The organism is Robertkochia solimangrovi (genome assembly GCF_007279655.1).
Lineage (GTDB): Bacteria > Bacteroidota > Bacteroidia > Flavobacteriales > Flavobacteriaceae > Robertkochia > Robertkochia solimangrovi.
On the sequence record NZ_QKWN01000010.1, the window covers coordinates 115,343 to 173,013 of the forward strand.

General features: G+C 40.3%; 50 protein-coding genes (2 of these 50 running past the window's edge). 30 read left to right on the forward strand and 20 right to left on the reverse strand.

The annotated features are described in order from the left end of the window. From DMZ48_RS14410 to DMZ48_RS14425, 4 genes are all read right to left on the reverse strand, one after another. Positions 1-666 carry the 5' portion of an ABC transporter ATP-binding protein gene (locus DMZ48_RS14410; protein ID WP_143955862.1) on the reverse strand. It extends 258 nt beyond the left edge of the window, so 666 of the gene's 924 nt are visible here — the first part of the coding sequence; it begins with the start codon at positions 664-666; its stop codon lies off the left edge, out of view. A gap of 176 nt (positions 667-842) precedes the next feature. Further along, on the reverse strand, positions 843-2,243 hold the full coding sequence (locus DMZ48_RS14415; RefSeq protein ID WP_143955863.1) for a RagB/SusD family nutrient uptake outer membrane protein: 1,401 nt from the start codon (positions 2,241-2,243) through the stop codon (positions 843-845). A 28-nt stretch (positions 2,244-2,271) separates the two neighbouring features. Further along, positions 2,272-5,784: a SusC/RagA family TonB-linked outer membrane protein gene (locus DMZ48_RS14420; protein ID WP_143955864.1), complete on the reverse strand. Its 3,513-nt coding sequence runs from the start codon at positions 5,782-5,784 to the stop codon at positions 2,272-2,274. Between the two features lie 197 nt (positions 5,785-5,981). Further along, on the reverse strand, positions 5,982-7,166 hold the full coding sequence (locus DMZ48_RS14425) for a FecR family protein (RefSeq protein ID WP_143955865.1): 1,185 nt from the start codon (positions 7,164-7,166) through the stop codon (positions 5,982-5,984). Between the two features lie 201 nt (positions 7,167-7,367). On the opposite strand from DMZ48_RS14425, the gene DMZ48_RS14430 reads away from it, so the two are divergent. The 5 genes from DMZ48_RS14430 (at position 7,368) to DMZ48_RS14450 (ending at position 12,016) form a co-directional block, all read left to right on the forward strand. Beyond that, positions 7,368-7,904, forward strand: a complete 537-nt coding sequence (locus DMZ48_RS14430; protein ID WP_143955866.1) for an RNA polymerase sigma factor — start codon at positions 7,368-7,370, stop codon at positions 7,902-7,904. Positions 7,905-8,822: 918 nt separating this feature from the next. Beyond that, positions 8,823-9,176: a YciI family protein gene (locus DMZ48_RS14435; RefSeq protein WP_143955867.1), complete on the forward strand. Its 354-nt coding sequence runs from the start codon at positions 8,823-8,825 to the stop codon at positions 9,174-9,176. Next, complete coding sequence (locus tag DMZ48_RS14440; protein ID WP_143955868.1) at positions 9,169-10,380, forward strand: DUF6596 domain-containing protein; 1,212 nt, start codon at positions 9,169-9,171, stop codon at positions 10,378-10,380. Before DMZ48_RS14435 ends, DMZ48_RS14440 begins: the two co-directional genes overlap by 8 nt. Positions 10,381-10,498: 118 nt before the next feature. Beyond that, positions 10,499-11,242 (forward strand): AraC family transcriptional regulator, encoded by a 744-nt coding sequence (locus tag DMZ48_RS14445; RefSeq protein ID WP_143955869.1) that lies wholly within the window; start codon positions 10,499-10,501, stop codon positions 11,240-11,242. A 45-nt stretch (positions 11,243-11,287) separates the two neighbouring features. Next, positions 11,288-12,016 carry a transglutaminase-like domain-containing protein gene (locus DMZ48_RS14450; RefSeq protein ID WP_143955870.1) on the forward strand — a complete coding sequence of 243 codons (729 nt, stop codon included), beginning with the start codon at positions 11,288-11,290 and terminating at the stop codon, positions 12,014-12,016. A gap of 28 nt (positions 12,017-12,044) precedes the next feature. On the opposite strand, the gene DMZ48_RS14455 is transcribed toward DMZ48_RS14450, so the two are convergent. Continuing rightward, on the reverse strand, positions 12,045-12,431 hold the full coding sequence (locus tag DMZ48_RS14455) for a Fur family transcriptional regulator (protein WP_143955871.1): 387 nt from the start codon (positions 12,429-12,431) through the stop codon (positions 12,045-12,047). Positions 12,432-12,530: 99 nt separating this feature from the next. Between DMZ48_RS14455 and DMZ48_RS14460 the strand changes: the two genes are divergently transcribed. Beyond that, a complete protein-coding gene (locus DMZ48_RS14460) occupies positions 12,531-13,439 on the forward strand; it encodes an NAD(P)/FAD-dependent oxidoreductase (protein WP_143955872.1) in 909 nt (302 codons plus the stop codon). Positions 13,440-13,591: 152 nt separating this feature from the next. Then, positions 13,592-14,023: a large-conductance mechanosensitive channel protein MscL gene (gene mscL, locus DMZ48_RS14465; RefSeq protein ID WP_143955873.1), complete on the forward strand. Its 432-nt coding sequence runs from the start codon at positions 13,592-13,594 to the stop codon at positions 14,021-14,023. Between the two features lie 342 nt (positions 14,024-14,365). Here mscL and DMZ48_RS14470 read toward each other — a convergent pair whose 3' ends face one another. Continuing rightward, positions 14,366-16,783, reverse strand: coding sequence for a glycoside hydrolase family 2 TIM barrel-domain containing protein (locus DMZ48_RS14470; RefSeq protein WP_242009219.1), 2,418 nt, complete (start codon positions 16,781-16,783; stop codon positions 14,366-14,368). 320 nt (positions 16,784-17,103) lie between these two features. Here DMZ48_RS14470 and DMZ48_RS14475 point away from each other — a divergent pair, with 320 nt between their 5' ends. The 4 genes from DMZ48_RS14475 to DMZ48_RS14490 all read left to right on the forward strand — a co-directional run bounded on the left by DMZ48_RS14475 (position 17,104) and on the right by DMZ48_RS14490 (position 20,993). Further along, complete coding sequence (locus DMZ48_RS14475) at positions 17,104-17,841, forward strand: LytR/AlgR family response regulator transcription factor (protein WP_162558732.1); 738 nt, start codon at positions 17,104-17,106, stop codon at positions 17,839-17,841. Positions 17,842-18,024: 183 nt separating this feature from the next. Then, the gene (locus DMZ48_RS14480) at positions 18,025-18,204 is read left to right on the forward strand and encodes a hypothetical protein (RefSeq protein WP_143955875.1); all 180 of its coding nucleotides are present in this window, start codon (positions 18,025-18,027) and stop codon (positions 18,202-18,204) included. A gap of 103 nt (positions 18,205-18,307) precedes the next feature. Continuing rightward, positions 18,308-20,332: a tetratricopeptide repeat-containing sensor histidine kinase gene (locus DMZ48_RS14485; RefSeq protein ID WP_143955876.1), complete on the forward strand. Its 2,025-nt coding sequence runs from the start codon at positions 18,308-18,310 to the stop codon at positions 20,330-20,332. Further along, the gene (locus tag DMZ48_RS14490; RefSeq protein WP_162558733.1) at positions 20,322-20,993 is read left to right on the forward strand and encodes a response regulator; all 672 of its coding nucleotides are present in this window, start codon (positions 20,322-20,324) and stop codon (positions 20,991-20,993) included. Before DMZ48_RS14485 ends, DMZ48_RS14490 begins: the two co-directional genes overlap by 11 nt. Before the next feature lie 1,123 nt (positions 20,994-22,116). Here the strand turns inward: DMZ48_RS14490 and DMZ48_RS14495 are convergent. The 4 genes from DMZ48_RS14495 to DMZ48_RS14510 form a co-directional block, all read right to left on the reverse strand. After that, positions 22,117-23,043: a glycosyltransferase family 2 protein gene (locus DMZ48_RS14495; RefSeq protein WP_143955878.1), complete on the reverse strand. Its 927-nt coding sequence runs from the start codon at positions 23,041-23,043 to the stop codon at positions 22,117-22,119. Between the two features lie 177 nt (positions 23,044-23,220). Then, positions 23,221-24,045 carry a sulfurtransferase gene (locus DMZ48_RS14500; protein WP_242009220.1) on the reverse strand — a complete coding sequence of 275 codons (825 nt, stop codon included), beginning with the start codon at positions 24,043-24,045 and terminating at the stop codon, positions 23,221-23,223. Positions 24,046-24,153: 108 nt separating this feature from the next. Further along, on the reverse strand, positions 24,154-24,648 hold the full coding sequence (locus DMZ48_RS14505; protein ID WP_143955880.1) for a hypothetical protein: 495 nt from the start codon (positions 24,646-24,648) through the stop codon (positions 24,154-24,156). Between the two features lie 102 nt (positions 24,649-24,750). After that, a complete protein-coding gene (locus tag DMZ48_RS14510) occupies positions 24,751-25,110 on the reverse strand; it encodes a hypothetical protein (RefSeq protein ID WP_143955881.1) in 360 nt (119 codons plus the stop codon). 191 nt (positions 25,111-25,301) lie between these two features. On the opposite strand from DMZ48_RS14510, the gene DMZ48_RS14515 reads away from it, so the two are divergent. From DMZ48_RS14515 to DMZ48_RS14555, 9 genes are all read left to right on the forward strand, one after another. Next, positions 25,302-25,931 carry an NAD(P)H-dependent oxidoreductase gene (locus DMZ48_RS14515; protein WP_143955882.1) on the forward strand — a complete coding sequence of 210 codons (630 nt, stop codon included), beginning with the start codon at positions 25,302-25,304 and terminating at the stop codon, positions 25,929-25,931. A gap of 35 nt (positions 25,932-25,966) precedes the next feature. Then, positions 25,967-27,163, forward strand: a complete 1,197-nt coding sequence (locus DMZ48_RS14520; protein ID WP_143955883.1) for a DegT/DnrJ/EryC1/StrS family aminotransferase — start codon at positions 25,967-25,969, stop codon at positions 27,161-27,163. Positions 27,164-27,200: 37 nt separating this feature from the next. Next, a complete protein-coding gene (locus tag DMZ48_RS14525; protein WP_143955884.1) occupies positions 27,201-28,139 on the forward strand; it encodes a DUF6807 family protein in 939 nt (312 codons plus the stop codon). Between the two features lie 63 nt (positions 28,140-28,202). Next, a complete protein-coding gene (locus tag DMZ48_RS14530) occupies positions 28,203-28,940 on the forward strand; it encodes a DUF3667 domain-containing protein (protein ID WP_143955885.1) in 738 nt (245 codons plus the stop codon). Positions 28,941-29,062: 122 nt separating this feature from the next. Then, positions 29,063-30,538, forward strand: a complete 1,476-nt coding sequence (locus DMZ48_RS14535) for a phytoene desaturase family protein (protein ID WP_143955886.1) — start codon at positions 29,063-29,065, stop codon at positions 30,536-30,538. Then, a complete protein-coding gene (locus tag DMZ48_RS14540; protein ID WP_143955887.1) occupies positions 30,535-31,371 on the forward strand; it encodes a phytoene/squalene synthase family protein in 837 nt (278 codons plus the stop codon). The genes DMZ48_RS14535 and DMZ48_RS14540 overlap by 4 nt, the downstream gene beginning before the upstream one ends. Next, the gene (locus tag DMZ48_RS14545) at positions 31,368-31,829 is read left to right on the forward strand and encodes a hypothetical protein (protein WP_143955888.1); all 462 of its coding nucleotides are present in this window, start codon (positions 31,368-31,370) and stop codon (positions 31,827-31,829) included. Before DMZ48_RS14540 ends, DMZ48_RS14545 begins: the two co-directional genes overlap by 4 nt. Position 31,830: 1 nt before the next feature. Then, positions 31,831-32,295 carry a sterol desaturase family protein gene (locus DMZ48_RS14550; protein ID WP_143955889.1) on the forward strand — a complete coding sequence of 155 codons (465 nt, stop codon included), beginning with the start codon at positions 31,831-31,833 and terminating at the stop codon, positions 32,293-32,295. After that, the gene (locus DMZ48_RS14555; protein ID WP_143955890.1) at positions 32,292-32,981 is read left to right on the forward strand and encodes a lycopene cyclase domain-containing protein; all 690 of its coding nucleotides are present in this window, start codon (positions 32,292-32,294) and stop codon (positions 32,979-32,981) included. The genes DMZ48_RS14550 and DMZ48_RS14555 overlap by 4 nt, the downstream gene beginning before the upstream one ends. 262 nt (positions 32,982-33,243) lie before the next feature. Here the strand turns inward: DMZ48_RS14555 and DMZ48_RS14560 are convergent, their stop codons facing one another. Further along, complete coding sequence (locus tag DMZ48_RS14560; protein WP_143955891.1) at positions 33,244-34,068, reverse strand: EcsC family protein; 825 nt, start codon at positions 34,066-34,068, stop codon at positions 33,244-33,246. Between the two features lie 290 nt (positions 34,069-34,358). Here DMZ48_RS14560 and DMZ48_RS14565 point away from each other — a divergent pair, with 290 nt between their 5' ends. Next, positions 34,359-36,029, forward strand: a complete 1,671-nt coding sequence (locus tag DMZ48_RS14565; protein ID WP_143955892.1) for a formate--tetrahydrofolate ligase — start codon at positions 34,359-34,361, stop codon at positions 36,027-36,029. Positions 36,030-36,100: 71 nt separating this feature from the next. Here DMZ48_RS14565 and DMZ48_RS18925 read toward each other — a convergent pair whose 3' ends face one another. The 8 genes from DMZ48_RS18925 to DMZ48_RS14605 form a co-directional block, all read right to left on the reverse strand. Beyond that, a complete protein-coding gene (locus tag DMZ48_RS18925) occupies positions 36,101-36,409 on the reverse strand; it encodes a LytTR family DNA-binding domain-containing protein (protein ID WP_143955952.1) in 309 nt (102 codons plus the stop codon). Positions 36,410-36,526: 117 nt separating this feature from the next. Beyond that, complete coding sequence (locus DMZ48_RS14575; protein WP_143955893.1) at positions 36,527-36,808, reverse strand: LytR/AlgR family response regulator transcription factor; 282 nt, start codon at positions 36,806-36,808, stop codon at positions 36,527-36,529. A 77-nt stretch (positions 36,809-36,885) separates the two neighbouring features. Continuing rightward, positions 36,886-37,182 (reverse strand): sensor histidine kinase, encoded by a 297-nt coding sequence (locus tag DMZ48_RS14580; RefSeq protein WP_338420312.1) that lies wholly within the window; start codon positions 37,180-37,182, stop codon positions 36,886-36,888. Positions 37,183-37,188: 6 nt separating this feature from the next. After that, the gene (locus DMZ48_RS14585) at positions 37,189-37,590 is read right to left on the reverse strand and encodes a histidine kinase (RefSeq protein ID WP_143955895.1); all 402 of its coding nucleotides are present in this window, start codon (positions 37,588-37,590) and stop codon (positions 37,189-37,191) included. Between the two features lie 224 nt (positions 37,591-37,814). Continuing rightward, entirely contained in the window at positions 37,815-39,350 is a 1,536-nt protein-coding gene (locus DMZ48_RS14590) for a nitrilase-related carbon-nitrogen hydrolase (protein ID WP_143955896.1), read from the reverse strand. A 109-nt stretch (positions 39,351-39,459) separates the two neighbouring features. Next, positions 39,460-40,212, reverse strand: a complete 753-nt coding sequence (locus DMZ48_RS14595) for a LytR/AlgR family response regulator transcription factor (protein ID WP_143955897.1) — start codon at positions 40,210-40,212, stop codon at positions 39,460-39,462. Positions 40,213-40,214: 2 nt separating this feature from the next. Next, a complete protein-coding gene (locus DMZ48_RS18815; protein WP_242009221.1) occupies positions 40,215-40,901 on the reverse strand; it encodes a sensor histidine kinase in 687 nt (228 codons plus the stop codon). A 775-nt stretch (positions 40,902-41,676) separates the two neighbouring features. Further along, positions 41,677-42,051 (reverse strand): DUF7009 family protein, encoded by a 375-nt coding sequence (locus tag DMZ48_RS14605; protein ID WP_143955899.1) that lies wholly within the window; start codon positions 42,049-42,051, stop codon positions 41,677-41,679. Positions 42,052-42,410: 359 nt separating this feature from the next. On the opposite strand from DMZ48_RS14605, the gene nirB reads away from it, so the two are divergent. The 8 genes from nirB to DMZ48_RS14650 all read left to right on the forward strand — a co-directional run bounded on the left by nirB (position 42,411) and on the right by DMZ48_RS14650 (position 55,426). Beyond that, positions 42,411-44,918, forward strand: coding sequence for a nitrite reductase large subunit NirB (gene nirB / locus DMZ48_RS14610; RefSeq protein WP_143955900.1), 2,508 nt, complete (start codon positions 42,411-42,413; stop codon positions 44,916-44,918). Positions 44,919-44,929: 11 nt separating this feature from the next. Continuing rightward, positions 44,930-45,307: a nitrite reductase small subunit NirD gene (gene nirD / locus DMZ48_RS14615; RefSeq protein ID WP_143955901.1), complete on the forward strand. Its 378-nt coding sequence runs from the start codon at positions 44,930-44,932 to the stop codon at positions 45,305-45,307. Positions 45,308-45,313: 6 nt separating this feature from the next. Further along, entirely contained in the window at positions 45,314-45,892 is a 579-nt protein-coding gene (locus DMZ48_RS14620; protein ID WP_143955902.1) for a DUF4202 domain-containing protein, read from the forward strand. Between the two features lie 6 nt (positions 45,893-45,898). Then, entirely contained in the window at positions 45,899-47,710 is a 1,812-nt protein-coding gene (locus DMZ48_RS14625; RefSeq protein WP_143955903.1) for a sensor histidine kinase, read from the forward strand. Positions 47,711-47,753: 43 nt separating this feature from the next. Then, complete coding sequence (locus DMZ48_RS14630) at positions 47,754-48,407, forward strand: response regulator (protein WP_143955904.1); 654 nt, start codon at positions 47,754-47,756, stop codon at positions 48,405-48,407. A gap of 500 nt (positions 48,408-48,907) precedes the next feature. Beyond that, complete coding sequence (locus DMZ48_RS14640; protein WP_143955906.1) at positions 48,908-50,329, forward strand: MFS transporter; 1,422 nt, start codon at positions 48,908-48,910, stop codon at positions 50,327-50,329. A gap of 130 nt (positions 50,330-50,459) precedes the next feature. Then, positions 50,460-53,987 carry a nitrate reductase gene (locus DMZ48_RS14645; protein ID WP_143955907.1) on the forward strand — a complete coding sequence of 1,176 codons (3,528 nt, stop codon included), beginning with the start codon at positions 50,460-50,462 and terminating at the stop codon, positions 53,985-53,987. Continuing rightward, positions 53,984-55,426: a rubredoxin gene (locus DMZ48_RS14650; protein ID WP_143955908.1), complete on the forward strand. Its 1,443-nt coding sequence runs from the start codon at positions 53,984-53,986 to the stop codon at positions 55,424-55,426. Before DMZ48_RS14645 ends, DMZ48_RS14650 begins: the two co-directional genes overlap by 4 nt. A 105-nt stretch (positions 55,427-55,531) precedes the next feature. On the opposite strand, the gene cobA is transcribed toward DMZ48_RS14650, so the two are convergent. Further along, a complete protein-coding gene (cobA, locus tag DMZ48_RS14655) occupies positions 55,532-56,299 on the reverse strand; it encodes a uroporphyrinogen-III C-methyltransferase (RefSeq protein ID WP_143955909.1) in 768 nt (255 codons plus the stop codon). A 143-nt stretch (positions 56,300-56,442) separates the two neighbouring features. Here cobA and DMZ48_RS14660 point away from each other — a divergent pair, with 143 nt between their 5' ends. Further along, positions 56,443-57,671, forward strand: the 5' portion of a protein-coding gene (locus DMZ48_RS14660; RefSeq protein WP_143955910.1) for an alginate export family protein. Its footprint extends 52 nt past the window's final position; only the first 1,229 of its 1,281 coding nucleotides appear in the window; the start codon lies at positions 56,443-56,445; its stop codon lies beyond the right edge, outside the window.

A 57,671-nucleotide genomic window follows, 5' to 3' on the forward strand; every position in this document is an offset into this window, starting at 1 on the left:
GAATTCATCGGTCTTTCCTGAAAAAACCAGCTTTCCGTGTTCAATCATGAATATATGATCGCAAATGGCCTGTACTTCGGTCAGCATATGGGTTGAGAGTAAAACCGCCCTGTCATTGGCGATCTCTTTTACCAGTTTACGAATCTCAAGGATCTGATTGGGATCCAACCCATTGGTTGGCTCATCCAAGATGACGAAAGCAGGCTGATGAATGATCGCCTGTGCAATACCCACTCTCTGACGGTACCCCCCCGATAGATTCTTAATCAAACGCTTTTTAAAATGTGTTATCGCACATTTTTCCAGTACATTTTCCACCGCTGCCTTAACCTTTTTAGATTCGATCAGTCTGAGATGTGCACAATTCGTCAGATATTCCTCCACAGTTGTATCCATATACAAAGGTGGGTGTTGTGGTAGAAATCCGATCTGTTTCTTTGCAGAAATGGGGTCTTTCGACAGATCAAACCCGTTCACATAAACATTTCCATTGGTCTGCTTTAAAACGCCACTGATAATGTTCATCGTAGTAGACTTTCCTGCACCGTTAGATCCCAGTAAACCATAAATTCCCTTATGTGGAATTTCAAAACTTATATCCTTAACCGCCCATTGTATACTGTAACGATGGGACAGATTTTCCACACTCACTAAGGATTCTTTCATAATATTTATGTTGTTATTTTCATGAAATAAGGAGGATACTACTTTAATACTGATATATATCGGATCAGTGTAGTATTCCTTAGATTCAATCTTGTTTTAAGTCTGATCGTTTGAAGCAATGTTTATTTCACGGGAACCGTGTAAATCAGGGTTCCCGTGAAATTATTTTCAGTTTACTATTGGTCGGTAGGATTTTGTGGCCAATCCGGATTAAAATACATTACCTGTAAAGGAATTTGAAGTGTATACTTATTGCTGTCTGATTCCAGGGTGGCTGCAATATTTCCTGCGACGTCATATCTGTAAACCGTAGGCATAAGTCCTTCGGAAGCCAGTCTTCTCATATCGAACCATCGCATTCCCGAAAAGGAAAATTCAAAGTTTCTTTCTTCCAGGATCTTTTGTAATACTTCTTCCTGCACCGGACTTTCCGGATCATATTTCGTATAATCTTCGGGCATAAAACGTTTACTTCTCAAAAGGTCGAGTTCCTCCAAAGCCGTAGTAAGATCATTTGATCTGGTAGCGGCTTCTGCAAGAATTAAATGCATTTCAGCTACGGTAGGTCCCCAATTGAATTCGACTAAATTCTGAGTTGAAGGAGGATAGGCATAAGCCCAGTAGGTAATAGCACCTCTTGATTCGAAATCGCTCTCATCCCAGATGCTGTAATAATACTGAAGTCTTAAATCCTGCCTGTCGAAAGACTGAATAAAGGTAATATCAGGAACAATGGTAAAATATGGCGTTGTATTGAGTCTTGCATACAAAGCACTTTCTCTGTTTCTTAAATGGGGCATTTCACTTCCTCCCGACATCAAGGAAAAGTCTACCAGGGAATTTGTGCCGCTATTTAAAGCAAGTGTGGCATTCTCTGCAGCTCTTTCATAATCTTTCATAAAGAAGTAAGTTCTTGCTAAAACACCGTATGCAGCAGCAACACTACCGCGAAATCTGTTTTCACTATTATCTGCTGGAAGGTCCGATAATGCTTCCTCTATGTCTCCGATGATATGATCATAGATTTCCTGAACAGAACTACGCTCAGGAACTTCATCCTGAAGATCATTGGAAGTGACAAAAGGTACGGCCAGGTCTTGAGCAGCGGTAGATACATCATATACCTTTCCATAAAGGTTAACCAGATAAAGATATTCGAAGGCTCTTCCAAGAAGAGCTTCAGCTCTCAGGCTGTTTCGCTCCTGGTCTGTCCCTCCGGAGGCTGCATCTATACCATTGAGAACCGTATTAAAATAATAGATGTTCTGATAGAGATCAGACCAGATTACCGGGGTTGCCTGAGGATCTTCGGAAAATTGAGATTGCCAGGTATATATACGCTCCGCATCATAACTGGGAGGATTGGTATAATCTGCCATATCCATATTATCCGCCAGGGTATTTAATTCATTAGGAAGTGAGGTCTGCAGATCCGTACTATTTAACCACTGATCATAATCTTCGACCGTTTGCAATAATTGTACGCCTTTTGGTTCCACATCGAGATAATCATCACAGGAAGTCAATAGCAATCCGAAAGATATGGTGAAAACAATGTAATGTATATGCTTTTTCATTGTTTGTAATTTTATCATTATTAATAAATTAGAAATTAATATTGAGGCCTATCGTATACGTAGGTGTCAGGTATGATTTCTCATAGGCACCTACTGCCTGACTGAAATTAAACTTATTGAAGCCTAAGGTGTATAAGTTTGATCCCTGCACCCGAACCTCAAAGTTTTGAATTCCTGTTTTTCTTAACCAGCCACTGTTTCTAAAACTATAAGCTGCAGTAAGGTCTCCTAATGTGATATAGGCGCCATTTACTGTGTATTTGTCGGTATAACCCAAATTCGTATAATACGAAGTATTCAACATGGGAAGTACGTCAGGATTATTCTCGTCACCCGGCTCAAGCCAGTAATTCCCTGCACCTTCCAAAGGTCTAACATCACCTACATAAGGAACAGGTACTCTGGTTTTAAACCCACCATAAAAATTGATCATACAGTACGCATAAAAATCTCCGATATCTACCCGGTTACTGATTCCCATATTGTACGTAGGTATGGAACTCCCGACATAATCTACATCTAAGATTCCGGCATCATCCGTATAGATCGTTTTTGCATTTCCATTGCTGTCATAGATTAGCGGAGCTCCTGTATCATCAATACCGGCATACCGATAATTAAACATGGAACCAATTGCATATCCCTCGATAAAATCGGTAGCACTTCCCGACAAATACGATGAAGACAAGCTATTCGATGTCAATTCATTGGATACCGCCAACACCTCACTGGTGTTGTAGGAGATATTGAATCCTGTATTCCAGTTAAATCGTTGTTTTGTGATCCAGTCGGCCCCCAGACTAAATTCCCAACCACTGTTGCGGATCGTCGCCTGATTTACATAGGCTGAACTTTGACCTTTGGTGGCATCGATTTGATTTGTGGCAAGCAGATCGGTACTCTTCTTCGTATAATACTCGATACTTCCCGATACATTTCTAAACAGATCATAATCAAGTCCGAGGTTGAAATTGCTGGTCTGCTCCCAACGCAACCCACTATTGGCCGGAGATAAAAGACTTAACATCAATCCTCTGCTCGGATCAAATCGGTTATACCCTGCTTCAGCGATCACCTGAGGTAAGGAGTTCTTGGCGACATTTCCATTAAATCCATAAGCCGCACGGATCTTCAATGAATTCAACCATGAAATATCCTGCATGAAATTCTCTTTATCGATATTCCATGCAGCTCCCACCGACCATAAAGGCTTGTATTTATACTTAGGGTCCGTACCAAACAGGTTTGACTGATCGATACGAATACTACCGGTAACAGAATATTTTCCTTTATAAGCATAAACGATATTGGAATAAACAGAAATGAATCTGTTATCTACATAGCCGAGATCAAATAAACTGTTGTAGGATAGAGAAGGATTATTTCTGGCGTAGGTTGGGTTATAGGAATTATCCAATAACGTATTGTCTACCGGTTGCTGTAAAAGGTTTTGATCATTATATCCAAAATAGGCTGCAGAATTCCCCTTTTCCAAAACGTCTCTGACTTCACCTCCCAGGATAAGATTTATAGAATGATCTTCATTGAACTGTTCATTATAATTCATTTGTGCTCTTAACGTATAACTCTCCGCACTGGTAGTACTCTGCCTTAAAATACTTCCTTTGGGAAGATTATACGTGAATCCTCCATTACCATCATCGGATGTGTAATAATTGATCAATTGACGGGTCTCCGCCGAATTCTCATCCGATAAATATCTTGTATCAGTGCGAGAAGTCTCATAAACGCCTCCAAAACTAAAGCTCAACGCATCATTCAACTCATATCGAAAATTAGCCACGAATCTATTGTTGACCGCCTGTGTCTTGGTACTTACCAAATCGATCTCTTCGAGGGGATAATACTGATTATCTAATAACCCTTGTGATATCAGATAATCATTGTACCAGGGGTTGGCATTTGAATTATAATAGGTAGGTAACGCATTTCCTGCTTCATCCTGAAAATGCTCAAAAGCATAGATATCGGTTATATCGGGAATAGGAACTGAACTGGTCTTAGCCTGCTGGAAATTATTGGTCACATCCAGCGAGAAACGATCTGAAAATTTTAAGGTTGCCCGCCCGGTGATCATAAATGTACTGTTATCATTCTTTATCTGGGACTGATCGGTATTGGTATGATTTACCGTTAAATAGTAAAGAGCTTTATCGGACCCACCAGACATGTTCAGGTTATAGGTTTGAATAGCATTCGTACGCAAGAACAGGTCTGAATATTCATTCGTATTGTTGTAAGCGCCCATTGCTGCAAATCGCTGGTTAACCTCTGCGTCTGTCAACACACCGGCACTTTGCTGCGCCAGAATATACGTGATCGGATCTACGTTGAAATCAGGACTGGCATTCGGGTTGGTGATCAGATTCCATAGATAAGATCCATTATCAAGGTAGGTATCACGGACGAAATCGATGTTAAGGTTGGACGCATCCTTATCCCATCGATACCGATCATAGTTCTCTTTCGGACTAAAACCAAAGGTGCTGTTGAAATCAACATTGATCTTTCCGGCTTTGGCTTTCTTTCTTTCGATCACGATCACCCCGTTGGAAGCACGCACCCCGTAAATGGTTGCCGCTGCGGCATCTTTTAGTACCGTTACTGATTCAATATCATTCGGATTGATATTATCCAGGGTTAGCTCGGTTGGATAGCCATCGATCACGATGAGAGGATTTCTACTCCCGTTGATCGTGGATATACCGCGAATTTGAAATAAACTGTTCCCTTCGAACTGAATATCATTATTGATGAGGAGTCCGGGAATCTTGTTCTGAAGACCGGTTAGAAAATCGGTGGTATTGATCCTACTGTTATAATCTTTGGTTTGAATAGTTGAAACTGCACCGGTAACCTGCTCAGGTTTGATCTCCTGATATCCCGTCGAAATAACCACCTCATCAAGATCGGCTACCGCCTCTACCAGAACAACATCGATAACCGTTTTATTTCCAACCAGGATCTCTTGTCCCTGATACCCCAGATAAGAGAAGTTCAGCACATTCTCGGTACTGGAAACTTCAATGGCATATGTACCATCGAAGTCGGTCACCGTTCCCTGTGTGGTGCCTTTAATCTGCACGGTAACGCCGGGTATGGGCACCCCTTGCTGGTCTGAGACCGTTCCGGTTATCCGGATTTGTTGCAGATCCTTTTTCTCGCGGACTATGATAATATTATCGGAAGAAAGCACTAAATTAAACTTATCGGTAGTAATACTCTGTCCTAATAATCGATCTACGCGTATCGTCCCTTTCTTCAATTGTACTTTGGGCAGATCTTTAAAAAGATCTTTGGGATACATAAATTTATAATCGGTTTGCTCCCTGATGATCTCGAATACCTCATCGACGGTCACCATTTCATCATGGTCAATGGTCACTTTAGTTTGGGAGAATGTTTTTCCGGATGTCAGACCGAAAACTGTGGTGCAAAATAAAAAGATGAATGTCCTCATAATCATCATCAGTATCCGTTTTCGATGCAGAGAACGGACATAGGTAAATTTAATTTCCATAAATTAGCATTGTGTTAGTTAGAATTTGATTTTAATTGATACACTATGAAGGGGCGAAGTCTGATACACGTCCAAATGTTCACTTAGCTTCGTTCCCTTTTTTTGTTTCACCCTACCATCACAGGTAGGTTCTTTTATGTTTGAAGGATCTTCGGTGTCTATGGAAAACCTTACTGGTAATCCCATAAGATCCACTACTATTTAATGATCACTTTTCTTTCATTTATTTCATAATTATTGATAACTCCGAAGTTTTTAATCTTGGATAAAATATCTTCGATGCTTTGATTCTTGCCGATAACCCCTATAAATTCTTTGTCTTCCACTGAACTGTTCTCAAAAACAACCTCCATATCGTACCATCTTGAAAGCACCTTCATAATATCCCGCAAAGACTTATCATTAAAACTAAAAATGCCCTTTTTCCAGGATATTTCATTATAAACATCCACTTTTGAAACCGAAATACGGGGATCTGAATGATTAACGACTGATTGATATTCCGGGGCTAAAATTTCACGCCCTTTAGCAGTGGAAACAATCACTTTTCCTTCTACCAGAGTAGTAAAAACATTTGATTCATCATGGTATGCCTTTACATTGAATTCGGTGCCGACCACCTCGATTTCCTGAGATCGGTTCTGCACTTTGAAATGGGAACCTTCATTCTTTGAACTTGGGGAAACATCAAAATATGCTTCACCATATACCAATTCGACCTCACGAGTTTCACCCGCTTTGAAACTTACCGGATAAGTAAGCTTTGACTCTGAGTTTAACCAAACGACAGTACTGTCTGATAATACGATCTGATATTGACCCCCTCTGGGAATGGTTAAGGTATTATATTCATTCACGGCTGAATGTTCTTTATCTGAATAGACGATCACATCATTTTGAGCGGTTGCATTATTTAATACCAGGGTTGCTGCAGCATCCAGCTGCAGATTTTCGCCATTGGATAAAGTAAGGGTAGCTTTATCGGTTCCCGGAATTATTTGATTGTTAACGATTACCGGAGGCTCGTTCACCGGCAAAGGTTTAGTTTCCTTCATAAAGAGAAAATAAGCGGAACTGACCAGAACCAATACCGCCGCAACCGCCGCATATCGAATTAACTTTTGGGAGAGAGCCACTACTTTTACAGGCTTGTTTATTTTCCCAGAAACTTTTAACCAGGCTCTTTGACTATCGAATTCACTCGCAACCGCCACATGTTTCTGAAACCAGTTATCCGAATGTATATGGCTATATATCGAGTGATTCTCCTCCGATGCAGTTTTCCATCGCTCAAGAAATTCCTTTTCCTCCTCGGTCAAATGACCTGAAAGTTCTTTTGCAAGCAATTCAGAAATGTCGTAATACTGGTCAGAATTATTCATTCAATGCAATTTTCGGTTACCCGGATTTATTGTATTACTCCTGAAAACAATTTTGGTAGTATTCGATGATGAAAAAAAATAAATTTTTCAGGAAACCGATAAATTTAAGGACGGAAATAAGACCATAGTACATCGAGAAGTGTTATTCTGAGAATTATATCCTTTTCATATATTTACAGCCCTTAAACTGCGAATTTTACATTGAAAGACATTATTCAGGAAATCAGAGAAGGTAAACAGGAATCCTTTAAGGAATTCTTCGATGACTTTTACCCTGTACTTTGCTCTTATGCGAAAAAATATGTCATTGCCACCGATAAAAGTGAAGATATGGCGCAGGAAGCGTTGATAAAGTACTGGGAACGCCGTGAGAATTTCAATGACATCCGGGAGGTAAAAAACTTCTTATATGTAGTTACCAGAAACCAGTGCCTTACCTTGCTTAAAAGATCAAAAAAGGATCAGGATCTCGAACTTATTAAAACCCTGGAAAGCGAATCATTTTTAAAGGCAAACATCATCGATCAGGAAACCTTTCACCTGGTTCAAAAAGCAGTATCAAGCCTTCCGGAGCGACAAAAGCAAATTATTCTTTTAACCTTACAAGGGGTTAAAAATCCGGAGATCGCACAAAATCTGGACATTACTGAAAACACGGTTAAAACCTTGAAAAGAAATGCGTTTCGGAAATTGCGGGAACTCCTTAAAGACAATTACTATCTATTGCTGTTTCTTTGATCGTAACTTCTTTATCGATTACACACTCACTTGATGAAATACTATTAAAAAGGGTAATGTAAACACTACCCTTTTTTAAAACTCCCTCGCTAACTAAATCAAATTTTAGGGAATCAAAGTATCTATTCAGAGCTACCGAACCATTTTGGACTTGATCAATTCAATACCAGTGTCAGTAAACCCAGTAAAAGCAAAACAGAAAAAGGTAAAAACCTTTCGAACCAGCCAAGATAAAATCGTTTAAAATTCGTGATGAGTATGGTTGCTTCTATATTAGAACCACGCAACTTCAAAATAGTAGTATGCTTGTTTCAATTTTATAGGGTATGCGGAATAAAAATGTAAATGGAGAATCGAATTATCCTTTGAAGAATTTTTTAAAAAAAAAAGGGCAATTTTATGATCTGTGATGCTTTACATGAACTAATATCTGAAGTATTAGTGTCTGAAATAAATTGCGCTAACCATTTAATTCACATGAAAGACTTATCAGACTAAAATCACCCTTTACATCTAATAGTATAGACGATGCAAAACCTTCTTACCCCCATCAGGAAATCTTAAAATTTTGCCAAATTTCATTTTTTTTGAAGCCCGTTCTCCTGAACCTCCGTTGAAAATACGCATCAAAAGTGTCATACTCACGGACTAAATTAAAGAATCCTCATTTTATAAACTCATTTTGAATCATTTACCACAAAATTTTCGATGTGCGTTATTTTCCGTCGACAACGAACCAAAAAACATGGAGAATTGGTTTAATTTTCGTGTTTTATGTATAATTTCATCAAGAGGATAAAACTGTATATATACACCTACTACCCGGGAACTCTCTAAAGTTCAGGGATAAAAATTTATAGGCAAATGTCCAAAATAGATTACCTTAATTGTCTTTAGGGTAAACTAAAAACTTTTACGATGAAAAAATTTCTATTACTCTTACATGAAGACCTCGAGCAGATCAATGACTTGTCTCCAAAGGAAATGGAAGCACTGTTCCATGCTCATATGAATTGGGCCAACCAATTGGCTGAGTCAGGAAATCTGATATCCGGTGATGGATTACATGAAAAAGGTAGACTGATCTCCGGCAAGGAAAGCATTGTAAAAGATGGACCTTATGTGGAATCAAAAGAAATGATTGGAGGGTATTATCTTATACAGGCTTCGGATTTAGAAGCTGCCACCGAGATCGCCATGACCTGTCCGTGCCACTTATGGGGTGGCACCACAGAAATCCGTCAAATTATGGAGATGGAAGAATATGAGTAAAACTCCACATAATAATATCGAAACCAGTTATCGATCATATTATGGTAGGCTGTTCTCCGCACTTATCGGTCAATTTGGAATGTCTGCTGAACCGGCCATTGAAGATGCGATCCAAAATGCATTTTTGAAGTCGTTAAAAAGCTGGAAACCTGAAAATATGCCTGATAATCCGGAGAACTGGCTTTATATCGTTGCAAAAAACGATCTGATAAATCAATTTAGAAGGCAAAATTCCTGTGACCTGCCTGAAACAATAACCCGTAGTGATCAACAGAATTCTGCAAAAACAGATCTACGTCTTCACACTCTTTTACTTTTAGCATCCTCCAAAATGATTTCAACACAATCCAAAGTATTGTATAGCCTCAAGAATATCTTCGGGTTAAGTATACGTGAGATCAGTGAAAGTACATTGCTAAAACAGGACGCCATCTATAAGAGTATTAAGAGATCCGGGGAAAGTTTACGGCAGGAATTCACACATCTCCAGATTGAAGAACATAACTTATCCTTTAAGCGACAGGCAATAACGACCGTTGAAGAGATGCTATATGCCGTATTCAATATCGGCTTTGATTCCTTCAATGAAAAAATAGATTCCTTTGTCAATGAAGATCTCTGTCTGGAATCGCTTTCACTTGCACGTTTGTTATCTCAGGAATTCGGCATTGATTCTACCAGCAACCTTTTGGCCTTATTATGCTTTCACCTCTCCAGAATTCCGGCCAAGACCGAAAATGGCAGTCTTATTACGTTCTTTAAACAGGATCGGACTAAATGGGATACCCGACTCATTCATTTAGGAATCCACTATCTGAAACAGCCTGAGAAACAAGACAAATATTATATAGAGGCGCTTATTATCAGTAGTCATATGTCTACGGAAACCTATGATACTGCTCATTGGAATTCGATCATAAAGCTCTATTCTCTTTTAATGGTTATGGATGACTCCCCGATTATAAAACTCAATCTGTGTTACGCATTAAAGCAGGCAGATCGAAATGAGGAGGCTTTGGAATTACTGGCAGAGATTTCCAAGAAGTTGCCGGATGAACATTTATATTTAAGGCTGGTAAAAGCGGAACTTCTTAAAGAATTCGATAAGCCTGAATCCGAACAGATCATGAATTCCCTCATCAATAACCTGTCCCATTCCCTGAGAAAGAATTTCCTTATTAACCATAATTTTATCGATGCCTGAACAGGAACCGGCGGTAATGAAATACATACTGAGTATCCTTATCTGTTTCAGTTTTGTAATTTAATTTCGAAATTAGCACCGATCCACTTGGGTCAATAGCCTGAATGTTTCCCAAAATATGACCAATCAACTTAATTTTCATAAGGATTTCAGTTGGTTTATCGGAAAGTTCGATTCCAATACCATGCATCGCCATTATGCGATTCAATTGAGCATTCCCATAAAAAGTGATCTCATCTTAAATACAAAAGAGGGTCAAATATCGACCAATGTTCCGATTTTGATCAAATCAAATGTTCCCCATCAAATTCTTTCCGTAAAAGAACATTTCCTTCTTTTGGTCAACCCGATATCTTCCATTGGTCATTATTGGAATGGACAGACAACCGAGCCTATTCAACCATTGAAGGAGGCTCAGGTCATACAACTTGCCGAGATCGTTAACGATGTTTCTATGACAGACCTTACAAAGACTGAGAGGATACTTGACACGTTAAGCTCCTGTCAAAGCTATTGTGATGAGCAGTTAAATCAGGGTGATAACCGTGTCGATAAGGCATTTCGCTTTCTTGAGCAAAATTATGAACGAGTAGTGCCCGTAGCAGAGATCGCAGCCCATTGTAATTTATCGGTCGGAAGATTTCTTCATCTATTCAAGGATGAAACTGGAATCACCTATCGCAGAGCACAACTTTGGCTCAGGATACTTAAAGGGATTCCTCTGACCGGTAAATATACCTTAACAGAGATTGCTCATCTAACGGGTTTCTCTGATAGTGCACATTTTAGCAGAACCTTCAGGGAAAACTTTGGCTTTAGTCCGAAAGAAATATATAAGATCAGCCGGTTTATTCAAGTTTAATAATTTCATTATCGGGAATTTTGTGCTTCATAACCCGAACAAAATATGAAAGTAGCTGAAATCCTTCCCCCAAAAACAGAGGAATATCTCAAAGAAACCAGGATTCTGAACTATACTCATCCTAGTATACAATTACTCATCAAAGAACAAGGCTGGGATAGCCTGATGCCAGAACAAAAAATTAAAGGCATCTACGAGTTCGTCAGAGATGATATTAAATTTGGTTATAATGAGGATGATCGTCTATCTGCCTCAGAAATTCTCCAGGATGGCTATGGTCAATGCAATACCAAAGCCACGTTGTTTATGGCACTGCTTCGGGCATTAGGAATACCCAATAGAATTCACGGATTCACCATAAAGAAAGCTCTACAGAAAGGAGCCATAACCGGCTTGTGGTACCTCCTTTCTCCAGATCACATACTACACAGCTGGGTAGAGGTGTATCTGGATAAGGAATGGTTTGAATTGGAAGGATTGATCCTCGACAAACCTTATCTGAAAGCATTACAAAATAAATTCCCGGAATGTAAAACTGAATTTTGCGGATATGGAGCCTTCACGGATAATTTACGGGATCCTGAGATTGAATGGAACAGAAATAATACCTATATTCAAAAGAAGGGTATCGATGAGGATTTCGGACTCTTTGATACTCCGGATGAGTTCTATACATTACACCAGCAAAATATCAGTTTGTTTAAGCGATGGCTTTTTAAAAACTATGTCCGACACCTCATGAATAGAAATGTGAATGCGATCCGAGAGAAATAGCGAATTAATCAATAGCATTTAATACAATTTAAATAAGGGTACAATCCCCACAAACTCCGGAAATAACCATATTAAACATTTTAGCCTGATAACCTTTCGGCAGGTCTATTTCAGGAGTACTTTTCAAGCACTCCACCTTTCCGCATTTCATACAGCGGAAGTGCACATGGTTATGGGTGTGCATTTCTTTTTTTTCACCACAGTTCTCACAAATGGCAAAATACTGCTTACCATCATCTCCGATGATTCTGTGAACCATTCCGTCTTCACAAAATCGGTTCAGTACTCTGTAAATCGTGGCACGATCGATAGTGGTACCGAGTGTTGACTGTAACATATCGTGGCTCAATGCCCCTCCTGACGTTTTTAAAGCAGCAAGGATCTCCGATTTTGATTGTGTTTTCCTTCTTTTCATTTTAATGCGACTATGTTGCAATAATACAAAAAATATGAATATGTTTGTAATATGTTTTAATGCGACATAGTTGCGTTTATAATTTTTTAAATTTAATGTATGACTGAAAATCAGCAATTTGAAGTAATCATCATCGGCGGCAGTTATGCCGGACTTTCTGCAGCCATGTCGCTGGGACGATCGATGAGAAAGGTTTTAATACTCGATAATAACCTGCCATGTAACCGGCAGACTCCCTACTCCCATAACTTCATTACCCAGGATGGTATACCTCCGGCAAAAATCGCAGCACAAGCAAAAGAACAAGTCCTTCGATATCCCACCATTACCTTTGTAAGCGATACGGCCATTTCAGGAACAAAGACGAATGGTAGTTTTTTGATAGCCACCCGATCCGGTAAGGAATACTATTCTGCCAAACTCATCTTTGCTACCGGAATCAAAGATCAGCTACCCGATATTCCCGGATTTGCAGATTGTTGGGGTATTTCCGTGATCCATTGCCCCTACTGTCATGGTTATGAATTCAAGGGTCAGCGTACCGGGATCTTTGCCGATGTAGCAAAGGCTTTTCATCTGGCTACACTGGTGAACAACCTAACTTCCGATCTGACCCTGATCATTCCAGAAGGCGCATCTATTGATACGGTTCAGGCGGAAAAACTAACGCGAAATGGTATAAAGATCCTTCAGAAAGAAATAAAGGCAGTCGTTCATGTCAACGGACAGCTCTCGGAGATCGTCTTTATTGATGACCACAGGATACCCCTGGATGCGCTCTATGCAGCGATTCCATTTATACAAAGCTCAAAAATACCGGAGAACCTGGGTTGTGCACTCACTGAATCAGGACACCTTGATATCGATGAATTTCATCGAACTAATACAGATGGAATCTTCGCCTGTGGCGATAATACTTCCCCCATGCGATCTGTTGCCAATGCTGTATATTCCGGAAATTTCACAGGAGCGATCGTCAATAAATTACTTTCAGATGAATCTTTCTGATTTCCCGTACTTTATCATAAATAATTTTTAGTTGCATTAAAATTCTATAGGTTTCCTCATTAAAAATCTTTTGGATGGAATTTCATAAGAAAATTTTCTATTTTAGATTTCAAATTCATGCTTTAACATACTAACCATTAAATTTTTAGCCTATGGGATTTCTCAAAGACTTTAAGGCCTTCCTGATGAAAGGCGACATCGTAAATCTGGCAACCGCTGTAATTATCGGTGGGGCATTTGGAAACATCGTAAAATCATTTACAAACGATATCCTGATGCCGCCCATAGGTATGCTTCTTAACGGTGTTGATTTCAAAGACCTCAAACTTGTCCTGAAAGACGCCGTTCCTGAAAGTATCGTAGACGGTGTAACTGTTCCCGCTGCCGAGGCAGTAACCATTAACTATGGCAATTTCATACAGATCACGCTGGACTTTATCATCATCGGATTCTGTATCTTCCTGGTTCTTAAAATGTATGAAAGAACTCAGAAAAAAGAAGACGCAGCTACTCCTCCTCCGGCTCCCTCGAACGAAGAAAAATTGCTTACTGAGATCAGAGATCTGCTCAAAAGCAAGGCCTGATATCCTAAAATATTTCAATACTAAAAGCCAACTACATTACGATACGTAGTTGGCTTTTTTTATTTCTGTCCGTGGAAAATCCCTAAACATATAACTTTAGTAAGAAACAAGAATAAAAGCCGCCCCTAAGTTTTCACACCTAAAGAACACTCTCAAAACCTGAGCCAGCGAAGAACACTATCACCACAGGTCACTCTGGCAATTAAGGCTAAAGGCCCCGACACATGACGCCGCCAACGGCAGGAGCCTGCCTGCGGTATGCGGTATCGACATTCTGCTGTGCACCAGCAGTCCAGAAGATTTTAACCGGACACCAATATCTTATTTCGTTACTTTGTAGGGTCATTTCAATGCATTTATGATGACTTCCTGTGATTTTAAACCTTCTGTTCTCGCTTGTAACCTGATCGCTCCGGCCTCCGTTCCGGATCGAACTATTACCATCGCCTTCCCATTCCAGGTTTTTCGGGAATGAGCCGCATACGGATCCGTATCCCTCAAATTCCCATTATCAACGGCAATAATCTCCCCCGGTCCATCTATCGTGAAGTTGATCTCATATTCCTGTTCCGGATTGATTCGTCCTTTACTGTCAATCATAGCTACACTTACAAAAACGAGGTCCTGTCCATTTGCAGCGAATGATTTACGGTCGGCATTCAATTGAATCTTCTTTACTTTTTTCGCTGTTTCCAAGGTAAAAGATTCCATTTCTTTACCCTCCTGATATGCCTTCGCAACGAGTCTGCCAGTCGTATAGATCACTTCAAATTCAGCTTTGAATTCTGTTGCTATCGATACTGATTTCTCACCGATCAATTTATTGTTCAGGTATAATTTAACCTGAGGATATTTGGTATAAACCTCCACGTTCAGCGGTTTCCCTTCATACCCATTCCAATTCCATCGTTCCCAGGTCGGCCAAACCGCCCACATGGTTTGTTTGATCGGTCCGGCTTCCGGATTAGGCTCCTTAACCGCCATATAAAGCTTCTCATCATTATTCCATAGCATACTTCGATAATGTGAGATCGGTTTCCGCCACCCGAGAAGATCGATGTCTCCACAATAGGCTCCATGCCATGGGAAAAGATCTGTCTCCCAGTGTTCTCCATCGGGCTCTCCCGGATAATAATAACGACCGATTCCGGATTCTCCCAGATAATCCATGGCAGTCCATACAAAATCTCCGATGATATAAGAATGTTTTTGAGTCATATCCCAACAAAAAAATGCATCCTTTGGATAAGATTCGGTTTGCATGATTACCCGCTCAGGAACCCGTTGATGATCGGCCTCGGCATGATGTAGCTGATAATTATAACCTCCCACATCATGAACGGCGAACAACGGATCAAAGATCTCCCAGTCATTGTCCCAGGTAGTCATAGCCGAGGTCACAGGACGTGTGGTGTCCAGTTCCAGTATCGCTTCTTTTAAAAGCCGCGCAGTCACCACCGCTTCCGGGTCTTTACGTTCTATGATCTCATTACCAATACTCCAGAAAACAATGGAAGGATGATTTCTGTCTCTGGTTACCATTGACTGTATATCTCTTTTATACCAATGGTCAAAATACAGGGAATAATCATAAGGATTCTTTTGCGTACGCCAGCCATCAAAGGACTCATCGATGACGAGTAACCCAATACTGTCACAGGCTGCCAAAAATGCCTCGGAGGGAGGATTATGTGAAGTCCTCACCGCATTAAATCCGGCTTCTTTAAGAATTTTTACCTTTCTTACTTCTGCCCAGTCAAACGCTGCAGCACCAAGGGCACCATTATCATGATGTACATTCCCTCCATTGATCAGAACTGCGGTATCATTTAGCAGGAATCCTTTCGAAGCACTGTATTCGATCGAACGAATCCCAAAGGTCACTTTGGCTTCATCAAGTATTGAACCGTCCTTTTTAAGAGAAATAGTTGCCAGATATAATTGAGGTGATTCCGGAGACCAGAGTTCCGGATCTGTTACGTCGGCTTTAAAGGTCAGGGTTTCGTCTTCACCCTTTTCGAGCATAACCTTCTTGTCTCCGGATGAAATCAGATTACCTCCCTTAGAGATCGTATAGTTTAATGTGAAATTTTCAGTATTAATAGATTCGTTAATGATTTTGCTTCTCATCTGAACCACTGCAGCGGCTTTAGAGACTTCCGGAGTCGTGATAAAAATGCCTTCATGAATAAAATGTAAAGGATTTGATACCGTGATCCAGACATGACGATAGATTCCGGATCCGCTGAACCAACGGGAATTAATTTCCTCACTGTTATCTACCTTTACCGAAAGCACATTCTGTTCTCCATATTTCAAATAAGGCGTAAGATCATAAGAGAAGGGTGTATATCCGTATGGATGAATCCCCAGGGACCTTCCATTGATAAAAACCTCGGCATTCATATATACGCCTCCAAATTGAATGGAGACCTTTTTACCTTTCAGATTTTCAGAAACATTAAATTCTTTACGATACCAACCCATACCATTCTTAAAATACCCCCCGGCTCCTGCTGAAGGATTTGAGGCTTCGATCGGGAATTGCACACTCCAGTCATGTGGAAGTATGATATCCTGCCATTGTTCATCTTCAAAATCATAATTTCTGGCATCCGGATGATCCCCTGGTGAAAATTTCCAGTCATGGTCGAATAATTGTTTTCTCTGTTCTGTGATCTCCGGTGATTGAGCATTGATCATTCCCGTACATAAAATGGCGATTAGAAGACCAACACGTTTCACTTGATGTAGTTTCATTATTTTAAGTTTGATGTAGTATTCCACCTTCCTTGCAAGTTTCAAATTTATTCCCTGAAAGACAGTGAAGAAGTTAATTTATATCCAAATATATCACTCATAAAATTAAAAATGTAAAAAATACACTTATAATTTTTAAAGGGTTAAATGGGTTGGATTTTACAAACTGTTTGAGTCTTTCTCCAACCCGTTGCTCAAAATTAGGGTATCTTAAATGTTCATTTAACCACCAAAAACCTGAAAATCCATACTTATAGTAGGTGAAAAAAATTCAGGTATAGCTTCGGTTATCGTAATATTACAACCTTATGAATGTCATTATGGGAAGTTATTTAACTGTAGAACAACACCAGCCCACTGCTGAGCTGATCGCTCATAATGCAGCTGGGATTCTCGACTATAATTATTTAGGAAATTATACAAACTATGACGCTGCGGTTTGTACAATCCTTAAGCAGAAACCCGATCTTGTCTTCTATAATATAGACGGCCCTGATTTTACCATTGACACCTTATTGGGTGACCTTAACCAGTTTGGGGCGAATGATGTCAAACTGATCGCTCTATCAGATTCTAATGAAAAAGCGATTCAGGCCTTAAACAATGACTTTCTGTATTATTTACTGAAGCCAGCTAAAGAACTGGATATCCTTAAAGCACTGCTAAAATTCAAACACAGAAAAGAAGCCGACTCACAATTATTTCGTCAAAATTGTATTTGCCTCAAATCTTATAAGGACTACCATTACCTGAACACCAGCGAGATTATATATCTGAAGGCAGACAATAATACCACGGATTTTCACCTCAATGATGGAAGGGTCATTACGGCTTTTAAAACATTAAAAACCTTCGAGGACCTCCTCCCTACCCATTTTATTCGATCACATAAAAGCTATATCATAAATTCTCTTTTTGTCAGCAAAATAAGTTTTGGAAAACTCACCTGCTACTTCAATTGTATCAGCACGGCACTACCTTTTTCCAACACCTATTTAAAGAGTATCAAAAATCTGAATGCAAAGCTTTTTCAGAATGCGCTACCCTCAGTTTGCTGAATCCTCTCAAAACTAAGGGTTTTACTTACAGAATCGGGGGTTTCACTAAAAGTGACCTATTTCCCTATTTGCGTTAAATCGATTTAACTAATTTAGCCCTGATCAAACGATTCTTACGTAAGTTAAAAGTATTCGAGTACGCCTGTTTGACAATAATATATAAACCCATTAAACAGCGAACTTATGAAAAAGCTAAAGTTAATTTTGGCCGGTATAATCATGGCAAATTTATTCACTTATTGTACGAAAGAAGACCTGGCGGAGGATCCGCAAAATCTGACCACAGAGATCACTACTCCTGATAATGTATATGCAACGGGAGATGAGGGTCATGAGGAACTGGAAAAAGAAAAAGATGAATGATCTGAACCAGATCAGCACTATAAAAGACAGCCTTAAACATAAAGTTTAGGGCTTTTTTTTTACATTTGAAGCTACCCGATTAATTGATATTATAGCTGATTAAATGTTTGCAAGAATACTTTTTTCTATTACGCTGACGCTGAGCATTATTTCTTGTAACAAACAGGTCCAGAAGTCCAGCGATATCCCTGACGGGATCGACTCGCTTTTGAAACTCGCAGAGGATCGGGTTGATAAAACCGTCGATGTTTCCGAACACTTAAATCAGGCTTATACCTTAAATAAAAAAATAAACAACGACTCGGTATACTGTAGAAAATTACTGGATATAGCCTATTCGGCTTACATGACTAATCACCTTAAGATATTTCTTACAACTAATAGCGAAGCTTTAAGCTTCGCTAAATCTATCAAAGACACCTTTGCCATGGGTGATTCTCACTGGAACTTCGGGAATTATTACGGGGATAATGATAATCTGGATAGTGCTTATTTTCATTATCATGAAGCCGAAAAATATTTCGACGCCATAGATCATAGTAGCTTTTCCGGAAAAATGCATTACAACATGGCTGTTATTCTGGGTAGGATCAAAGATTATCCGGAAAGTGAAAAAGAAACCTATCAGGCGATCACCGCCTATGGAAAGACCGGAAATGACCTGAGCCTGTACCGATGCTATAATCATCTCGGACTTATATTTATCGACCTGGAAGAATATGACAACGCTGCAGAATCTTTTGATCAGGCGATGACCCATCTGCAAAAAAGAGACGATCAGAATGAAAGAATGCCCGGACTCCTTAACAATATTGGGTTGTTATATGCGAGACAGGGAATGTATGATAAGGGACTCGAATATTTTCAGAAAGGACTCGATTTCAAAGATCTTAAATCCAATAACCTGGAGCTCTATGCACGCCTTCTTGATAACCATGCTTACTATAGTTTTTTAAACGACAATGATCCGGGCTCAGAAGTACATCTGCTCAAATCACTTCAACTTCGGGACAGTACAGGAAATCAGGCCGGAGTTACCATCAGTAAAATACGGCTTGCCGAATTCTATAACGCTAACGACAATACGGATAAAGCATTGAAATATGCACAGGATGCCTATGAAACAGCTGTTTTGACTGGCTATAACCGTGATAAACTAAATGCATTGAACCTTTTAGCTGACCTAAACCCATCGAAAGCACGTGACTATTCAAGAGAATATATCTCACTGAGCGATAGTCTCTACAAGCTCGAAAGAAATGAACGGAATAAATTCGCCCGAATCAGATTTGAAACCGATGAATTCAAAGAACAGAACGTCAAACTTTACAGGGAAAAGAACTGGATCATTATCCTAAGCTTTTTACTCGTTGCCATCCTGATGCTGATTCATTTTCTGCGACTACAAAAATCGAAGAACAAGGAACTACAATTGGTGAATGAGCAAAAGCTGGCCAACGAAAAGATCTATGAACTTTTACTTAAACAGCAGTCAGAACATGAAGAAGGTAAGATCGAGGAAAGAAACCGAATTTCACGGGAGTTACATGATGGTATCTTAGGAAAATTATTCGGATTGCGAATGCGACTTGGATTTGCCGCCTACGAAAACAAAACTGATCTTCAGGAAAAGTCAAAGGAATACATCACAGAAATTCAGGAAGTGGAAACCGAGATTCGAAATATCTCCCATGAATTAAATATGAACACCTTTCTGGGTAACCGAAACTTTACGCTGGTATTACAGCACCTTTTTGAAACCTACCGATTAAACGGAGCTTTCAAAATAGAAGCCGACTTAAAAGAAGATATCGAATGGAATCGTGTAAGTGAAAAAATAAAGGTAAATTTATATAGAATTCTGCAGGAATCACTTCAGAATATCAGTAAACATGCGGAAGCAAAGGTTGTCGTTATCAGTCTGTCTCAGAATGGTGATCAACTCGAGGCTTCTATCGAAGATAACGGAAGAGGATTTGTGATCTCAAAGAAAAGTAAGGGTATCGGAATCAAAAATTTAAGAGACAGAGTCGCTAACTGTAACGGACATATCGAGATCGCGTCCAAAGTCAATGAGGGTACTAAAATTGAAATTACGTTACCGCTAAATGATGAAGATGAAAATTAATGTAGTAATTGTAGAAGATCATCCATTGATCGTAGACGCATATAAAAATGCTTTAAGAATTATCCAGAGTGAAGATTCTGAAAAGGAATTTTCTGTGAATATATATAATAACTGTGATGCAGCTATTACCGGAATTTCGTCTTTTCGTGATAAGGAGGAGATCGATATGGCAATCCTCGATATTCAGGTTCCTCCTTCTGCCGACGGAAAATATTTATCCGGAGAAGATATCGGAATGTATCTTAAGAGACTCTTTCCTGAAGTTAAAATCATCATCAGTACCTCTTTTAATGATAATTTTAGAATTCATAGCATCCTAAAGAATCTAGACCCGGATGGCTTTATGATCAAAAGTGAGATCACCCCGGAGGAACTCATCAACGGTTTTAAAACAGTATTGGATTCACCCCCATTCTATAACGCCTCCGTATTGCAATTACTTCGTAAACAGAATACCATCGATTTTATGGTAGATCATATCGATCGAAAATTGCTTTATGAACTATCACAGGGAGCTAAACTCAAAGAACTCCCCGAACTACTCCCCCTTTCCATCGCAGGAGTGGAAAAAAGACGTCGTAGATTAAAGGAACTTTTCGGCACCAAATCGTCTTCTGATAAAGAATTGATTTCCATCGCAAAAGAAAAAGGGTTTCTATAGCACATTTTTTATGTGCGACGGTACAATATCCGAATTTCTTTAGCGTTATAGAGTAAATTTATATTCTTCGATTTTTTTATACGTGTCATCTTCACACTAATTACCTGAATTCCAATTCTTTAATTTTAAATTCTATTTAGTAAGGTTTTTTCCTTACCATTAGTAATGATTATCCATCAATTATTAGATTCCTTATCTCTAATTTTCCCTCGGAATTAAGGTAAGATAGCCTCAAAAATCTTTGAGAAACAATCCGGTTTTTTCCGATTATGGTCAAAGATTTAAAAAATCAAATCTTCCTGGTTCGCCCCTAACTATTAAATTTACTGCATCCCTATGGATAAAATCTACCCCCTCAAACGACGGTTACTGTTGATTCTGGTAATTATTGTCTACAGCTCTCTTTGCTATCTACTTAAATCATTTCATGCGATATAAAAACCTGATTTATTTAAGGAAGCAATCCGCTTAAGAAGAAAATTATCGACCCATTCAGTAAGGCTAAAGAAAAAAGCTAGTTCCGGAAGTCCAGAACTAGCTTTACATAAACAAACCTAACTAACAACCTTGCTTTTTAGCATAGTGATTTTACAATCACCTAACATTTACATTTTCATGTTAGAATTCCCCCCAGAACCTATAATGTTTTGTAAAAGTCAATGCAAGGCGAGACGCTAAATCCGAGGTTAATTCGAAGAAAAAGGGACAATAAGTTTTTCATCATTACTTTTTGAATCATTTGGCGGTTTTAAGACCAATGCAATTTCCTATTTCAAAAACCACAACCGAACCTGAGTCCGCTAGAAATCGCCTGGCTTACTAACCGATTCGAATTTATGATACTTTATTTTTATCAGGTATTTATTTCACTTACTATTGATAAGGCAAATCCATACACCCCTTATTTTATGGCTATTCTGGCCTAAATATTTCCACTAAGCCTCTCACCAACAATGGGTCATAACGTATGTATTCAGAATAGTGTCGAAATATTAAATTTATATGGAATACCAATAAATTTTTAATAGAACCAACACCAATACTTTTGTAAGATATATCGGTATCGTATATATAGAAAAGTATAAACGATTCGGCTCAACAGTATTTAAATCCAATTCTGGCGTCAATCCTGTAAAATCACCTGTTTAAATTTCATGGAATCAGAAATTGGCATCCCTTTTAATAAAGCAAGAAATAAAGGAAAGTATTTAGGCTTTATCAGGATTGTTAATCCATACCGCAATAGCATATAGATACGCGCGATCTGATAGGCGATATATCCATCGTGCTTCCGTAAGACATACAACATTGCTGTCTTTAATTCGATCTTCTTACGAATGTTATTCTGCTGACTCTTTCCTTCAAAATGATGATAGCTCACATTCGGAAGGTAATACGTGTTTCTGCCTTTTCTTTTTAATCGGGTACAAATATCACTCTCCTCAAAGAAAAGAAAAAGATTGGTATCAAAACCTCCGGTATTATCAAAATCATTAGCTCTGAAAAACATAAAACTGCCATTGACATAATCAACTTTCAAAGGTGCTGCGTAATCTTTCATTCTTCGGGGTTTTCTTCCCGGCATTAAAAATTCCATGCCTCCACTCCCTAAGATTATCTTTCCCAATGAAAGGAAGTGGTCGAAACTTTTTGACTGATACTTGTGTTCAATAATTATCTTAGGACCACAGACTCCTGCATCTTCTTGAAGCTCCATAAAATTAAAGCAATGTTCCAGACAATCTTCTTCAAATAAGGTATCATTGTTCACAAAAGCATAATATCGTGCATTTGAGAATTGCACACCCGTCATATTACCACCACCAAACCCAGTATTTATACGACTACGAAAAAGGGTGATATGCTCGTTATCAATTGTGCTTAAAAACTCTTTAATCCTTAAATAATCAGACTTTTGGGAAGCATTATCAACGATTATGATTTGCATCGATAATCCGGGAGATGTTTTGTCTAAAATACTTTTTATACAATCGATCGTATATCCGGAAGTATTAAAATTGATTATAATAACGGCAATATCGTATTTCATCTGATCAGTTCGGAACTTTTCTTAATGCGTATTTTCTAATAATGAACAAGTCGCACAAATTTAAAATTAACGCCCTATTTCTTCTGTAAAATACGATAAAATAATCCGAAACCTTACGATCCGTTTTAACATACTGAACAACACTATTTTAAAAACACCATGTTCTTAAACTTGGATCTAAAAAGTAAGATCGTTCAAGGTAGCCCATTCTGTCCACGAACCGTCATAGATGCGTCTGGCCGGTCCAAATGCGATTTCCCAGGCCATCATAAGAATACAGGCCGTCACTCCGGAGCCGCAACTGAATACCGGAGTTTTGTGTGTGTTTAAAATAACAGTGAAAATCTCGACCAATTCCGCTTTCGATTTGAACACTCCATCGGAAAGCACCTCTTTAAACGGTATATTCAGAGATCCCGGAATCATTCCACTTTGCAGATCCTTTCTGGGTTCCGGACCTGAGCCTGAAAATCGTGCAGCAGATCGTGCATCCGCAATAACAAATTTCCCGGATTGTAAATTTTCAATGACTTCCTCATAAAGCACCAGATAACCGGGTTGTATCGATGCTGAATATGCCCCAGGTTCATAGGTTGAACCCGATGATACTTCGAAAGTTCCAAAACCATTCCTGATCCATTCAGGCAATCCACCGTCTAGTACCGTAACCTCCTCATGTCCCATGGCTTTGAACAGCCACCATAACCTTGGGCTTGTATATATCCCCAGGTTGTCAAAGATGACGATTCTTGAATTATTTCGAATTCCAAGTCTGCAACAAGTTTGCTCAAAAAATTCCAAAGCGGGAAAAGTATTAGGAAATGCACTGTTCAAATCTGAAAAATCCTTTTGCAAATCAATTTTTCGTGCACCTCGAATGCTGACCCCATCAAACGCTGAACGTTCTCCAACAGCGGTCATTTCAGAACTAACATCCAACAGAATAAGATCATCATCATCTATATGTGCAGAAAGCCAAGCAACGCTTACAATAGGTTCCACTATGCTTATATTACATGATTAATATTGACGTAATCCGGACAAAACCGTTTCCATTCGAACTCAATCCCAATTTATAAAAAACCCTGCAGCTTTCTGCAGGGTTTTTCATTACTTCTTGATATTTCGAATTTGTTCATTGATTTTCCGGGTCCAGACCTCGGCAAAGGGTATTTCTCCATTTCCCTGCAAGCTAATATCAGCATTGAACAATTCAAAGGTTGTTTCCCGCTGTTCCTTTCCTTCAGGAAGGAATAAAATTTCAATTCGGTCAACCAGTGATTGTATCTTTCCACGCTCCTTAAAGGTCCGGCTGATACTATTCACTTTGCACAGGGATACATTTGTCAGATCCACAAATTGCTCTGTGACCGTATCCTTAACCGCATTATAAAAAAACACCTTGTTATTCTGTTTGTCAATACCTAATGCATAATGCCCGTTAACTTCCTTCTCATCGATATTTCCATTATACTTTGCTGCAACTGCCTCCAATGCACGCGCTGTATTTTTTTTCTTTTTCTGGGTGTTCAGACTTACCAAAATAAAGGGCCCAAAACAAAGGACTGCCACAACAGCCCCAATAAACATAGTTCCTAAGTCCATTTCTGTGTATTATATATTAATAATTCCTTCCTATCCTTATTTAAACAAGATCGAAGAAGGCTATAACTCTAAAAAGAGTGATCGATTAAAAATGGAAAGGTTTCAAAAGAAGTTATGAAACGGAAAGATGATATCCGTACTTTGAAAACGGATCATCAAACTCCTTGCAAAATTAAAATAGCGGATATCCGAAGATCGTAACGATAGTTCCCGAACCTGATTACAGGGAACATAGGTATCCATGGTTGTCTGATCGGTTTGATCTGAAGACATACTCAGAATATCGACCGAACTTTCGAAAAGAGCCAGGGGTTCATTTTTCTGAAACTTCGATATAACACCATGATCGGAATGATCAACGGATAAGGGAATCGTTACCCTAAGATCATGATTGTTGCCTGCAGCAATCCATAATATTGCACAGACTAAAACATTCCATAATATACCTAAGGGCTTATTCACGTGACAAAGATATATGAAAAGTGGATTTAAACCACTGCTATTTGGAGATTCCTTAACATAGAAACCATATTATCGCTTCCCGAAAGAGAAAAACATGCCATCCTGAAACCAGGATCACTTTGTCTCTAAAAAATCACTGCTCCGAGGGTTATTGGTTCTGAAAACTTTATTTTTGCGATAAACTAAGAACAATGAATGTTATTGATGCGCTGGAATGGCGATACGCCACTAAAAAATTCGATCCCGATAAAGAATTGAGCCCTGAGAAGATCGATATTCTGAAAAAGGCCTTCAATCTTACAGCGACCTCTTATGGCCTGCAACCAATAAAGCTATTAGTGATCAAGGATCGCGAGGTACGCACGAAGTTGCGTTCTCATTCCTGGAATCAGGCTCAGGTTTCCGATGCTTCACACTTGTTGGTGTTCTGTATCGAGACCGTGATCGATAAAGATTATATCGTGAACTATTTCAATCGTGTCAGAGAAATACGCGATACCCCTGAAAAGATCCTTGACCCCTTCAAGAATGCTCTCGTCAAAGATTTTGAGAAAAAATCTGATGAGGAGATCAAATCATGGGCAGCTAATCAGGCCTATCTTTGTATGGGTAACCTGCTCACCGTATGCGCCGTAGAAGGAATCGATGCCTGTCCGATGGAAGGCTTCTCAGCCGATGGCTATGATCAAGTTCTGAATCTCAGTACAAAGGGATTGCGTCCTGTATTGGTGATGCCTGTTGGTCACCGAGCTGATGATGATTTTTTTGCAGCGTTTAAAAAAGTTCGAAAAACACTGGATGAGTGTATAATCGAACTATAGATCTAAACAACACTTTATAAAACTTAAAATAAATTATGCCTGGATTTGAATTATTCGGAGATCTGGAAAGAAAAGAAGTAAATGAAGTACTTGATACCGGAGTCTTAATGCGCTACGGCTTTGATGCCATGCGAAAAGACCGGTGGAAAGCCCGCGAAATGGAAGCTGCCCTGGCAGATCGAATGCAGACAGAACACGCACAGCTGGTAAGCAGTGGCACCGCTGCACTTACCATTGCTCTGGCAAGTGCTGGGGTTGGTGCAGGTGATGAAGTGATCATGCCGTGTTTCACTTTTGTCGCTAGTTTTGAATCCATCCTTGCTCTCGGAGCCATCCCTGTACTGGTCGATATCGATGATACCCTTACACTTGATCCGGATGCCGTAGAAAAAGCCATTACCCCCAATACCAAAGTGATCATGCCGGTTCATATGTGTGGTTCAATGGCAGACCTGAATGCATTGCGTATGATCTGTGACAAACACGGACTGCTTTTATTAGAAGATGCATGTCAGGCGATTGGCGGAAGTTATAAGGGGAAACCTCTGGGAAGTATCGGCGATCTGGGATGTTTTTCCTTTGATTATGTAAAAACCATCACTTGCGGAGAGGGGGGTGCGATCATCACCAATAATCCGGAATATAAAAAGAATGCCGACCACTATTCAGATCATGGTCATGATCATATTGGAAAGGACCGGGGAGCAGAAACGCATCCTTTTTTGGGTTATAATTTCAGGATCTCAGAACTGAATGCAGCGGTCGGCCTTGCTCAATTGGCCAGACTGGATGAATTCCTGGCGATACAAAAACGAAATTACACCAAGATCAGAGAAGCGATCACCGACATACCGGGAGTTACCTTCAGACGTGTTCCGGAAGGTGGAGAAGAGAATTACTCCTTCCTCAGTTTTTTCCTGGAAGATTTCGAAACGGCTAAAGCCGTACAGAAAGCGCTTGATGAATCGGGAGTAGATGGTTGCATGCACTGGTTGGATAACAACTGGCATTATATCAAGAAATGGGAACATTTGAAAAACAAAACCTCCCTTGGGAAACTGCCCCAGGAAGTAATCGAAAAGTTACCTGATTATCACCAGGCTGATTTCTCGGCCTCAGACCACTGGATGGGCAGAACACTCTCTTTATTGATCAAAATAGGTTGGTCTGAGGAGGAATTACAATCCCGAGCAGAAAAAATAAGAGCTGTCGTACAAGGAGTAATGGCATAATCTGCGAAAATTAGTACTTTAAGGGTCCGTAAAAATAATGACCCGAACAATTTCAAATACTAAGATCCCGTATTCCACAATATTATTGTGGATTATGGGATTTCTTTTTACTTCATTTCAGGCTTATGCTCAACGTCTGGAATTTCAACAAACCGACAGTACGTTAGTCTTATTGGAAAATAGTAATCCGCGTTTTACCTATCATATAAAAACTACTTCCGATTCCGGAAAATATCCAAGAACGAATTATATACATCCTTTATTCGATGAAAATGGCCTTGCAGTCACTGAGGATTTTCCGGAAGACCACCCACATCATCGCGGAATCTTCTGGACTTGGCACCAACTTTATCTGAACGATGAAAGACTGGCAGACCCTTGGTTTTGTGAAGGGATCACCTGGGAGGTTAACGTTATTGAGACAACTATTTCCGATTCCACAGCTACGTTAAAGGCCAGGGTGATCTGGACCATCGATTCTAAAAATAATATGCCTGTGATCAGGGAAGACTTAAGCATTACCTTCAAACGAATCGAAGCAGGAATCTTCTCGGTAGCTTTTGATATTCAAATACTCGCCCTGATTGAAGGAATCAGTCTTGGAGGGTCTGAAGATGCCAAAGGCTATGGTGGTTTTTCTGTTAGAATGAACCTCCCGGAAAACCCAGTCTTTACTGGAATATCAGGAAAGGTAATCCCTGAGAATCTACCGGTTGAGGCAGGTGACTGGATTGCAATCGGGCCTTTGAAAAATAACAGCCAGGATTCGGGTCTGATCATTAAAGCCTGTCCTGAAAGTATACCCGGATTTCTGGGCTGGATCCTGAGGGACAAAAACAGCATGCAAAATGCAGCCTTTCCGGGACGAGACCCCATTCTAATAAGCAAGACCATTCCGCTCGTTTTAAAGAATAAGGTCATTATTTATCAAAACACAGAACTTTCTAAAATCATTGCTTCAGGTCTACTTGACTAAATTTCAGTGCATTTTCATCCATTTATGGAATTAGTTCTTATCTTTTGGTAAGAAATCCTGTGCATGAACCGAACCTGTAAAAATTGTGGTACACTATTGAATGGCGCGTATTGCCATCATTGCGGACAGGCAGCGTCAACAAATAGATTGAATTTTAAGTATCTCCTTGAGGATATTCGAAACGGTCTCCTACAGTTCGACCATGGACTATTGTATACCCTGAAGGAACTGATACTACGACCGGGTGATTGTATCCGTAATTTTATCAAAGGCAAACGGGTTCGGTATTTCAAACCGATATCCACCTTATTATTGATAGCTACAATTTATGGGATAATGAAACATTACATTGAAACTGATCTGGGACTTGAAGTTATTGACGAAACAGGTCAGAGTATCATGACATGGATGGAAAATCATTATGCCCTTACCAATTTAATACTACTTCCCATCTCTACCTTTTGCTCCTTTGTGTTATTTAAAAAACAAGGTTATAATATGGCTGAGCATTTTGTATTAAACGCATATAGCGCTTCCTTACAACTTTGTATTCACATTTTTATACTGCCGATTCTATTTCTTTTTGGGTATCATGGTAAACCGAATTTCTTTGTAACTTATATCGTCCCAACCCTTGACCTCTTCATACTGGGATGGTGTTTCACTCAATTCTTCAATACCATTAGAATTACCAAAACGATCTTACTAATCCTATTGATGCAAATTTTGCGATACATGATATTACTCCTGTTAATAGCATTGGTCTATTTGATCCTAACATATTTAAAGCCAACACTATAAATAAGTATCAGATGCCATGCAAAGGTTAAAGTTGAAAATTGATGTAAATTTTGTTTAACTTTTTTATTTATTTGTTAAACATTTTAGTAATTTAGATTCCTTAAATTGTTGGATATTAGTTTATGTCAAAAGCAGACACATCCGTAATCATCATTGGATCAGGATTTTCATCCCTCTCAGCCGCCTGTTACCTCGCAAAAGCGGGGTATAAAGTTACCGTGCTAGAAAAACAGGGCACTACCGGGGGAAGAGCCCGTCAATTGCATAAAGACGGATTCACTTTCGATATGGGTCCTACCTTCTACTGGATGCCGGATGTATTTGAAAGTTTTTTCGCTGATTTCGATAAACGACCTTCTGACTATTACCATCTTGAAAAGCTTAATCCTGCCTATCGCGTATTCTTTGGAAAGGATGACTATCTGGACATCGCAGATGAATTTGAAAAGATTTGTGAAACCTTTGAGGCTACGGAGAAAGGCAGTAGTAAAAAACTGAATAATTTCATCAACAAGGCCAAAGAGAACTATGATATAGCGATCAGGGATCTCGTTTACAAACCAGGTGAAAATTTATTGGAACTGGTTACTCCAAAAACGATCAGCAGGTTATCAGGCTTTATTACCAGTATTAAAAAACAAGTATCAGGATATGTAACCGACTCCAGATTACGAAAAATACTGGAATTCCCCGTCTTGTTTTTAGGAGCAAAACCTGAAAACACTCCTGCTTTCTACAATTTTATGAATTATGCCGATCTTAAACTCGGCACATGGCATCCTCTTGGCGGTATGTATGAAGTGGTAAAAGGCATACAGGAACTCGCTGAAAGTTTAGGTGTTTTCTTTTATACGCATTGCGATGTTCAGGGGTTTGAATTTTCCGGCAATAAAATAACTGCAGTTAAGACTTCAGGTGGACGTTTCACTGCTGACCTGATACTGAGCGGTGCCGATTATCACTTTACCGAGACCCTATTACCTTCTCAATATCGCCAGTATTCCGAATTATACTGGGATAGCAGAACATTCGCACCTTCTGCCCTGTTATTCTATGTCGGTTTTGATAAACCTGTTGCTGAAGTAACACATCATACCTTGTTCTTCGATTCAGACTTTGACCTCCATGCCAGGGCGATCTATGATACGAAACAATGGGCGGAAGATCCATTATTCTATGCCAGTTTTCCGGGTAAGACAGACCGATCAGTTGTACCGGAAGGAAAAGAATCAGGGATATTCCTCATCCCAATTGCTCCGGGCATTGAAGATACAGAGAAGCTTCGGGAAAAATATTTCAGGATTGTGATGGAAAGACTTGAAAAGATCACAGGAATTCAGGTAAGCAAACATATCCTTTTTAAAGAATCTTTTTGTGTGAATGATTTCACCAAAGATTATAATGCCTATAAAGGCAATGCCTATGGATTAGCAAATACCCTGATGCAAACCCATATTCTCAGACCCAGATTAAAGAGTAAAAAAGTGGATAATTTATATTTCTGCGGTCAGCTTACCTTACCCGGGCCCGGAGTTCCCCCCGCTCTTATATCCGGAAAAATCGTCAGTCAACTCATCCGAAAATACCACAAACTATGAAAGCGTTATTCGATCAGACAAGTTTCAAATGCAGTAAGCTGGTAACTCATGCTTACAGCACCTCCTTTTCGTTAGGGATCAGGCTATTCTCCCCTACCATCCGACCGGAAATCTATGCGATATACGGATTTGTACGTTTTGCGGACGAAATTGTCGACACCTTTCATGACCAAAATCAGGAAGCGTTGTTAAACGAATTTGAGGAACAATACCATCAGGCGCTGGAACGACGCTTTAGTATGAATCCAATTTTAAATTCCTTTCAAAAGGTGGTACATGAGTATGAGATCTATGAATATGTGGAGGCCTTCATGAAAAGTATGCGTGCTGATCTTGACAAATCCATCTATAAATCGGTCAAAGAACTCAAAGAATATATCTACGGATCTGCCGAAGTGGTCGGATTGATGTGTTTAAAAGTATTCGTAAACAATGATATTGAGAAGTTCGAACATTTGAAACCGGCGGCGATCCGGCTTGGATCTGCGTTTCAAAAGGTCAATTTCATAAGAGACCTAAAAGATGATCTCAATGAACTCGGACGTTCTTATTTCCCGGAACTGGCAGGCAATCAACTTACCGATGCCGTTAAAAAATGTATTATTGAGGATATTGAAAAGGATTTCGAAATCGCCTATAAGGGACTCATCCAATTACCCATGGAAAGCAGGCTCGGAGTTTTCGTTGCTTATAAATATTATTACAACCTCCTGAAGAAGATAAAAGCGAGTCAGCCGGAAGTAATTCTTGAAAACCGAATACGTATTTCTAATCCGATCAAATTGTATATATTGACAAAAGCTTATATCAGACTTAAGTTCAATATAATATGATCGCCTATATTTGTAGTATCGCCCTTCAGGTCTCGACCCAGCTAACCTGCCCGAATATGCCTTTGGTTCGTGATGATTTTCACAAGATCAACAGTTTAGAGGATACTGAAAAATTTATTAAATTATATCGTTCAGAATTTTGTGACCGTTATACCATTTATATCGCCTCAGCGGTAATGAGGCAGGCCGAATATGTTAGCTGGCCGTTTACTAAACTTAAATTTTTCAAAGAAGGTAAATCTGAACTCGAAGACTATATCGAAACCCATCCGGATGATGTAGAAGCGCGCTATGCCAGATATATGATACAAAGTCACGTCCCAGAAATTCTGGGTTATCATAAAGAGATGAAAACAGACAAAGAGTTTATACTGAAAAACCTTGATAAAAGTGATATTCCAGCAGCTTATCAAGCGTTTATGAAGGAAAATATTTTAAAAATAAATCAAAAGCATTAGCATGACAGCTTTGTTATTTATACTGATCACACTAGTAACCTTCTGCCTTATGGAAGTGGTTACATGGCTTACCCATAAATATGTTATGCATGGGTTTCTGTGGATATTACATGAAGATCATCATCAACCAAGATACCAGCATACCTTTGAAAAGAATGATGCCTTTTTTGTGATCTTTGCGATACCCAGTATCCTGTTGTTCTATTTTGGAATCCGTCCCGAGCTGAACTTTATGTTCTTTATCGGCCTAGGAATCCTGTTCTATGGGGTCACCTATTTCCTGGTACATGACGTTCTGATCCATCAAAGGTTCAAATGGTTCAGGCATACCAAAAACCCTTATCTGAAAGCCTTGAGAAAAGCCCACAAAATGCATCATAAGCATCTTGGAAAAGAAGATGGAGAATGTTTCGGAATGTTGCTGGTACCTTTTAAATATTACCGACAATACCTTCAAACTACATGAAACAATACTATTACCTGCTGGTTGATCTGGCTTGCATAATCGTTCCTTTCCTTTGTAGTTTTTACCCGAAACATGCATTTTATAAGGAATGGAAAAGTTTCTTTAAAGCGAACTTCCTGGTTGCCCTTATATTTCTGATCTGGGATTATTTCTTTACGTATTGGGAAGTATGGGGATTCAACCCGGAATATCTCATCAAACTGAACATCGCAGACCTCCCACTGGAAGAGATTCTATTTTTCATTTGCATCCCTTATGCCTGTGTTTTTACCTATTTTGCAATGCAATATCTGTTTCCACTCAAAAGACCTTCAAAAACCGTAATATGGTTTAACCGGGCTCTTTATATGGTGTTTTTACTTCTTGGACTCTTCTATTTCGATAAGTGGTATACAGCTACCACTTTCCTGGGCACCTTTGCCTTCCTATTGTTTCTCGATCTGAAAAAGATCGATTTACAGCATTATTATACGAGTTATTTCCTGATTCTTCCATTCTTCTTTATGAGCAACGGACTACTGACCGGAAGTTTTATCGAACGTCCGATCGTTTGGTATAACGATGCTGAAAATCTGGGTCTAAGAATCGGAACTATTCCTGTCGAAGACACTATCTATGGATTACTTCTCATCTTTATGAATATCTACCTCTTTAATTTTTTCGGAATCAGAGCCGCTAATAAATAATTGAGCCAGCGAAGACCCAAAAAACCCTGAGCCAGCGAAGATCACTTTCACCACAGGTCACTCTAGCATTTAGAGCTAAAGGCTTTAAATAGCGACGACACTCGACACAGCCGAAGGCAGGAGTCCCGATTGCTATCGGGAGACACTCCCCCTTCGCCGAAGGCTAAAGGCGGGATCGTCACTTCTCAGTGCGCCGGCTGACGATTAGATTTAAGCATCTAATCTTACTTATTTTCAATCAAGCAAGATCAGTGTTCGCTTATTACACCAACTCATAAGCTTTTTTCACGGTTTCAAACCCATAACTGCGTTCAAGTCTTCTGATCACAAAGTGAGCCCGTGCCATTTTCTGAAAATGTTGAATAAAAACGAAATTCACCGTACCGCCACCCACCGCTCCGGCAACCGGTACCGCCTGAGCCATGAATTTCTCGGAGACCTGAACAGAAAACCGCGAGGCGATAATAGCCACCACTTTTACCAGTGGATTGGTAGATGAGATCAATAATTTACCTATTTCGCTGATTCCGTTTTTTGCTACAAAATCGGCTGCCTGCCTTATTCCAGCATTCAGAGCAAGACGCGTGGCATAATACCCCGTCTCAAGTCCGTCATCATCAGGAGATCTACCTCCTAAGGCGAAGACCTCCAGACAGGATAATTGGGTTTCCGGATCATAGATATCCTCCCCTTCACTTCGGGCTATATCGATGATACTGCGCATCATAAACTTAGTTGCGATCGTGAGGTCTGCAGCAAACGCCGCAGGACCGAATACACCGCCAAGCACACCACTCGTCGTGACCAAAGCTCTATAGGTATTATCGGATGGTTTCCGGAACTCCTGTCCTTTTTTCATGGTCTTCAAATTACTCTTGAGAACGAACATCAGCGCCTTATGAACCTGGGCATTCAACCATGCCTGTTTGGATTCCGGAAGTTTACTCAATCCGAATTCGATCGTACTGCCGATTTTATTGAGCGTTCTCATGACGCCACTGATATTTTCCATTTGATGTTTTGCTCGCGCCAGCGCAATCGTATCTTCAGTCTTCAATCCGGTATTAACTACGGGTCTTTCTAACATATTTACTTTTTATATAGAATCGGTTTAGCGATTCTTTTACTCCTGTAAATTAAGAAATGCCCGGATGATATTCAGTTAAAATTTTGTTTAAGCTTAATTTCTACTGCCACAAGATCTGGCCTGTTCCTGACCGAGACTCTGAACCAATTTATGAAAATACAGTTGCCTTAGTCTTTCAGGACGGAGGTTCACAGATTGACAATTATCATTAAAAGTGAGCCAGAGAACCCGTAAATTCGTATCACCCGATTAAACAAAGCGAAACACAATCTTAAACCGCATTCAACACTATGCACACTGATATTGAAATAGCAACAGCCGCCGACATAAAACCTATTGAAAACATCGCCCAAAAACTGGGTATTTTAAAAGATGATCTGGAGTGCTACGGCAAATACAAAGCTAAACTTCCCCTCTCGTTAACCGAGAGTAAAAAGGTGGATGAAAGCAATTTAATTTTGGTCACTGCCATCACTCCTACACCGGCAGGTGAAGGTAAAACCACCATTTCGATCGGACTCGCAGACGGATTGTCTGCACTGGGTAAAAAAACCGTGGCCGTATTACGGGAACCCTCTCTGGGACCTGTATTCGGAATTAAAGGAGGAGCGGCCGGAGGAGGCTATTCACAAGTGATTCCTATGGAAGATATAAACCTTCATTTTACGGGTGATTTCAATGCGATCGAAAAAGCGAACAATCTGCTGGCAGCACTTATCGACAATAATATTCAAAGCAAGACCAGAAATCTCGGAATCGACCCAAGAACGGTATTATGGAAGCGATGTATCGACATGAACGACCGGTCACTCCGAAACATCATCAGCAGCTTGGGGGGTAAAGGTGGAGGAATGCCAAGAGAAACCGGTTTCAATATAACCGCAGCCTCCGAGATCATGGCTATTCTTTGTATGTCTAAGGATCCTGATGATCTTAAAGAGCGTTTTGGCAACATTTATATAGGAGACACCTTTCAGGGTAAACCCGTTTATGCCCGCGATCTCAATGCTGAAGGAGCTATGGCAATTCTCATGAATGATGCGATCAAGCCAAATCTGGTTCAAACACTCGAAGGTACACCGGTGCTGATCCATGGTGGTCCTTTCGCCAACATAGCACAGGGCACCAATAGTATCATCGCTACCCGTATGGGGATGTCGCTGGCAGATTATGTAGTGACTGAAGCTGGATTTGGAGCCGATCTGGGAGCCGAAAAGTTCCTGAACATAAAAAGCCGGTATGCGGGAATATCGCCGAAAGCTGTTGTGATCGTTGCCACTATCCGTGCCTTGAAATATCACGGAGGAAAACCATTAAAGACATTAGGCGAAGAAGATGCTCAAGCAGTAACCGCAGGAATGAGCAATCTGGAAAGACATGTAGAAACGATTCAGAAATTCGGACTCCCGGTTATCGTAAGTATCAATAAATTTACAAGTGACACCACCGATGAGATCGCTGCATTGCAGGCAGGCTGTAAAAGAATGGGGGTTGAATTTTCCGTAAGTAATGGATTTGCCGAAGGTAGCAAGGGAACCCTGGAACTGGCAGAAAAGGTTAAAGATATTTGCGAAGGCTTGAAAAAGCCATTTGTACCGACCTATGATCTTGAAGACAGTATCGAAGAAAAGATCAACAAAATAGCCACTGGGATCTATGGCGCTTCCGGAGTTAATTTTACCGACAAGGCTCGACAACAATTGAAAAAATTTGAAAGCATGGGTTATGGTAATTACCCGGTTTGTATGGCTAAAACACAAAAATCATTGTCAGACAATGAGAAATTACCCGGCCGTCCTGAAAATTTCACGGTTACGATACGGGAATTCGAGATTGCAGCCGGTGCCGGATTTCTGATTCCGATTCTTGGAAATATGTTACGAATGCCCGGACTTCCTGAAACCCCTGCAGCTGAAAATATGGATATGGATAATAACGGCTCCATTACCGGATTATCCTGATAAAACAAACGCTTCCGAAACTTCAGGTGTTCGGAAGCGTTTTTAAATGCTATACATTTCGTTGCTTCCGTTTACAAAAAACCAGCATCTATCCATTCTTTGATGGTTTGCTGGTAACTACGTCCAGAGGTCAGCACCTGCTGTAAGCGATCATTCAATGTGAATCGGTATCGGCTATTGAAATAACTTTCCACTATCCGAATATGTTCCGTATTGATAATAATTGAGAAATGAATCCTTCTAAAGGCTGATGGAAGTTCCGTTTCCAACGAAACCAATGATTGTTCGATAAGGTATTCCGAACCGTTATCACAACATATAATGACATATTTCTCCTGAGCTTTAAAATGAGTTATTTCCTTAAGCTTGACAAATATTATCTAATTTCCCTTTTTAACTGCCAGCGAAGTTCGTTCAGGGGCTTTGACCACAGTGTTCTGAAGATCTTTCAATAAAGCCACCGATGCTTTGTTTTCATCAGAACCCTTTAGTTGTTGTTAACGATCCATTGTTAGTGCTAACCTTTCTTCAGAATCCGGTTTTAAAAGATAATCGATACTGTTCGTTTCAAATGCCTTAACCGCATAGTGATCGAATGCGGTGCAAAAAACGACTTCCGGCATGAATGTGAGTGAACGTAACATTTCGAATCCGTTCAACCCCGGCATTTCAATATCCAGAAAAATACAATCCGGTTTCAATGACTCGATCATCTCCCTACCTTTGTTGCCATTGGATGCCTCACCAAGAGTACGGATCAGTTTATTATGAGTTAACAACTGCCTTTGTTACCGATCTCTTGCCAGCTTCTCATCGTCGAGGATAATTGCGGTTAGTTTTTTAGTTGTGTTCATTTTTAGGAAAGCGTTGTTTCAAGGTTTTCAATTTGGATGATAATACTTTTTTCCGGATTATTTTCCCACTCAAGCCAGGCTTGTTCACCGCAGGTCAATTTCAAAATATCATGTACACTTTGTAATCCGTATCCACTTCCCAGTCCTTCGGGAAAATTCGGACCATTATCCGCAACAATGATCTGTAATCCCTGCCCGATTTCTTTTATCACAATCCTGATAAACACAGGATCAATCGATCTGGCTACCGAATGCTTAATGGCATTTTCAACTAACGGTTGTAACAGATTCCTCGGAATGGATTTCTAATTCAGATCCTTCGATGAAATGATTTCAAACTGAAAACGGTCTCCAAACCTGATCTTTTCAATTTCCAGATAATGGCGGATACTTTCCAATTCATCACTTATGGATATAACATTCGTATTTTCTCTATTCGTATTCTTACGGAAATATGACGCCAGTGACATGGCCATATGCTCTGTTTTAACCGGATCTGTTTTAGACAACGAGGTAATTGAATTTAATGAATTATATAGAAAATGAGGATTAAATCTTCCATTGATTGCGGCAAGAGACGCATTGGCATGTAAAGCTCTGCGTTCACTTAACTCGAGATCTTTTTCGTATAATCTAAACTCGGTACTTTCCCGATACCCGATAAAAACGATCCTGAACAGCACCACTGCTAACCTAATGCTCAGCATTAGAAAATCACCGGCATTAATGACTGATCCTCCAAAAAGAACTTTATAAAAAAGTAAATAACAGAATGGGAAGGCGTTTCATCATGTAAAAATATTTATTTGGATAACATGCGCAAAGTAATATTGAACACACCAGGCTTGAAAGACCTATCTGACGAACTGCAAAATGGGATGACGAAAGCTGGAACTCCTATTTAAAGCGTTTGAAACTATTACATTCTAGTTTAAGGATTCTGGCAATTCCCGGTGTCAACCTCTCTGGATACTTTGGACAACCATTGCAATTTGTGTGAAGGTATTTTAATCTTCACTATGACGAACATTAACAAGAATACACAAAATACGATGAAACTATCTCCAATCATGGAATAAATTGTCTTTGTACCTTTCATTGGTAATTGTGTTATCAAAACTTTGCTTTTAGTTTTGAAATCGCTCATTTCACTAAGTATCTTTCCCGTATAATCTACTCCTGTTGAGAGGCCTGAACCCGTTTGTCTGATCAAATTAAAGCCTTGTTCCAAAGCTCTGAATTTAGCCATATTGCTATGCAATTGTTCAATTTCCATATAATCATTACTGGGGGCCAATAATATATCAGCTCCTTTGGCTTGCTTCAAATATTGCGGGAAATCCAGATCAAAGCAAATCGCTCCGGCAATGGTTCCATATGCAGTTTCTACTTTTTGTATCCCCGTAATTTTATTGTTACTGATTGGGGCTTCTGCGCCCGGCACTGATATGCCCTTCCAATAATCCATAACCTTATTACCAGTCGGGTCAAATAAGACAAATTTGTTTTCCAGGTACTTACTATTTGTGGGATCAACCACCGCAACCCCCAAACCTAAATATATATTTTGCTTAGAAGCGATCTGACCCGCTTGTGCATACAGGCCATTCTCATCTTCTTTTAATATGATACTACTGCCTTCTGCCCATAAAACAATTTTTGCACCGGCTGCTGCTTCTGCAATACTTCTTTTAAATAAGTCCTGGTTTAACGCAGAGGACTTTCTTCTGGTTTCCATTTTTACCTGATTACTGGTTTCTGAATTTTTCAATCCCTGAACATCAATAAATATTCTCAGACTATCCAAAGCAGAAACTGAAGCTACTCGAATAGTTTTGGAATCCGGTCTTTGAAACTGAACACGATATCCTCCATAGATCAATGTTAATCCTAAAACAAAAGCATATATACATACACCCCTTCTTATCATTCCCCATGCATTTCTATACTCAAAGACCCAATTACAAACGGAAGCAAACCATGCGATCAAAAAGGTAATATACCCCATCCCAAATACAGAGACGGATTGAAGTAATAGCATTTGTGAATGCTGTGTGTATGCAACATGCCACCAACTTCCAAACGGATCGACCTGATGATACGCATATTCAATTAGGACTGCAGTCGTGGGAAAAATAAATGTACTGAGAAAAGAACTCCTGTGTTTTGGAAAAAAGGAATCGATTAAATACGGTAACGTTGTGAGTAAACTGAAAATTACGGTAATAATGATTGCCATATAAAGCGGTAAAAAGGGTGCCACATCGGTACCTGTATAGTAGCCAGTGGCGATCACCATAAATGTCAGTAAAAGCCCTTTCCATCTCGGTAATTTTCTAAATGCAAAAAGTTGCATAGCAGTGAAAATCCAAATGGCGAAAAAGATGGCGTATTGTCCATTGGAAATTATAGAGAGTAATACTAAAATCAATACATACGATAATTTTTTGATCCATGAAGTTTTCATAATAAATGGTTTTAGATGATTATGCGTGCAATATCATGGATTCCATAGATCCTATGAAGCTAAAAACATTGAACTATCGTAAAGGGAAGTTGAACTGTAACCGATTGTATCACTGGTTCATCCAAGACTTAAAATCGCTTGTCTTTGGTCTGCTAACAATAAATTCCTGATCCCTTGGTTCAGTTATTGAAAGTTTAACACGATGATTGAAATAAGGGTCAATTTTAAGTATGGCGGTTTTGGCTACGATTTGTCCTCGGTTTATTCTATAAAACTTGGATTGATCTAAGGAATTGAAAAGATCGTCTATAGATTCGTCTATTATGAAGCGCTTGTGTGCGGTAACACCAAAGGTAATACTGTCCTCAGAATAACAGTAAAGCAACGCAGAAATTCTGATCTGTATGAACCCTTTTCCCTCTTTTACCAGTAAACCTTCCCGCTTTTGAATTACTTTTAGGCTACCTAATAATTCCTTTAATACGCTGGGTTCAACGACATTCGAATTGTTCGACTTCATAAATTTGTCAAGAGCCAGGCGTAAGTCATCTTTTTGAATGGGTTTTAAGAGGTAATCAATACTATTCACTTTAAAGGCCTGAATAGCATATTGATCAAAGGCTGTGGTAAAAATAATCGGAATCTCAATCGTCGTTTTTTGAAAAATCTCAAAACTCAATCCATCGGCCAATTGAATATCCATAAACACCAGATCAGGATGAGAATGTTCTTCAAACCATATTACGGCATCTTCCACGGTATCGATGATATCCAAAAATTGAAAATCGAAATTACAGGTGTTTAGCATCCGTTGTAATTGGCTGGCTGCTCTTGGTTCGTCTTCAATAATCAATATTTGCATGGTTAATCTCTTTTATCTGATACTGTTAATAGTGGTAGCCAAACTCTAAATCGATTCCCTTCATTTTCGAATTCAATCGATTTACCGGAAATCAAGGTATAGCGTTTTTCTATATTGATAAGCCCCACCTTTGTCGATGGTAATTGTGTAGATTTTGGTTCCAGTTTATTGGCAACGACCAATTTATTATCCTGGATACTCACATTTATCAATAAGGGTTTTGCTTTGGATACCACATTGTGCTTGATAGCATTTTCGAGTAAAGGCTGAAGCGACATAGGTACAATCATGGAATCCAGTGAAGTTTCTGGAATATCCCAATTCAATTTCAGATTTTCACCAAACCGCTCTGACTGTATATGGATATAAGCCTTGGCAAATCTCAACTCCTTCATTAGCGGGATCAAATCGTCATTACCAAGCTCTAATAAAAAACGATACATTTCAGATAACTTGTCTACAAATTCCTTAGCCTCCTCCCTTGAATTTTGATCGATTAAATCACGAAGTGTATTTAAGGTATTAAAGAAAAAATGGGGTTGTGTCTGATTTTGCAATGCATCCAATTGTGCCTGTACTAAGGCTTTATTGGCTTGTTCCTCTTCCCTTACAGATTTTTTAAATCGAATATTATAGTAAATGGCTTCATAGATCGCCATTATCATGATCGTTAATAAAATGATTATCACTAATACCTCAATTTGCGATTTAAAATCAATAACGTTCACGCCCGGAATTAGCGATAGTAGTCTGGTTCCTAAAAAATTGACTGATATTACCGAACAAACTATCGCCAGGAAAAAAAAAATGATACGCTTTATATCCGCTGAAAAAGAGGGAAATTTTATCCGTAAATAAATCATGATCAATCGGTTGATGAACCAGTCTATACTCGTAAAAAATAATGCGACAATCCAATTTAAAACCATAATGGTTGCCGAAGGTGCCTCATTGATAATATTCAAAAGATAAGTGGTTACTATACTTATTACTAAAATTCCAATTATGGAAAACCAAGTATCATTAAACCCTACATATTCGAAACGTTTTTGCTTATTGAGTTGCATTTTAAATTGGTTCAAAGGTTTCCTTCCATCTCAGAATTCTGATTTGTAGAAATTTTGATTAAATATTAGACCATTGTTTGAATTATGAAATGACTTCAGGCTCAATGGTCGTTTCGAAGGGTTGAACTGTTACATTACTCAATAATTTGAACGACTCAATGAACTTTAAAGTTAAATAAATACAATTGAAGGCAGTATTAATTTTTATAAAGTTGATTTTCAAAAATTTCAAAGTCACCTTTTTAAACATAAGAAATAGTGGACGTAAAACCATTGTCAGCAAACGAAACACCATGAAATTTAAGAAATATAAGCATTAAAAACCAAGGTGACGAACAACAAAACGCTTTGACGTAAGCCTAACTATCTATACCCGGAAAAACAGATATCCTTTCGATCAGGCTAAAGGATTTGGAAAATTATCAGTTTCATCCTCATTCGGACGTTTGTGAAGACATTGAAAATCCTTTTCAACCAAAATATGCAACTCAAACTCCTCTCCCGGAATCTCTTCATTCTGAAATCCCACCTGTTCGGTAGTTGCCCATTCTTCTGCTATGCCTGGAGGTACATTTACCTGAATACGTCCCTCTTTATAGACAGCCGAAACCACCCGGGTATCGCGATCATAACGTAATTCATAGGTTAATCCATACTGTGTGATCGGATCGAATACGGTAAAATCACTTACAGAACCCTGGTCCCAAAATGTATGAACCTCACCCTGGGATAATCTCAAACGGATCGTATTTCCTTTTATTCTCAGTTTCATAGCGAAAGAATTTCCATTTACTAAATTAGTTCATTTTATGCGTATTATAAAGCAGAAATACCGGAATTCCATTGAATTCCACACCAAATCCACCCATCTTTCTTACAATCCTTTATTTCATTTATCTCAAAATCATAAATCATTCTTTACAGGAAATTTAAAATTCAATTATCCTATTCAAATAAATGCAAAATTTAGACAACTACGTAATTTTTATCCCTAAATAGTAGATTGAATTAAGTATTATTACTTATTTTTGATAAAAATTATACGTAGAAATCGTTATAATACGGTATTTTGAACCTTACCGGTATCCCGCCGGAGATGCTGAAACTTTAAAAAAATCAAAATCACAACCTATGAAAAAGGTGATCGTAATTGGAAATGGAATGGTAGGATACAAGTTTTGCGAAAAACTGGTAAGCCGTTCTGAATTTAAAGAGATCCGGCTAACGGTATTCGGAGAAGAACCCCGCCCTGCCTATGACCGTGTTCACCTCAGTGAATATTTTAATGAGACCGGGGCTGATGATCTGCAGTTGGCATCACGTAGCTGGTATGAATCACATAATATCGATCTGAAAACAACTACTATGATCAGTACGATCGACAGTATTCACAGAACGGTCACCGATCATAAAGGTAACACGTATTGCTATGATAAGCTGGTACTCGCCACTGGGTCTTACCCTTTTGTCCCTCCAATTCCCGGAGCTGACAAAAAAGGAGTTTTTGTATACCGTACCATCGAAGATCTCGATGCGATAAAATCCTACGCTCTTAAGTTAAAGGAAAATGGAAGAAGTACAGCTGCGGTTCTTGGTGGTGGTTTACTCGGACTTGAAGCGGCGAATGCAGGTAAAGAACTCGGGCTCGAAACACATGTAGTGGAATTCGCTCCCCGTCTAATGCCGAGACAGCTGGATGATAATGCAAGTTCCATGCTAGCCGATAAGATTACTGGTATGGGACTAGGAATTCATCTGAATAAGGCTACTAAACACATCGCAGGTGATGATGCCATCACAGGACTTGCTTTTGCCGATGACACTTTCCTTTCCACAGATATGCTTATCATTTCTGCAGGTATTCGTCCGAGAGACCAACTCGCCGTTTCAGCCGGATTGCTCATCGGTGAACGCGGAGGAATTACCGTAGATAATAAAATGCAAACCTCTAATCCTGATATCTATGCCATTGGCGAAGTTGCACTCTACAACAACATGGTTTACGGACTCGTAGCTCCGGGATATGAAATGGCTGAAGTTGCAGCAGACCAGATCTGCGGTGGAGACAAACGGATGTCGCCATCGATCGATATGTCGACGCAGTTAAAACTTATAGGTACCGAAGTAGCCAGCTTCGGGGATCCCTTCATCGAAAATGAAAGTGTTTCAGTGATCACTTATGAGAATAAGCAAAAAGGGATCTATAAAAGAATCAACATCAGCAAAGACGGCAGCAAACTTCTGGGTGGCATTCTCGTGGGCGATTCTTCAGATTACAACACGTTATTCCAACTTTACCTCAACGAAATGAAGCTTCCTGAAGACCCTGAAGTTCTTATTCTGGGGAGTCGGGACGGAGCAGGTTCTGCTTTAGGAAATGTACTTGATCTGCCGGAAACCGCACAGATATGTTCCTGTGAAAGTGTCAGTAAAGGAAGTATTTGCGGAGCCATTCTCGAAGGAAATTGTTGCTCGGTAAAGGATGTGATCACCAGCACAAAGGCCACCACCGGATGTGGAGGATGTAAACCTATGGTTAGCGACCTGGTCACGGAAACCCTGAAATCAATGGGGAAAACGGTCAAAGAAACCATCTGTGAACACTTCGAACTGAATCGTCAGGAATTATATGACCTCGTCAAAGTAAAAAATATACAAGACTACGACACTGCATTGAATGAATTTGGAAAAGGTCATGGATGTGAAATTTGCAAACCGGTGCTCGCCTCAATCTTTGCGAGTATTCATGCCGAAACAGCAAACCGTCAACCGGCCATTCAGGATTCCAATGATAAATTCCTGGCCAATATTCAGCGAAATGGTACTTACTCAGTTGTACCCCGGGTCCCCGGCGGTGAAATAACACCCGATAAACTTATGGTTCTGGGAGCGATCGCTAAAAAATATGACCTGTATACCAAAATTACAGGGGGGCAGCGAATCGACCTTTTCGGTGCACAATTATATGAACTTCCCCTGATCTGGAAAGAACTTATCGATGCAGGGTTTGAAAGCGGGCACGCATATGGAAAAGCACTGCGTACCGTAAAAAGTTGCGTAGGCTCTACCTGGTGTCGATATGGAATGCACGAAAGCGTAACCTTCGCCATCAACATCGAAAACCGATATCGAGGTATCCGGTCACCACATAAATTAAAAGGAGGTGTTTCCGGATGTATCCGTGAATGTGCAGAGGCAAGAGGTAAGGACTTCGGTATTATCGCTGTAGATGGCGGATGGAATCTATATGTCTGTGGAAACGGTGGTGCCAACCCTAAACACGCCATATTACTTGCAGAACAATTAGATGATGAGACCTGTATTAGATATCTAGATCGTTTTCTGATGTTCTATATCCGTACCGCTGCACCCCTGATGCGTACGGCTCCATGGCTGGAGAAGCTGGATGGAGGTATCGAATATCTGAAAGATGTAATCATCAGGGATTCCCTGGGAATTGCCGGAGAACTTGAGGAAGAAATGGAATCACTTGTAGATCGCTACACCTGTGAATGGAAACAGGCGATCGAAGATCCGGAAATAGCAAAACGATTCCGACACTTTATCAACGCGGAAGATCCCGATGAAAATATAAGCTACGTGCCGTTACGCGATCAAAAAATGCCTAAACCCTGGTAAAATCAATCATCATGCAGGAACTTTTAAAAAAATACAACAGCGTCAAGACCTTCGAAGTGAAGAACTGGTTCAGGGCAGGTACCATCGATCAATTCCCAAGTGATAGTGGAGCCTGCGTTAAATATAATGACAAGCAAATCGCGGTCTTTAATTTTACCCGAACCAATACCTGGTACGCATGTCAGAATCTTTGTCCGCACAGACTCGAAATGGTTCTTTCCAGAGGAATGACCGGCGATCTGAATGATATTCCAAAAATCGCTTGTCCGCTTCACAAAAAGACGTTTTCACTTATTGATGGTAAAAGTCTCGGTGGGGATGACCTAAGTATTAGTGTGTATCCGGTTAAAATTGAGGATGAAAATGTGTATATTGGCTTTACAGACTAATATAACATGACATCTTTCGAAAAAGCGATCAGTAAAATTGACGAATACAATGCTCAGGACCCCCATAAGGAGGTTTGGAGTGGAATTTCTTATCCAAAGGAGGTACTCTATGCCGAACGTATGACGCAAAAATTATCGGAGTTTAATCCAAATGCATCAGAAGCTTTACGCCTGGCAGCCCGTGCTCAGCATATTGGCAGATGGGAAATCCCACGGGAAGAATATCCCGATAACCGCTCCGGATATTTACGCTGGAGAGAGGCATTGAAAAAATTCCATGCAAATACCACTGAAGCGATATTGCAAAGTGCGGGATATGAACCTGATTTTATCGCTAGGGTGACCACTCTGATTCGTAAAAAAGGACTGAAGAACGATCCTGGCGTACAAACACTTGAGGATGTGATCTGCCTGGTGTTTCTTGAATTCTACTTTGAAGATTTCGCGGGTAAACATCCGGAAGATAAAATAGTCGATATCATTCAAAAAACCTGGAATAAAATGTCTGAAGATGGAAGAAACGCGGCTTTGTCCCTTCCCTTGTCTGAATCAAGTCTACACCTAATCCAAAAAGCTATCGGCTAAACAAGTATGACGCGAACGATAGATCAGCAGACCTTCAGCAGACTCAGAAGGATGTATATCATTGCCCTGAGCGTTATCGCCCTGTCCATTATTACAAGTCAGATTTTAATCCGTGGATTCCTCAGCGATCAGGAAGGTGATTCCAGGGTCATCAATACTGCAGGAAGACAGCGAATGTTAAGTCAGAAAATCACCAAAGAAGCCTTGCTGTTGTCCGCTACTACAGACTCTTATGAACGTATTCCGGTACAGGAAGCGCTCGAATCTTCATTGAATGAATGGGAATCTGCACATCTCGCCTTACAACAAGGCAATGTTGAAATGGGACTTCCGGGAAATAACAGCAAGATTATTGCTGAAGAATTCAAAGCGATCAATCCTGTGTTCGAAGCCATAAGTAATGCCGTTCACAATATCCTTAAAAAATTAAAAACCGATCCCAACAGTGACCCCGCAACCTTTGATACAGAATTAAGCGTCATTCTCGGAAAAGAAGGTGTTTTCCTGAACAACATGGATGACATTGTAAATCAATATGATAAAGAAGCCAAAGCCAAGGTCGATCGTTTGAAAAAGATAGAGATCCTGATTCTCGGACTAACGCTTGCCGTGTTATTATGTGAATTTATTTTTATTTTCTGGCCTACTGCCAGAGCTGTAAAATTGAGTATGCAACAACTGATATCCGCTGAAAATAAATCAAGGAAAATGGCCGTTGAAGCTGATAAACACAGTCAGGCCAAGGAGCGTTCAGTCCAACAACTCAAGAGTCTTTACCGGGTAATGGACCAAACCCTGCTCTTTGCCCGGATCAATCCTGAAGGAAATCTGATCCATCTCGGCGAACGATTTCTGAAGTTGTTCAATTTCCGTCTCCTCAGTGACCATACAAATATAACAGAGATACTGACCACTGATACCAGTGACCGGGAAGCGATCAGTAACCTTATCTACACCCATCAAAAAACAGGTTGGCAGGGTGAAATCAGGGCTAAAGACAGTGAAGGAAATATAATCTGGCTTGATATGAGTCTAATTCCCTTCACCGCTTCAGGAGGAGAACCGGAACTTTTGGTAATTTGTCTCGACATCACCAAAAGAGTCGAAGCACAACAGAAGTTCGAGAACCTTACCAAAACAACCTTTGAAGAGAAGATCCTTCACCAGAAGGATATATCAAAACAGATCATCGAAAACCAGGAACAGGAACAAAACAGAATCGCAAAGGATCTGCATGACGGTATCGGACAAATGCTTACCGGACTGAAGTTCAATCTTGAAAGTATCGATATGCAAAAGCCGGAAAGAGCTATCCAAAAGATCGAGCAACTGAAAGAGATCACGACCAACATCATCAAGGGAGTCCGTACCGCAACCTTTAACCTGACTCCTCCGGAGCTGAGCGATCATGGTATCGGTCCGGCACTTGCCAAACTTACAGACGAACTTTCCAGACTTACGGGAAAAACCATCATCTTTTTAAATAAGACCCAATTCAATCTCCGCCTGGATTCCCTGATCGAAATAAACATCTACAGAATTACTCAGGAAGCGATCAACAATGCCATAAAATACTCCGGTTCAGATCATATTGCAGTGATCATCGCACATAGTAAAGAAGTGTTAAGTATTAATATTGAGGATAATGGAACAGGATTTAAACCGGATAAGATAGAAAGACGATCAGGTGACGGAGGTATGGGACTTACCTTTATGCAAGAGCGAACAAGTTTTATAAATGGTCGCTTATTCATTGAAAGTGAACCGGGTAAAGGCACACATATCACACTAAACATTCCACTAAGCAGGTTTACGTAATTTTACTTATTTTTACAGTTCTGATCCGAAAGCGACAGCTACCATGGAAAAAATCAATATCATACTTGCCGATGACCATGCCCTGGTCAGGGATGGAATAAAATCACTACTCGAAGATGAAACCGATGTTCAGGTGATCGGAGAGGCTGCAAACGGTCTCGAAGCATTGACCGCTATCGGTGAACATGAACCGGATCTGTTGATCGTGGATATCCGTATGCCAGAGATGAACGGCATACAGGTAGTGGAAAAAGTAACCAGAGATTTTCCGGAAGTACGTACCCTTGTGCTATCGATGCACGACTCAGAGGAATATGTGGTACAATCGATCAATGCCGGTGCAGATGGATATATCTTAAAGGGAGCGAGTAAAGATGAATTTATGAAAGCCCTCCACACCGTTGCATCCGGACAAAAGTACTATGCCGGAGATGTCTCCTCCTTTATCATCAAAAACTTTGTTCAGGGAACACCTGTCTCCCCTTTAAAGTCGGTTGTAACAACCGATATCAAACTCACAAGAAGAGAGAAACAAATACTGGACCTTGTCCTCGAAGGACTCAGTAACAAGGATATTGCAGAAAAGCTCAATATCAGTAAACGAACTGCAGAGGTACATCGCTTCAACCTCATGAAAAAGATGGACGTCAAAAATCAAATGGAACTTGCGAATAAAGCCCGTGAGGCTGGCCTTTAGACTGAAGACACAGCCCTAGCGGCAGGCTCTTTTGATTTGCATTCATCGCATGTCTGCCGATAGAAATCGGGACACCTGTCTGTGGTGAAAAGGATATGAATGCAATCATTAAGTGATTCAGAAAATCTGTCCTGTACTAACTGGAATTAAGGTTTTCTCACTTCGTCGCCTTTAATTTCCTCCGGCAATTATCATTAAAACACTGGTACCACAAGGTCACCCAAGTATCATCGTTCAAATGTACGATGAACGATACGGTACGCAACGCAGTCGTAGACAGCATCGTCATTTTCTTTAATCATGGGGTGTAAATATTTAAAAATCTGCACATTCTACCCTTTCGAATTAAAAATACCATAAAACTACGTATACTTATTTCTTATATAAGTATTTATACTTACTTTTACATACCGCCTTTTCTAAGTATTGATTATCAATGGTATTATAATGAGTGTTGATGATCGATCTGACTGAAATAATAACCATTTAAAACAAAACCGATGAAAACTATCACTTCACAAAAGTCGACCCGGCTAAACCTAACCGACCTAAGATCATTACCGATCAGAACATTCTGGATTACTTCCATCGCTTTTTTCCTGTGCTTTTTCTCTTGGTTTGGGATCGTACCCTTTATGCCGGATGTTGTTCGAGAACTGGGACTTACTCCGGATCAGAAATGGAACTCCGTTATTCTGGCGGTTACAGGAACAGTATTTGCCCGATTACTGATCGGGAAACTCTGTGACAAATATGGTCCAAGACTATGCTACACCTGGCTCCTGATCCTGGGATCCATTCCTGTGATCCTTTGCGGACTCGCACAAACGCCTTTCCAGTTCCTGGTTTGCAGACTTTTCATAGGGTTTATCGGAGCTTCTTTCGTAATTACACAGGTACATACCTCCCTCATGTTTGCGTCGAATATCGTTGGAACCGCTAATGCAACCTCTGCAGGATGGGGGAATCTCGGAGGGGGTGCAAACCGTTTGGGAATGCCATTGATCGCAGCTGCAGTGGTTAGTTTTGGCGTAGCTGAATCCGATGCATGGCGCTATTCGATGATCATTGCAGGTATCGTTTGTTTTTTAATGGGTTTAGTATATTATAAGTTTACAAAAGACACTCCGGAAGGTAATTTCTCAGAGCTTCGTGACCAAGGCATTGATGTAACTACTAAAAAAGATAGTGCCAGCTTTACAGAAGCGATAAAAGATTATCGCGTTTGGATACTTTTCCTTGTATATGCTGCCTGTTTCGGTATCGAACTGACCGTATATGGAACCATGGATGATTACTTACAGAATACCTTTCAGCTGGAACGGCTAACCGCAGGAAATATCGTGCTTTCATTTGCTCTTATGAATATCTTCGCCCGAACCCTGGGCGGCTATTTCGGAGATCGCTACGGAAATCTGAAAGGATTAAAGGGAAGAGTACTGTTTCTTAGCTTTATCCTGGTAATAGAGGGGATTATGCTGGCTACCTTTTCAACCATGACCAGTCTTATTGCCGGTATCACCCTTCTGATACTTTTTAGCTTGTCCGTACAAATGGCAGAAGGAGCAACCTTCTCCGTAGTACCCTTTATCAATAAGAAGGCTATCGGTTCCATATCAGGAATCGTCGGAGCGGGAGGTAATGTCGGGGCATTTCTGGCTGCCCTTTTGTTGAAATCCAAATCTGCAGTCGCCGAAAAGGCAGCGATCGCGGCAAATGCCGGTGAAGCTGAATCCGTTGTAAAAGCGGCCCAGAGTGCCGCCTCCTCCTTAGCGGTTTCCAGTGGCTATCTACTCATCGGAATCGTTGTACTGGTTGCCGGAGTTGCTGCACTGGCCATACGATTCTCCACCGCCGACGAAGAAGCAGCAGCCATCGAAAAAGAAACACAGTTCGCTCAATTGAGTCCTGCAAATAATTGATTTATTTCAGAAAGAGTTAAAATTTAAAGGAGCTGAATTGAATATTTAATAATAAATAACGAATAATCGGCAATTCCCTTTTAATTGACGTTGAAATAGTTGAATTTAGAATGTCTTTACTACGACCGATATGCTGGAAAAAGAAATAAAAACAACCTGCTCCTATTGCGGAGTAGGTTGTGGTATTATCGCTAAAAAAGACCATCAGGGCAAATTGCGGGTGAAAGGTGATCCTGATCACCCCGTAAACCGGGGTATGCTCTGTTCTAAAGGTATGAACCTGCATTATGTCGCCAATGACATTTCAGACCGATTGCTGTATCCGGAAATGCGATGGAGCCGGTCACACCCCAGAGTGCGTGTCTCCTGGGAGCAGGCGATGCAAAGAGCTTCAGGGGTTTTCAGATCCCTGATCCAAAAATACGGTTCCGACAGTGTAGGTCTCTATGTTTCCGGGCAGTGCCTGACCGAAGAATATTACATCGCCAATAAACTCACCAAAGGATACCTCGGAACCAATAACATCGATACCAACAGCCGGCTATGCATGAGTTCTGCCGTGGTAGGTTATAAAAAGACCTTTGGAGAAGACTCTGTTCCCATTGCCTACGCAGATATTGAACTAGCCGATTGTTTTCTCATCACCGGTGCTAACCCTTCCTGGTGTCACCCCATTCTGTTCAGAAGGATAGAACAGCATAAGGAAAAGAATCCGGATGTAAAGATCGTGGTAATCGACCCGAGAAAAACGGATACTGCGAATTTTGCCGATTTGCACCTGCAACTGATTCCCGGAACAGATATCGTGCTTTACAATGCTATCGGCCGGAGGTTGATGGAAAAAGGATTTGCCGATAAGGAATTCATCAAAAACAATACGGAGGGATATACAAAATATCGGGAACAATTGCTTTCTATGTCCTATAAGGAAGCTTCCCGCATCTGTGGGATACCTAAAGAAGCTATTTTCAAAGCAGCAGAATATATCGGTAAAGCAAAAGGATTTATCAGTATGTGGGCCATGGGTCTCAATCAAAGTGTCGTAGGAACCGATAAGAACTTCGCTCTTCTGAATCTGTCTCTTCTTACCGGACAAGTTGGAAAACCGGGTTCCGGACCTTTCTCGCTGACCGGACAGCCAAATGCCATGGGTGGACGTGAAGTTGGCGGTATGGCAAATCTGCTGGCAGTTCATAAAGATCTTCTCAATCCTGATCACAGGGAAGAAGTCGCAAGATTCTGGGGAGTGGAAAGCATTTCACCACGACCGGGATATACCGCAACAGAAATGTTTGACGCACTCGAAAACGGTGACCTTAAAGCGGTTTGGATCATCTGTACAAATCCAATGGTGAGCCTGCCCAATAGCAATCGAATTCAAAAAGCCTTAAAGAATGCCCGATTTGTCATCGTTCAGGATATTTCAAACCGGTCCGATACACTGGAATATGCAGATCTGGTGCTTCCTGCTGCCGCCTGGATGGAAAAAGAAGGTACGATGACGAATTCTGAAAGAAGGATCAGTTATCTGCCCAAAGGCATCAATCCACCCGGAGAAGCCCGTCCGGATGTGGAAATTCTCTGTGATTTTGCAAAACATATGGGGTATCGCGGCTTCGATTATCAATTTACAGAGGATATCTACCGGGAATATTGTAGTATGACCAAGGGGACCAATATCGATATCTCCCATCTAAGTTATGACCGACTTAAAAATGAAGGTTCGCTTCAATGGCCTGTTCCATCCTACCGCCATACTGGAACTCCACGATTATTTGAGGATAAACAGTTCTACACTCCATCGAAAAAAGCCATTTTCAATGTACCCTATAGTGTAAAGAATGCATCAGTAAGTACAGATCAGCATTTCCCGTTGATCCTAACCACAGGAAGAGTAAGAGACCAATGGCATACCATGACCAAAACCGGAAAAGTAGCCCGCCTGAATTCCCATTATCCCAAACCTGTGGTAGAGATAAATCCGGTGGATGCCCACCTTAGCAAATGCAGGGACGGAGATGTGGTGGTTGTTTCCAGCAGAAATGGTGTTGTACGGGTAAAAGCCAAGGTTACCGAAAATATGCGCCCGGGAGTGGTATTCCTTCCTATGCATTGGGGTAAACAGCTCCAAAGTACACTGAACCGCGCCAATAATCTGACGAACACCATTATCGATCCGCAATCAAAAGAACCGGATTTTAAGTACACCGCTGTACAAGTACGAAAGTACGAAAAACCAAAGGAAAACATCCTTGTGGTAGGTGCCGGTGCTGCAGCATTCAGATTTGTACAGAATTATCGCGATATGAATGACATCGATACGATCTGTGTCTTCTCAAGAGAAGCGAATCCCTTCTATAACCGCGTACTTCTACCGGAATACATCACGGAAGAACTGACTTGGGAGCAGTTGCTAAAGATCAAAGAAAGAGAACTAAGAAAACTTGAAATATCGCTGTATCCGGAAACCTTTATAACCGCAATCGATCGTGAACAGAAAATAGCAACCGACAATCATGGCAAACCACATCGGTATGACAAATTGATTATGGCAACTGGTAGCAGTGCCTTTATTCCTCGGGATGCCCAATTGAAATTACCGGGACGCTTTACGATGCGTACCAAAACCGATGCCGATAATTTTAAAGAATATCTGGAAAATACCGGCCTCCCGCCTGAACAGCAACACGTGGTCATCGTCGGTGGCGGACTCCTGGGACTCGAGCTTGCAGCAGCGCTGAAACACAACAATCTTAAGGTTACTATCGTACAACGATCCAGCAGATTGATGGAGCGCCAACTGGACCCAACTTCAAGCCGGCTGCTAGCACTCGATGTCCAGGAACGCGGTATCTCCATTTATTTTGATAATGAAGTAAGTACCGTATTCAATGATGAGGAATCCGGACAACTGGAAATAACCTTACGAAGTGGAAAAGTGCTGGAGGCTCATGCCATCGTTTATGCTATAGGAACCCGTCCGAATATCGGACTTGCCCGGGAAAGCGGACTCGTTTGTTCCAGAGGGGTAAAAGTAAATGAGTTCATGCAGACTTCGGATCCTGATATCTTTGCTATCGGAGAGATTGCAGAGTTTAGAGACCAGCTCTTTGGAATTACCGCAGCTGCAGAACAGCAGGCTAATATCCTTGCTTCCTACCTCGCCGGAGACATCAGCGAAAAGTATGAAGGTTCAGTGCTGATGAACATCCTCAAATTCAATGATCTCAATCTGTGTAGCATTGGAAATATTCATTATCAGGAAAACGATCCGGAGATCGAAGAAATCATCTTTACCGATATCAGTAAACGCTACTATAAAAAATGTATCGTCAAGAACGATATGCTTATCGGTGCTATACTGATGGGGGACAAAAATGAATTTGCCGAATATAAAGCCTTGATTGAATCGGGAACAGAACTGGCCGATAAACGGGAAAAACTGTTACGAGGCAGCGGTGGCGGTGGTAAACCAGTAAAGGGTAAGCTGATATGCTCCTGTAGTCAGGTTGGAAAAGGCAACCTTATCGAGATGATCTCAGCCGGGCAAAGTGATTTTACAGGGCTTTGCAATGAAAGCGGTGCCGGACTTGGATGCGGAAGTTGTAAAACAGAAGTCAGATCGATACTGGAAGAACAAAAAGCACTGATCTCATGAGTAAATTAACCCGTATCATCATAAAAGGTGGCGTTATAGCTCCGGCAGAACTTCGATCCATTGCGGAACAGGCAGGTGATGCAGGATTAAAAGCGATTTCTTTCGGCAGTCGTCAGGATATACTTTTTCCAAGAAAACTCAGTAAAGAACAATTAAATAACTTCCACGGCATCGACATTATACCCGAAAACGAATCCGGTACTGAGAATATCGTCTCCTCTTATGTAAGTGCCGGCATCTTCAATGGTATTCCGTGGCTTACCGGAGATACCTATCTCTATATTCTGGAACAATTTCGCTATAATCCAAAACTCAAGATCAATATTACCGACCCGAAACAACGACTGGTTCCCTTATTTACAGGGCATCTTAACTTTCTGGCATGCGAACAGGAAGATTACTGGTATCTCTATGTAAAACTACCGGGCTGGAAACAAGCTGAACTTTACCCGGTATTGATCTATAGTTGGGATATTTCTAAAGTATCCCAGATGGCTGAATCCTTGCTATCGGAAGAACCCGAAGATATCGAAACCCTTTTTCAATTGTTATCCGATTCCCTGGAAACCAACAGTAGAAATTTAAAAGATATTCCAGAGATTCCCTTCCACCCTTTTCCCTATTATGAAGGGATGAATCGAGTTGATGAAGGGAACTATTGGCTTGGTCTTTATTGGAGAAACAATCTTTACGATATCGATTTTTTACTCGAAATGTGTGATCTCTGTGCAGAATGTAAAATAGGTAAAATCGCCATCACCCCGTGGAAATCATTCATCATTAAAGGCATTCCATCCCGATTTAAATTAAAATGGGAAAAATTCCTCGGACTTCGGGGAATCAATGTTCGCCATTCCATGCTCGAATTGAACTGGCATATTCCGGTTTCGGATAAAGATGCACTGAAGCTTAAAAAATTCCTCGTTCGCAAATTTGATGAAAAGGACATCAGTACTTACGGATTGACCTTTGCTATTGCAGACCATGATTATCAGCCTGATTATTTTACTTCCGTAGTGATCCGTAAAAATCCGGTTCAGCAGATCGAAGGCGTGACGCTAAATGCAACTTACAACCTACTATATGCCAAAAATTTCGATCCCAATTCCCGTAGTTATCTCACCCATGTTCAGGAAATCAGTCGTGAACACCTGCCTGATCTTCTGATCGAACTCAGCAAAAAATATTTCAAGGAGTTGAAAGAATTCAGGCCGGGAGAACAACCTGTTACCCATAATAAGGAAAAGGAGCCTGTGAGCATAAAGGTGATGCAATGTTCCTCATGCCTGACGGTATATGATCCCAAATATGGCGATCCGGACAATGGAATACCCCGGAACACAGCCTTTGCAGATCTACCCGAAACCTGGAGTTGCCCAGTTTGTGATTCTTCAAAATCAGACTTTACCGAAACCGAATTAAAAAGTATACTGAAATAAGAATTATGGATTATGAATTAAGGATTATGGATTAAGAATTGATTTATTCAATTCTCAATTATCAATTATCAACTCATATCTTACCTATCGTACTCACTCTAGAAATCAAAGGCTTTCCAAACTCCCTGAAGTCTGATAAAGTTCGAACATAATCTTTCTATGGTAAACTACTTCTCCAATGATAATCACTGCCGGGTTTTTGAGATTCTTATTAATAACGATCTGCTCAATACAATCGATCGTTCCGATCCCAATGCGCTCATTAGCGCAAGTTCCATTCTCTATTACCGCTATAGGCATACGATCCTTTCCTGCATCCCTATAGGTTTGTACGATCTCATGGAGTTTATGCATTCCCATCAAAATTACTACGGTTGCTGAAGAAGCGGCCGCTAGTTTGATATCTGGTGACATTCGATGACTACGTGTAGTACCGGTAATCACCCAGAAACTATTAGAAATTCCCCGCTTGGTAAGTGGGATATGCTGGGTTCCAGGCACTCCTACGGAGGAAGAGATTCCGGGAATATAGGAACAGGCAATACCAAAGGAAGCCGCATACTGCATTTCTTCTGCCCCTCTTCCAAATACAAAGGGGTCTCCCCCTTTCAATCGAACCACATGTCCCTTTGAAAAAGCACGCTGTACAATCAGTTCATTGATCTGATCCTGCATATAAGTGTGACACCCTTTACGCTTTCCGACAAATATCTTTTCTGCACGATCCGCAAATTTTAATAGCTCCGGATTTACCAATGCATCGTATAGCACTACATCCGCATCTTTAATGGCGGATACCGCTTTGAGTGTCAGCAATTCCGGATCACCCGGTCCTGCACCTACCAATGTGAGTTTTGCAGTATCTGAAATCATAATTTCTGTGGTGTTTTAGTTAAAAATTTCCATAATTCCATCCGCTGTATTAAGGATGTCATAATTCGGTAAGCAATATACGTATTTATACTTATTTATTACGTATTTATACTTATTTTTAAGAAACATTAAAAACCATACCAATGAAAACATCAATACGTAAACTCATTGTCTTATTCATAACATTGAGTACTCCACTACTCCATGCCCAGGAATTTAAAGCCAGTCTTGACTTTCGTGACCGATTCGAATATCGTCATGGTTTTGGAAATCTATTTCCCGACGATGCCGATCCCGCAGCCTTTGTCCGTCAAAGAGCGCGTATTAACCTTGGTTATACCTCCGACCGCATAGAGGCGATGTTCAGTATTCAGGATATAAGCACCTGGGGCGACACCCGGCAGATACTCCCTGCCGACGATAATAACTCACTCATGCTCTTCCAGGCATGGGTTGCATTAAAACTAAATACGTCCTGGAAGATCAAGGTTGGAAGGCAACCGATATCCTATGATAATCAACGTATTCTGGGAGGATTGGATTGGGCGATGCAGGGTCGTACTCATGACGCGGCACTGTTGCAATATAAAGGTGAGCGCTGGGGAACAGATCTGGCGTTCGCCTTCAGTCAATCCGGTGAGCCCATTACAGGTAATTCCTATGATATCACCGGCTTTTTTAGTTACAAGACCATGCAATATGCCTACCTGTATAAAGATTGGAATGGCTCGAGGTTCAGTTTCCTCTTCATGAATAATGGTTTCCAGAGTTACAATGCGGATCAGGAAGCAGACGGCACCTATAACCGCCAAACCACCGGAGCTTATTTTAAATTTCCAGCCGGGAAATTCAACTTCGAAGGAAACTTCTATTACCAATTCGGAAAAGCAAATGCCAATAGTGATCTTAGTGCTTACGACTTCATTCTCGAAGCGATCTATAAACCCGGAAAAACAGCTTTTGGAATAGGACTTGAAATTCTAAGTGGTACGGATCAGGATGGAGATTCAAAGAACCACTCCTTCTTCCCATTGTATGGAACTAACCATAAGTTCAATGGATTCATGGATTATTTTTATGTCGGAAACCATGCTAACAATGTGGGGCTAAACGATATCAATGCCAAAGTGAACGTTAAGACCGGGGATAACAGCAGCCTTCTGATCAAAGGACATTACTTTGCAGCCAATGGTAAACTAACCAATGATGCTGATCCCTATTTAGGGACAGAGATCGATATCGTATACTCCAATAAATTCTGGAACGTTGCTACAGTCAATGCAGGATATTCACAAATGTTCGCCTCAGAAGGTATGAGTCTTATTAAAGGTGACCTTCCACATGATAATCTCAATAACTGGTTTTGGATACA

What these genes read in the sequence shown, in the direction of transcription:
- DMZ48_RS14415 (WP_143955863.1), bottom strand. Translation starts at nt 2,243, where the DNA reads ATGAAAAAGCATATACATTACATTGTTTTCACCATATCTTTCGGATTG.
- DMZ48_RS14420 (WP_143955864.1), bottom strand. Translation starts at nt 5,784, where the DNA reads ATGGAAATTAAATTTACCTATGTCCGTTCTCTGCATCGAAAACGGATA.
- DMZ48_RS14425 (WP_143955865.1), bottom strand. Translation starts at nt 7,166, where the DNA reads ATGAATAATTCTGACCAGTATTACGACATTTCTGAATTGCTTGCAAAA.
- DMZ48_RS14435 (WP_143955867.1), top strand. Translation starts at nt 8,823, where the DNA reads ATGAAAAAATTTCTATTACTCTTACATGAAGACCTCGAGCAGATCAAT.
- DMZ48_RS14440 (WP_143955868.1), top strand. Translation starts at nt 9,169, where the DNA reads ATGAGTAAAACTCCACATAATAATATCGAAACCAGTTATCGATCATAT.
- DMZ48_RS14445 (WP_143955869.1), top strand. Translation starts at nt 10,499, where the DNA reads ATGACCAATCAACTTAATTTTCATAAGGATTTCAGTTGGTTTATCGGA.
- DMZ48_RS14450 (WP_143955870.1), top strand. Translation starts at nt 11,288, where the DNA reads ATGAAAGTAGCTGAAATCCTTCCCCCAAAAACAGAGGAATATCTCAAA.
- DMZ48_RS14455 (WP_143955871.1), bottom strand. Translation starts at nt 12,431, where the DNA reads ATGAAAAGAAGGAAAACACAATCAAAATCGGAGATCCTTGCTGCTTTA.
- DMZ48_RS14460 (WP_143955872.1), top strand. Translation starts at nt 12,531, where the DNA reads ATGACTGAAAATCAGCAATTTGAAGTAATCATCATCGGCGGCAGTTAT.
- mscL (WP_143955873.1), top strand. Translation starts at nt 13,592, where the DNA reads ATGGGATTTCTCAAAGACTTTAAGGCCTTCCTGATGAAAGGCGACATC.
- DMZ48_RS14470 (WP_242009219.1), bottom strand. Translation starts at nt 16,783, where the DNA reads ATGAAACTACATCAAGTGAAACGTGTTGGTCTTCTAATCGCCATTTTA.
- DMZ48_RS14475 (WP_162558732.1), top strand. Translation starts at nt 17,104, where the DNA reads ATGGGAAGTTATTTAACTGTAGAACAACACCAGCCCACTGCTGAGCTG.
- DMZ48_RS14480 (WP_143955875.1), top strand. Translation starts at nt 18,025, where the DNA reads ATGAAAAAGCTAAAGTTAATTTTGGCCGGTATAATCATGGCAAATTTA.
- DMZ48_RS14485 (WP_143955876.1), top strand. Translation starts at nt 18,308, where the DNA reads ATGTTTGCAAGAATACTTTTTTCTATTACGCTGACGCTGAGCATTATT.
- DMZ48_RS14490 (WP_162558733.1), top strand. Translation starts at nt 20,322, where the DNA reads ATGAAAATTAATGTAGTAATTGTAGAAGATCATCCATTGATCGTAGAC.
- DMZ48_RS14495 (WP_143955878.1), bottom strand. Translation starts at nt 23,043, where the DNA reads ATGAAATACGATATTGCCGTTATTATAATCAATTTTAATACTTCCGGA.
- DMZ48_RS14505 (WP_143955880.1), bottom strand. Translation starts at nt 24,648, where the DNA reads ATGGACTTAGGAACTATGTTTATTGGGGCTGTTGTGGCAGTCCTTTGT.
- DMZ48_RS14515 (WP_143955882.1), top strand. Translation starts at nt 25,302, where the DNA reads ATGAATGTTATTGATGCGCTGGAATGGCGATACGCCACTAAAAAATTC.
- DMZ48_RS14520 (WP_143955883.1), top strand. Translation starts at nt 25,967, where the DNA reads ATGCCTGGATTTGAATTATTCGGAGATCTGGAAAGAAAAGAAGTAAAT.
- DMZ48_RS14525 (WP_143955884.1), top strand. Translation starts at nt 27,201, where the DNA reads ATGACCCGAACAATTTCAAATACTAAGATCCCGTATTCCACAATATTA.
- DMZ48_RS14530 (WP_143955885.1), top strand. Translation starts at nt 28,203, where the DNA reads ATGAACCGAACCTGTAAAAATTGTGGTACACTATTGAATGGCGCGTAT.
- DMZ48_RS14535 (WP_143955886.1), top strand. Translation starts at nt 29,063, where the DNA reads ATGTCAAAAGCAGACACATCCGTAATCATCATTGGATCAGGATTTTCA.
- DMZ48_RS14540 (WP_143955887.1), top strand. Translation starts at nt 30,535, where the DNA reads ATGAAAGCGTTATTCGATCAGACAAGTTTCAAATGCAGTAAGCTGGTA.
- DMZ48_RS14545 (WP_143955888.1), top strand. Translation starts at nt 31,368, where the DNA reads ATGATCGCCTATATTTGTAGTATCGCCCTTCAGGTCTCGACCCAGCTA.
- DMZ48_RS14550 (WP_143955889.1), top strand. Translation starts at nt 31,831, where the DNA reads ATGACAGCTTTGTTATTTATACTGATCACACTAGTAACCTTCTGCCTT.
- DMZ48_RS14555 (WP_143955890.1), top strand. Translation starts at nt 32,292, where the DNA reads ATGAAACAATACTATTACCTGCTGGTTGATCTGGCTTGCATAATCGTT.
- DMZ48_RS14560 (WP_143955891.1), bottom strand. Translation starts at nt 34,068, where the DNA reads ATGTTAGAAAGACCCGTAGTTAATACCGGATTGAAGACTGAAGATACG.
- DMZ48_RS14565 (WP_143955892.1), top strand. Translation starts at nt 34,359, where the DNA reads ATGCACACTGATATTGAAATAGCAACAGCCGCCGACATAAAACCTATT.
- DMZ48_RS14585 (WP_143955895.1), bottom strand. Translation starts at nt 37,590, where the DNA reads ATGCTGAGCATTAGGTTAGCAGTGGTGCTGTTCAGGATCGTTTTTATC.
- DMZ48_RS14590 (WP_143955896.1), bottom strand. Translation starts at nt 39,350, where the DNA reads ATGAAAACTTCATGGATCAAAAAATTATCGTATGTATTGATTTTAGTA.
- DMZ48_RS14595 (WP_143955897.1), bottom strand. Translation starts at nt 40,212, where the DNA reads ATGCAAATATTGATTATTGAAGACGAACCAAGAGCAGCCAGCCAATTA.
- DMZ48_RS14605 (WP_143955899.1), bottom strand. Translation starts at nt 42,051, where the DNA reads ATGAAACTGAGAATAAAAGGAAATACGATCCGTTTGAGATTATCCCAG.
- nirB (WP_143955900.1), top strand. Translation starts at nt 42,411, where the DNA reads ATGAAAAAGGTGATCGTAATTGGAAATGGAATGGTAGGATACAAGTTT.
- nirD (WP_143955901.1), top strand. Translation starts at nt 44,930, where the DNA reads ATGCAGGAACTTTTAAAAAAATACAACAGCGTCAAGACCTTCGAAGTG.
- DMZ48_RS14620 (WP_143955902.1), top strand. Translation starts at nt 45,314, where the DNA reads ATGACATCTTTCGAAAAAGCGATCAGTAAAATTGACGAATACAATGCT.
- DMZ48_RS14625 (WP_143955903.1), top strand. Translation starts at nt 45,899, where the DNA reads ATGACGCGAACGATAGATCAGCAGACCTTCAGCAGACTCAGAAGGATG.
- DMZ48_RS14630 (WP_143955904.1), top strand. Translation starts at nt 47,754, where the DNA reads ATGGAAAAAATCAATATCATACTTGCCGATGACCATGCCCTGGTCAGG.
- DMZ48_RS14640 (WP_143955906.1), top strand. Translation starts at nt 48,908, where the DNA reads ATGAAAACTATCACTTCACAAAAGTCGACCCGGCTAAACCTAACCGAC.
- DMZ48_RS14645 (WP_143955907.1), top strand. Translation starts at nt 50,460, where the DNA reads ATGCTGGAAAAAGAAATAAAAACAACCTGCTCCTATTGCGGAGTAGGT.
- DMZ48_RS14650 (WP_143955908.1), top strand. Translation starts at nt 53,984, where the DNA reads ATGAGTAAATTAACCCGTATCATCATAAAAGGTGGCGTTATAGCTCCG.
- cobA (WP_143955909.1), bottom strand. Translation starts at nt 56,299, where the DNA reads ATGATTTCAGATACTGCAAAACTCACATTGGTAGGTGCAGGACCGGGT.